Below are 49,703 nucleotides of genomic sequence, written 5' to 3'. Positions count from 1 at the left end.
TTATTCATCTTTTTATTCACGAGCGAGTATTGCATATAATTGTATCATAGTCTTGATAATCATTTAGGATTGCTATATAATGTCTTAATGGTAAGCGATCTCGTTCAAAAAAGGGCGTTTCCTATATTCTGGACGCTGCTAGATAAACAAGGGGCTTCAAATCTCGCCGAACAGCAACAAGTATTGCGTCCGGTAATTCGGCTCTTGAAAAGATATAAATTAGCGCTCGTAGGCGATCGCTAATTTCACAGCATAGAGCTGGCGCAATGGTTACACCGTCAGCGTTTAAGTTTTGTCCTCCGTCAAAAATGCGTAAGGATTCAGGTGGTGAGTATTGACAAGTGTGAGACTGGAAAGTAGAATATAGCAATTATGAAAAAAAACCTGCCTCCCAAACTCAACAGTGAAACCTTAAAACAGTTGGCGACAGAGAAACTGGTAGAGATAATCGTGGAGCAGGCGAGGGCTATAGAGCAGTTAAAATCCCGAGTAATAGAACTAGAACAGGAAATAGAGAAACTTAAAATCAGCAGAGATTTAGACAGCACAACATCATCAAAGCCACCATCGTCCGACCTCCTCAAAAAAAGCGAGAAAAAACTAGAAGCTCAAACAGAGGAAAGGGAGACACCAAAACGGAAACCAGGAGGACAACCAGGGCATCCGGGAAAAACGAGGAAGGGGTTTGGTCGGGTAGATAGATTAGAGATATTACGACCGCAAGTGTGTAGGTGTTGTGGTCAAAGCGAATTCAGTGGCGAACCTATCAAAATAGAGAGAGAGCAAGTTGCTCAGTTAGTAGAGAGTCCAATAGAAATAGTAGAATATCAAAGATATACGTGTATTTGCAGCGAGTGTGGGGAAACACAAACAGCAGACTGGTCGCCAGAAATAGTACCGGGACAAGATATCGGAATCAGACTGCAAGCTTTTTTGGGATGGATAAATAATTACGGGCATTTATCCTACGAAAAACAACAAGAACTGTTGTGGGAACTGGGAAAAATAGAAATAGGAGTGGGAACTTTAGTAGCCACGAATGAAAGAATAGATGGTGCCGTGGCTCAAAGTATTGACCGGCTCTCATAGTGGGTCAAACAAACCCAGCCCAATATCCATGCGGATGAAACGCCATGGGCAGTCAAAGGGGTAAAAGAATGGTTATGGATTTTTGCCAATACCGACTTCGCTTTATTTCATGCTGCTGATACTCGTTCTCGCTCCGAATTAGAAGTAATTCTGGGTGCAAGCTATACAGGTGTCCTCAGTTCGGATGACTATAGCGTTTATAATGGTTATTCAGTCAGAGCACAACAGAAATGTCTGGCGCATTTACGCCGTCATTTCAAAAAGCTGAGCAAGTTACCAGGTTTACATAATCAGGAGATTGGCGTCAAATTTATCGATTTGATTGATGAAGGCTTTCATAACTACGCTTTATACCAAAAAACTCTCTTGATTGACGAGTTCTGGAGTTGGGCATCAGAGTTTAAATTAAAAATTGAATCTGCACTCTTAACTTGGTTTGAGCGAGCCGGAGCCCAAGCAAGTAAACTGTTACGTTCCTTGCTCCATAAAGGCGCTCAATGGTGGTATTTTCTAAATCATCCAGAGATTCCACCAGATAATAATTTAGCCGAACGAACGTTACGTTTAGCCGTTACAAAAAGAAAAGTTAGTGGCGGCTCCCGTTCAATGTCACGGTTCCAAGATACTGCCAATTTATTGACAGTTATACAAACTTGCCGTCGTCAAAGACGTTCAGTCATTGAGTTTTTTGAGCAAGCTATCAAAGCGAGGGTTAATCCTGCTGTGCAGACCCCATCTTTAATACCCCTGGTTTCGACCTGAATCCTTACAAAAAAACCAACTTGGGGTCCCACTATCTCTATCCATTGTTTTCTCAGGTGCCCTTCTATTGTTTCCAGGCTCTCTAATGCCTCGGGGGGAGTGTTTCTGTATAAAATTTTGGCGATTTCAGCAGTACGAAGCTCGTAAACGTGCTCGGGTAGTCAGGCGTCATTTTGATTCCCTCAAAATTATTTATTGACTATTGTAACTCTTGAGACACTCTATTCTCCAATTGCTATAAAATGGCTGATTGACTCTAAAACATATTTTTGGAGGAAGCTAAGTGTTGGCTTTTCCCAAAAGCAGCGCATTTTATCATACTTTTGTATACTTGCAAAATCGGGATGCTCCCCATTCCGCGAAAAAACAAGTTAAGTTCATAGTGGCTGACCTACTTAGTAGACTTAGCACTAATTCTAACTTGCTCAATTGATGGGTTTGATGTCTTGTATTCGATTAAGTTGCTGCGCTGTCCCAGCAAGCGGCGCTGGTGAAACTGAATCTGACCTTGCAACTGGGGAAATCTCCCGATCGCGCAAGATATAGCATAAAGCGCAGCATCCTTGGCTGGCAAATTGCGTTGCTGCATCTGGCGGTAAATTCGGTAAGTAAGTACCGGGTAGCCGGCCAGCAACCACAGGCTCCACCCGTGGGTGAACCAGGCTGTACCCAATGCTAGCACTGGCAAAACGAATCCCCAGAACCAGATGCGGAGCGTGTCTTTGACCCAGTGGCGTTCCGGGGTGTTGCCGTGCAGCCAGGAACCTTCGGCGTAGGCGTGACCGGCTCTTTGAGAGCGCTTCCACCACTGGTCAAAACCTGTCATTTGGGCGTCGTGCAGGGTCATTTCTGCATCTAAACGCTCGATTTTCCACCCGTTTTGTCGCAGCCGCACGCAGAGTTCCGGTTCTTCGCCGGCAATGAGGGCGGGGTTGAAACCGCCGACTTGCTCCAATGCTTTGACTCGCATCATGGAGTCGCCTCCGCAAGCTTTGGCTTCGCCGACAGGCGTGTCCCATTCGATGTCGCACAGTCGGTTGTATGCTGTGGCGTTGGGAAATTTTTCGCGTCGGCGCCCGCACACTACGGCTACGTCGGGTTTGGCGGCGAGTTCTTCCTGGGCTCTATCGAGCCAGCCGTCAACTATTTCGCAGTCGCCGTCTACAAATTGGACAAATTCAATGTCGGGAGCTAATTGGAGCAAGCGGGCAAAGCCTTCATTTCTGGCGCGCGCTGCGGTAAAAGGTGTAGATAGGTCGAGTTCTACTGTATCCGCTCCGATCGATCGGGCTAATTCCAAACTACCGTCTGTTGAGCCAGAATCGACATAAACCACCAGAGCTACTTGGACTATCGCTGATAGCAAGCACGCTCGGAGGCGATCGCCTTCATTGCGTCCGATCGCCACCAATCCAACTTTGTGCAATTGAGACATAATCAATGCTATCTAATAATTTAAGTATTTTTGTCTTGATTTTTTTTGGTTGCAATCATCTTCGCCGGAATGCCAACGGCAGTTTGACCTGCAGGAATGTCTGATAAAACTACGGCGTTTGCTCCGATATTTACGTCGTCTCCCAGGTGTACTTTTCCGAGGATTTTTGCACCAGCGCCGACGTTAACCCGATCGCCCAATTGAGGAGATTCTAGCGGCTTGTCCAAGTAGCGATTTCCCAGGGTTACGCCTTGGCGGATAATGCAGTCGTCGCCGATCGTGCAATATCCGTGAATAATAATAGCACCTTGATGTTCGATCACCACGCGGCGACCGAGCTTTACAGTGTAAGGCAAATCTATGCCGTAGGTGTTGCGAACTTTTCGGTATAGCGATCTGTAAAGAATGCTCAAAGGAGCGCGAAGTAATTTCGGTTCAACTTGCATTCTCCACACACCAAAGCGCTGAACAGCTACCGCCCTAAATCCCGGCTTCGTCCAATCGCGACCGTGAGCGATCCAATCTTCTTGAATCTGTTGCCACAATCCTAGTGCAGGAGCTTCTACTTGATTTTCACTTATTAAGTCCGTCTGCGTTACCATAAGCTTTACTCAACACTCTGTCTGGTTTTATCTGTTTGTTGATACCAACAATAATCTGCTGTTTTTGAGATTTTCAATGTCGGATGCACCGAGTTTATTTTATGAGGAATACCCAGCTTTTTGCTCTTTCAGGGAATGATTTACTGGCCGTATTTAACACGGTTGAGCGAGCTGAGACTTGTTTGCAAAAATCCTTTAAAAAATTTTCGATTCTTCTATCGAACCTCCTTTGAAAAATACACTATTGAGCAAGAAATCCTGGAGGTAGTTTGGCGGGTCGTTGTCTGGCTTGCCTTGTACGGCGCGGCGCACCCGGAACGCAGCAAAACCCGAAGCCCAGCAGAGATCGGTTAAGGCGGCGTAGAGAAAGCCATAGTTTTTGATAAAGTAGCGCCGCCGAGAATCAAACCAATACTGGGGCATTCGCTTGCGGGCGGCTTTGGTGTCGGTGACGCCCGAGCTTTGACCGACTAAGTGGACAACGCGACTTTCAGGTACATACCAGCAACTCCAGCCAGCTTTGTTTGCTTGCAGGCAAAAGTCCATTTCTTCGCAGTACATGAAATAAGCTTCATCCATCAAGCCAACCTGTTCAAATACTTCGCGGCGGACGATCATGCTGGCTCCAGCCACCCAATCAGTTTGGCAGATTTCTTGAGAAATCGGAGGGACGGCGACCCTGTTTTTCAATAACTTCGACACAGGGCCAAGACGCCAGCCGAAATCGAGTTCGGTCAAAATGTTGTGAAACCGAAAAGCTGACTCTTGGGGCGTGCCGTCGGGGTTCTCTAAACGGCTGCCGGCGATTCCTGCTTCGGGATGAGAGTCCATGAAATCGACAAGAGCTTTCAATGCGCCGGGGCGAACTACAGTGTCTGGGTTGAGCAGCAGGAAGTAAGGGGGGGGATCGGCCGATTGCAGTACGGGACGGATCAAGGCATTGTTGCCGAAGGCGAAGCCGCCGTTGCGGTCTAGGGGCACGAAGGATGCCCATTCGCTCCAGCCTTCTGCGGCGATGGCTGCGGCAATGTCTGCGACTGAGGTATCGCCTGAAGCGTTGTCGGCAATTGCAACGCGGGTATTTGGGAGCGAGCTAATTTCGCCTACTAGAGAGTGCAAGCAGTCGATTGTCAGGCGGGGCGTCCTGTAATTAACAATGACTACGAGTAAGGAGTACGGCTGACTAGACGCACTTGCATTGGACATAAGGGCAATACTCTTTATGAACTTTTTTAGCTCAGCTTGTGGTTTTTGACAAGTCTAGGGCGATCGCTATTTTTATCTCCACCTCCTACTGTAGCACCAGTCAAGGGACGTGCAGTAGATTTTGCAGTGGAGCATCAAAATTTTCGGCACGGACTGGAACACCCTGCCACCAACCGAACCCTCAACAAGATACAAAAACTAAAATTGAAAGTTGCACTCCCCAAAGCCACGAGCTAAATTCAAACTTTGGATGACTGCAACATCTTCAATAAAAGCTGCCACCGCGAACGGTGCATTTCTTGGTGCGTCATGCTGTGAGCCTGCTGGAGAGATGCCTTGCCCATACTTTGAAGCTGAGGCAAGTTTTGCCCCGACCCTTCGATCGAATCTGCTAAGGCTAAAGGGTCGTTAGAATTAACAATTACACCAGTTTTATGGTTGTGGATGCAGTCGCGCAGTCCGTCTGTGTTACTTGCGAGTATCGGTACTGCTTGGGAATAAGCATTGTAAACAATCCGGGGCTGCTCCTATGAAAGACTGGGAACTACAATAGCGTGATATTATTGCAGCAACCGAAAGAATTCTTTTCCGTAAGCAACCGTTCCAAAAATTTGGATGTTAACCGATTTTTGCAGTTGATTCCTAAGTCTTTTGCATTCGCTTAACAGTTTGCCATGGCCGAGTATATCGAGATTGACAGCAATGTTTTTCTGGTTCAAAATTTTCATTGCTTCTAATAGAACTAACACACCTTTACTGGACTCCACTCTGCCAGCAAATAGAAGTTTCAGTTTTTGGGTTGATGGGGATAGCTTTTTGTGTCATATTTCCTCTGCATCGGCTTCAGAAATGATATTTTCTTCATCTATCCAAGAAGCGTGGATGACGTGACCTCGTTCTTGTCGCTTTGTCAGTAAACTCTGCTGGTATTGCGATTGTGTGAAGATTGTCAGGTTAGCATTATTTACGCACCAGCGATTCACTATTTCCGATACCTAAGCGATGATTCTGTCTTTTATTTTTATGGTTGTGCCTGGTTCCAGACGCCACGGTGCGGACTCGACTACGAGTACGTAGAATTTGCCCTGAATCTGGGCTATTGGTGTCACTAACTACCCCATAGGAATGGGCCAGCCTGCTACGCAACTATGTAAGTAGCTAGACAAAATTAATTACATAGTTTTTTCCAAATTCTTTCAGGATTTTTTCCACAGATGTAACAAAAGTTCCCCAACTCTTGTAAGCAGATATCTCAATCCATTCATACTTAATAAACCGCCATTAAATTTTAATTAAATTTAATTCAGGTGAGTAAGAAGGCAACTCAACAAGAGTAATATTACGTTGTTTCCACTCTTCAATTTTGTCAACAATAGCATCACTGGTATGAATAGAAGCTTGATCTGTGACAATCACCGTTGGCTTATCTACTGTGGGAAAAAAAGCATCAATACAGGCAATAACCACATCTGAATTAATACTTTGAGAGGAAATGTAATTTTCAAGATGGTTATTTCGATTCATGATTCCTAGTACATTCATTCGCTGACTACGACGCCTAGGAATTGTTAAATATTCTCCGATTTCCTGCCAGCCATAGGGGACACAAGAAATCAAACAAAATCCTGTTTCATCCAAGTAATAGAAATCAATTTTACCCCGATCATCCAATTGCTTTAATTCTTCTAATTGCGCTTTTTTCTCTTGAAATTCCTGGGTTTGAGGCTTGACGGCAACTCCTTTACGAAGGAGATGCAAACTCATGTTTAGATTTTTTAGTATTCTTTGATTTTTTTTTGTACTGGGAGTTATGCCCAGGTTTATTGAAGTTTTTGGCTAACATTTTTTAATTGCCTTGGTTGTTGTTTAGCCCACTCTTTTATTTAGGCTTTCTGCGAACAGTAAAATAGTGGCTTAGAAACTCTTCCTGGTTTATTATAAAGTCCGATCATTCCCTCTAATTCCCACCGATCGAACCAGTTATATAGGGTGTTATAACTTATTTGAAAAATATTCATTAACTCTCCTTTTTTTAATCTTTGCGAAACTAATATGAGGCAATGTGCACGCGTGACGTACCTGATGATGTCGGCTTTGGCGATGAATTCGATTCGAGCCATTTAGACGAAAGAGGACTTATTTCCCCGATAAACATCATAGGAAATTATAATTAACTCATAATTTTGCCTGGAATATCATTCTACTATGTATTTGTGTAATTAATTTTGTCTAACTACTTACAATATCTGCTTTGCCGATCGCACCCCAAAGTTTAGCAACTGTCGCAGGCAGCGTCAATATTGCCTCGGGGTAGCTGTTTGGGGAGGGAAGGTCGATGAATTCAACGTTAGAAAACGATGGTTCGCGGGTGACGACAATTGCATTTCCTGGGGATGTTTCTTGTTGGCAGGGAGTTGCTAAGGTAAAGTTTTTAAGATACCTAAAGTGTTCCGTTAGGTCTTTTGCTCACAGCGGATCGAGATACCTGTCACCTGTTTCATCGCAGGTGGAGCTGACGTTAACGACCATCAAATAATGCTTGGTAATAGGTTCGAGAAACTCTAAATTCTGTGTTTTTCCTAGTCTGAGTTGTTTGAATTAACTTGCATACGTGACATCCTATTTATTAATTAAACGCTAGTCTATAATGAACTATAAATTGTCTGGCTCCAAAATTTGTGCGAGCGCTCGCGCTGTCTGCCGTTCATTTATGTGGTATTAACTAAATTTATCTAGATTTTTGTCGCATAATTTACAAATCTTAAAGTTTATATTGCCTGTAGGCTTGACTTGCGGCTCGGTGCAGCAGCGAATGCCGGTAAACTAACCCATTCATGTCGTCGGAATAGCCACCGCCAATCACGCAGGCAACGGGATAGCCGCCAGCCAAACACGCAGTCAAAACTTGCATTTCCCGGCGAAATAACCCCGTATCAGTTAAAGCTAATTTTCCCAGTTTGTCGCCGTGATGAGGGTCTACTCCGGCATCGTACAAAACTAAATCAGGCTTGACATTTGAAAGCAAATATGGTAAAAATTTATCCAAGGTTTGTAAATATTCGTCGTCCTCCATACCGACAGGCAAAGGTACATCTAAATCGCCCTTTTGTTTAGTGCCGGGAAAATTGACTTCGCAGTGCATCGAGAAAGTAAAAACGCTGCTGTCATCTTGGAAAATTACTGCGGTTCCATCTCCTTGATGCACGTCTAAATCGACAATTAAAACTTTGCGAACTAAACCCAATTGTTGGAGGACGCGGGAGGCGATCGCCAAATCATTAAAAATACAAAAACCAGACCCAAAAGCAGGGAAGGCGTGATGAGTTCCGCCTGCAGTATTGCAAGCCAAACCGCACTCTAAAGCGAGCTTTGCAGTTAGTACCGTCCCTGCAACAGCAGTGCAAGTGCGGTTAGCAAGGGCCCGACTCCAAGGCAGACCAATTCGCCTCAGAGCTTTGTTCTCAAGCGTGCCGTTGCAGTAAGCTTGAACGTAGCGTTCGTCGTGGACTGATTCAATCCATTCTTGAGGGGGAAGTTCGGGAGCGTGAAATTGCGATTTATCTGCTACCCCGTCCGCCAGCAGCATCTGGTAAAGCATCCGGAACTTTGCCATAGGGAAGCGGTGATCCGGCGGCAGGGGTGCAACGTAATTTTCGTGGTAGATAATTGGTAAGTCCATTAAAATTATTGTATAACGAATGAATCTTCCATTGAAAGCCTGCAATTTCAAATTTAAATTCGCTGGAGAACCTGTATATGCAACAACTAAAAACAGTCTGGCAGTCCGGCAGCGCCGACCCCGAAAATGCTGACAATCTCGATAATATCAGTCAGTGGTGGAGAAACCTCAACGGCAAAGAAATTAGCTGGGTAGAGCGACTGATTCCGCAAATCGGCGGTCTGAGCGAAATTCACTGGCACCCCCAGCGTTTTGACGAAACATTTGTGATAGTCAATCCCCAAATTCGTGAGGATACTCTCTATTGGTACAAACGCGGTTCTCCTGTCCAACGTCACAACACTGTTCAAAAATTAGAACTAGACAACTTGCAACAGCACTTGTACATCTATCCTCAGTTGGAATCGGAACTTGTAATTCGCATAGGAAGTACCCAAGTAAAATATCAAACACTTGAATTAAACAATCCAGAAATCGCTTTAGGAGAAGATAATATGCTTCTGCTGTGGGACGCTGACCAAGAACTAGAAATTAAAATTAACTTCAGCACTGAAAATATTGCTAAGCTTAAGGAATTGCTGGGTTAGAAAATATTGGAAAAAGAGTTGAGACGGCAGGCTTTGGGTGCGGGATGAGCGATCTATACTCTTAGTTACCTATAAAGATCTTAAGACTTATGCGCGGGTGCGTCAAAACCAGATTTTTTTCACGAAAAGACGCGTTGCAGCCCGGGGCAACAGTAAACAACCCAGTGGTTGAGCGCAGCCAAAGCCCAGTTTATTCGCCTTGGGGCGCGTCCAGGTGTAAATTTCTGCTAAAACCCTTTGAAGGTAGCAGCAGAATGTCAAGAAGCTTGCGTTATCCTCCTGGGACTTTTAATGCTAAAGTCAAGCACAAAACTGTCTCGGGTGCATCAACCGGGTTGTACGAAAATACTTCGTCGCAGCCTTGGAACAGACGTAAAAAACCCGGTTTCTTTGGTCTGGATTGCCTAAGTCATGATCTTTTTCTGCAGACTTAATTTTTACAGCAAATAAGGGGATTTTTTACAGTCATAGAATATGGCTAAACAGTGGTTAATTTGAGTTACCAAATTAAGAGAAGCATCCCAAAAAAATAAAGGAATAGAAGGTGCGTTATTGTGAGCTAATATCTAAAATTTATCTTCTTATTGCTGAAGTTAAAAAAGTTTGATGAAGAAGTTTGGCTGTAAGACAAGTGCTAGATTTATTAAACCATTTATCGGCGGCTAACACTAGAAAATTGAGAATGGCAATACAAAAGATGGTGCTCGAAAAAGAAAATATTCACATTTTAATTATTGATAACCAGCCCAACCACCTCCGGTTTATATCAAATATCTTGACTAAAGAAGGGTATAAAGTTCAGCGGGCAATTTCGGGAGAAATGGCGGTAAATGCTAAGTTTACTGTTCTCCCCGATTTGATTTTGCTAGATATTGCCATGCCCAAAATGAACGGCTACGAAGTCTGTGAAAGACTGAAAGCTAACACAAAGACTCGGGAAATTCCGGTGATTTTCTTAAGCATTTTTAATGAAACTTTTCACAAAGTCAGAGCTTTTGAAGTCGGTGGTGTTGACTACATTACTAAACCTTTTCAAGTAGAAGAAGTTTTAGTGCGTATCGAAAGTCAATTGACTATCCAACAGCTATCGAAACAATTAAAACAGCAGAATACCCAACTGCAACGAGAGGTAGAATTTCGCAAGCAGACAGAAAAAGCACTCCGGGAAAGCAAAGAGCAGTTGCAAAAATTAGCGCTAAATATACCAGGAGTTATTTATCAGTTTGTGAAGAGGTCAGAGGGGAGTTGTCAATTTGAATATATCAGTTATGCTTGTCGGGATATTTACGAATTAGAGAGCGAGGAGATTTTGAAAAATCCTGACTTGTGCTTCGCTCAAAATCATCCGGATGACCAACAATTTTTGGTAAAACAAATTGCTACGAGCGCTAAAACTTTAGAACCTTTTGCCTTTGAATGGCGGATTGTTACGCCGTCGGGTAAACTCAAATGGCTGCAATCTAATTCTCGACCAGAAATGCGCTACAATGGCGATATTGTTTGGTATGGCGTACTTTTTGATATCAGCGATCGCAAGCAAGCAGAAATAGAAATGACAGGAGCTAAAGCTGCTTTAGAACGGCAAGTGCAGCGAGAACTGCTGATTGCAAAAATAACTCAAGAAATTCGATCGAGCTTGCAGCCCGAACAAATATTTCAAATAGCTGCAACTCAAATCGGTTTGGCATTCGGCGTCAATCGCTGTTTGATTCATACTTACGTTACTACCCCCCAAGTCGATATTCCTCTGGCGGCCGAGTATCGCGAACCCGAGTGCGAATCTATTCGGAACGTACCCATTCCAATTTGGGGCAATCCTCACGTCGTACAAATGATGATACAAGATCTGGCGATCGCCTCCAACAATGTTTACTCAGACCCTCTTTTGCAAGCGGTTCAACCGATTTGTCACAAGGTTGGGTTGAAATCGATGCTGGCAATTCGCACTTCCTACCAAGGCAGGGCAAACGGCGCTATCTGCTTGCACCAGTGCGATCGCTACCGGGAATGGACGTGCGATGAAATCGACTTGTTAGAAGCTGTGGCGGCTCAAGTAGGGATTGCGATCGCTCAAGCTAAACTGATCGATCGAGAAAAAAACCGGCTTGTGCAGCTCGATCGGCAAAATAAACTGCTGCAAGCAGAAATTCGCACCCGCATCTGCGCTGAGCAAGCTCTGCAAGAATCTGAAGCGGAATTACGGGCTATTTTTGCCGCCATGACTGACACAGTTTTAGTGAGAAATGCAGAAGGGCGCTGCATCAAAATCGCCCCGACAGGAACGGCGAATTTGGTGAAACCTCCAAGCGAAATGATTAACAGAACTGCTCACGAAGTCTTGCCGGAACCTGTGGCAGATTTGGTATTAAATGGCATCAAACAAGTTCTGAAAACGAAGCAAAGTATCAATGTTGAATATAGCTTTACAGTCGGAGATCGCGAAGTTTGCCTCGACGCTAAAGTTTCTCCGCTTTCTCCAGAATCAGTGATTATCGTAGCGCGAGATATTAGCGACCGCAAACAAACAGAATCTGCACTCCGAGAAAGCCAGCACTTCATTCAGGCGATCGCCGATTCCAATCCCAACCTATTGTACGTTTACGATTTAATTGAACGGCGCAATGTCTACAGCAACCGACAAATTGCGGCGATACTAGGGTACAGCGCCCAAGAAATACAAGATATGGGTACAGAAATGACGGCAACGCTGCTCAACCCGGACGATTTGCCAGAGTATTTTCAAAGCCTCCAAAAAGTGGAGCGAGCCAAAGACGGCGATGTGATTGAATGTCAATACCGGATGAGGCACAAAAACGGTGAATGGCGCTGGATGCACAGTTGGGATACAGTATTTCTCAGAACAAGTGATGGTAAACCCAAACAAGTTCTCGGCACCGCTAATGACATCACAGACCGCAAATTAGCCGAAGAGAAACTGCTAGCATCGCAGCAAAGAATCTCATTTTTATTGCAGCAAACGCCGATCGCAGTTATCGAGTTAAACCTCAATTTAGAAATTATCACTTGGAATCCTGCGGCCGTTGCTATTTTTGGCTACAGTGAGCAAGAAGCGAAAGGGAGAGTCGCCTCCGATTTGATCGTACCTGAAAGCTACCACGAGCAAGTATCTGAGATTTTCAATCACGGCTGGAACGCCAAATCCAGCGGCACTTCCGAAAATCTGACCAAAGACGGCAGAATTATCATCTGCGAGTGGTACAATACTCAGCTAATTGACGACAACGGTACAGCGATCGGCATTGCTTTAATGGCTCTAGATATTACCGAACGCAAGCAAGCAGAAACCGAACTGCAAGAAAGTGCTTTACGACAAAGAGCGATCGCCCGCATCATTGAAAGAATGCGGCAGACTTTAGATATCCGAGAAATTTTTCACGCCACAACCCGAGAATTGCGCCAAACCATGAAGTGCGATCGAGTCGCCATTTACCGTTTCAATCCAGACTGGAGCGGCGAATTTGTAGCCGAATCCCTTGACCGCAAGTGGGTTTCTTTCATCCAATCACAGGAGATCGATTCTCACCTTACTGAAGGCGCTTTAGATAGCGAACTTTGCGCCGTCCAAAAGTTAGATACCACTTCACAAGAAGTCCACGATACCTATTTGCAAGAAACCCAAGGTGGAGTCTACAGCCGAGGTAAAACTTACCTTTGTGTCCCAGATATTTACAAGCAAGGCTTCGATAGTTGTTACATCAAATTGCTAGAAAAATTTCAAGCTAAGTCCTACATTATTGTGCCAATTTTCTGCGGCAAAAAGCTCTGGGGGCTACTAGCATCCTATCAAAATTCAGCTCCCCGCCAGTGGAGCGAATCTGAAATCAACGTTGCAGTTGATGTAGGCACTCAGCTAGGAGTAGCATTGCAGCAAGCCGAATTGCTCGCCCGGACTCAAAGGCAGTCAATGGAACTTATTAAAGCCAAAGAAAACGCCGAAGTTGCTAACCGCGCCAAAAGTCAATTTCTCGCTTCCATGAGCCACGAACTCCGCACCCCTCTCAACGCGATCCTGGGTTTTTCCCAAGTTATGGCTCGCAACAGTTCCATAACAGAAGAACAAAAAGAATACATAAAAATTATCAACCGCAGCGGCGAACATTTGCTGGATCTCATCAATGATGTTTTGTCAATGTCTAAAATAGAAGCCGGTCAAATTACCATCAATAAAAGCCGCTTCAACCTATACAACCTTCTCAACAGCCTCAAAGAAATGCTGCAACTAAAAGCCAACTCAAAAGGCTTGCACCTAATCTTTGAACATACTGGCGAGTTGCCGCAGTATATTCAAACAGACGAAGCTAAATTGCGGCAAGTTTTAATTAACCTGCTCGGGAATGCGATTAAATTTACTCAAAAAGGCACAGTTACTTTGCGTGTCAGCAGCCAAGTAGAAAAGAACACCGCAGTCGTCGAAAAAAAATCCCAATTATATTTTGAAATTATCGACACAGGTCCCGGCATTTCTCCGTCGGAAATTTCCACATTATTCAAGCCCTTCGTTCAAACCGAAACTGGTCTGAAATCTATGCAGGGAACAGGTCTAGGATTGCCGATCAGTCAACAGTTTGTCCGGCTTATGGAAGGTGATATTTATGTTAAAAGTCAACTCGATCGAGGCACAACTTTTACCTTTAGTATCCACGCTAACTTAGTAACAGAAAGTGACGAACAAGAAAAAACCGCGGTCAAACAAGTTATTGGTTTAGAAGCGGGACAACAAACTTATCGGATATTAATAGTTGAAGATGTAGCGGAAAATCGCCAACTGCTGCTTCAGATCCTCGTACCGCTGGGATTTGAAGTCCGCGAAGCAACTAACGGTCAAGAAGGAATTGCTTTGCATTCAACTTGGAAGCCGCACCTGATCTTAATGGATATGCTAATGCCAGTGATGGACGGGTACGAAGCGACAAGACAGATCAAGCAAACTCCAGAAGGTCAAAAAACAATAATTATTGCTCTGACTGCCAGTGCCTTTGACGAGCAGCGGCAGATGATTTTGTCTGCTGGTTGTAACGATTTGATTTGTAAACCGTTTCGGGAAGATGTACTCTTTAAAAAGATAGCCGATTATCTGAACGTGCGTTATATTTATCAGGAAGAAAACTCATCTACTTCTTTTTCAGTACCGACGCTGCTTAAAAGTTTGACTACCGAGGATTTGAGTGTAATGCCCACAGACTGGGTGGTAGAATTGTACCGAGCAGCACTTTGCGTTGACGACAAGCGCATCCTCGAACTCATCGATAAAATTCCCGAAACTGAGGCAAATCTTGCTAAGGCTCTAACAGATTTAGTCGATAATTTTCGGATAGATATCATTATCGATTTAACTCAATTATATTATGATGAACGACCATCCATTACCAGCGACTCCCAGAGACATTCTGATTGTTGATGATATGCCGGACAACTTGCGACTTTTAGCCACTATGCTGACATCTTACGGCTATCAAGTCAGGAAAGCTATTAACGGACAACTGGCTCTGCAAGGGGCGCAAATATCTCCTCCAGATCTAATTTTACTAGATATTAATATGCCGAAAATGAACGGTTATGAAGTTTGTGAGAATTTAAAGTTAAGCGAAAAAACTAAAGATATTCCGGTAATTTTTATTAGCGCGCTAGATGACGTGCTGGAAAAAGTTAAAGCTTTTCAAGTAGGAGGAGTAGATTATATTACTAAGCCGTTTCAAGTAGAAGAAGTCTTGGCCCGCGTCGAAAACCAACTTTCCCTTCGTTCGCTGCAATCGAAACTGGAACAGCAAGCTAGAGAACTGCACGATCGCAATTCTAGATTGCAGGAAGAAATCGCAGAACGGCAGCGGGCTGAAGAATCAATCCGGTTTTTGCTGGAAACTACGCGGGCGATCGGCGAAGCTGTAGACTTTCACTCAGCTTTAGAAGTAATTCTGCACCAAGTTGGCGAAACAATCGGATGGGATGTAGGAGAAGCTTGGATTCCCGACGCAGAAGGAACAGTCCTGCAATCTGCCCGGGGCTGGTATGCGAGCAACCCCAGCATGGAATCGTTCCGCCGCCAAAGCGAACAACTGACATTTGCCAGGAATATAGGGCTGCCGGGACGAGTTTGGGCATCCAAGCAACCGGAATGGGTAGAAGATATTTCCCGGGGCTACCCGCATTTTCTCAGAAGTAAAATAGCAGTAGAACTCGGATTCAAAGCGGGTTTTGGAATACCGATTTTGATAGGCGATGAAGTATTAGCAGTGCTAGTTTTCTTTAAAATTTCATCTTGTCGCAAAGACGCGCGATTTATAGACGTTTTTAATGCTGTAGGCACTCAATTAGGTTCTTTAATTCAGCGCAAACAAGCAGAAGAATTGCTGCGGATTGCTGAAGAAAGATATCACAGCATTGTAGAAAATGCGATGGAAGGCATTTTTCAAAGCACGCCTTTAGGAGGCTATATCAGCGCTAATCCAGCCTTGGCAAAATTGTACGCTTACGACTCGCCAGAAGAACTGATGTCCAGCATTAAAAATATTTCTCAGCAACTGTACGTAGACCCGGAACGCCGCCTCGAATTCGTGGCTGCTATGGAGGCGGAAAATGCCGTTTTGGGGTTTGAATCTATGGTATGTCGCAAAGACGGGTGCCGGATTTGGGTGTCGGAAAATGTCCGGGCAGTTCGCGATTCAAAAGGTGCGTTAATGTACTATGAGGGTACTGTTTGTGACATTACAGAGCGCAAATTAGCGCAAGAAGAGCTGAAAATTCAACAGGAACAAAGCGAGAAGTTGCTGTTGAATATTTTACCCAAACCAATAGCAGAACGCTTGAAGGCGGAGCCAACTACAATTGCTGACAGTTTTGCCGAAGTAACTGTTTTATTTGCAGATATTGTTGGCTTTACTGAGATCTCGGCGAGAATGTCTCCCACGGAGTTGGTAAAGCGCTTGAACGTGATTTTTTCCCACTTCGACCAGTTAGCTGAAAAGTACGGTGTGGAGAAAATAAAGACTATTGGCGACGCTTACATGGTAGTCGGGGGATTGCCGACGCCCAGAGATGACCACGCCGAGGCGATCGCCCAAATGGCCCTAGGAATGCAGGCAAAAATAGCAAAGTTGTCCGCCGAGACAGGGGAAAAACTGGCAATTCGCGTCGGCATCAATTCCGGGCCGGTAGTTGCGGGAGTAATTGGTGTGAGCAAGTTCACCTATGATTTGTGGGGAGATACGGTGAATGTGGCCGCGAGGATGGAAGCTACGGGTTTTGCAGGCAGCATTCAAGTTACTGATGTTACTTATAAGCTTTTGAAAAATAAGTATCTGTTTGAGAGGCGAGGAGTGATTCCAGTAAAAGGTAAGGGGGATATGATGACTTATTGGTTGCTGCAAAACAAGTAAAAATTGAAAATTGGGATTTTGAAGGAAGAAGGAAGTTCGGCAACGAGCAATGTACGGGATGTAACGGATGTAACGGATGTCAGTCCGATGTCCGTCGGAAGAAGGAAGAAGGAAAAAGGGGAAGAAAGAAGGAAGTATGTTTATGTATTTAACCTGATATCTCGCACCCTTATCAAGAGTTGAATGTTCTTGTGGGGCGTTGCTCCGACGCCGCCGAGAGAGGGATTGTGCTGGTATGATCAAATAAGTTAACGAAAATTTACATTAAGAGTCGTGACAGCACAACAGCTAGTATCTGCAACAAGTTTTGAAAAGCTAATTTGGACTTGGAAAGGTCACAAAATCCAATATACCGTCCAAGGAACCGGCCGCCCTCTGATCTTGATTCACGGATTTGGCGCTTCGATCGGACATTGGCGGCAAAATATCCCCGCACTCGCGGCCGGCGGTTATCGCGTATTTGCGCTGGACTTGCTGGGATTCGGTGCTTCGGCCAAACCAGCCCTAGATTACACTCTGGAATTGTGGGAAGAATTGCTGACAGATTTCTGGGCCGATATGGTACAGGAACCGGCTGTATTTGTCGGGAATTCGATCGGCGCTTTGCTGAGTTTGATGGTAGTCGCCAACCATCCAGAAACATCAGCAGGCGCAGTCTTAATCAACTGTGCCGGCGGGCTCAACCACCGGCCCGACGAACTAAATTTCCCGCTGCGAGTAGTGATGGGGACTTTTACTAAATTAGTTCGATCGCCCCTGATCGGCCCGTTTGTCTTCAACAACATCCGCCAAAAACGCCGCATCCGCAACACCCTGCGCCAAGTCTACAGAAACCCCGAAGCCATCACCGACGAACTCGTAGAACTCCTCCACGCCCCCTCCTGCGAGCCCGGAGCTCAACAAGTGTTTGCGTCAATTCTCACAGCCCCTGCAGGCCCTCAACCCTCAGAACTGCTGCCCAAAGTCGATCGTCCGTTATTGGTACTTTGGGGCGCAGACGACCCCTGGACGCCAATCGCCGGCAGCCAGATTTATCAACAATTGGCCGCCAACGGTAAACCAGTGAAATTTGTGTCAATTCCCAACACGGGCCACTGTCCCCACGACGAGCGGCCGAGTGAAGTCAACGCTCTGATTTTGGACTGGCTGCTGGAATTGAAGTAAAATTTTTCTGCTCGATCCAATCGCGGGCGATCGGTCAAAACCGTTGCATTGCAAAAGTTCTGCCTTGCTCCGCCGCACCGGCATCCGGGCTTGGGCCGACCAGAGAAAAGAACTTTTGAAAAAAGTATTGACACAATCTACCGAGTCAGCTATATTGATGGACGTGTGAGGAGCGAACCAGTAAGAGCACCGAGACGAAACACGGCCAGTCGTCGGTGCTCTTTCTGTTGAAACCCATTTTTAAGACTTTCAAATTATTTGTAAATTCACATCCAGAATATCTTTAAGCCCGCCCCGCTTTCTTCATTTCTTCCTTCGCGTTCTTAGCGTCTTCGCGGTTCGTTAAATAAATATTCCGATGTTGCAAACAAAGTATTTAACTGGACTTAATCTCAAAAAATCAGAAAGTCTAGATTTTTTTTATAATCAAAAGTTGATTGCAGAGAACTCAAAACTACACAGTTATATAATAACTTAAATATTGTCGCTGGGTCGGGGCGGGTCGATCGAGATTTTTTTCAAATGCCGGCAAACCCGCCCCTGCGGAATTGGTGTAAAAATATCAACGATCGCCCAAAACAAATTGTTCGATCGCAGCCGCCACCCCATCTTCCTCCACATCCGGCGCCACCCAATCAGCAGCAGCCTTCACCGCATCAGGAGCATTGCCCATCGCCACGCCCACACCCGCGTAGGCAATCATTTCTACATCATTAAAATTGTCGCCGATCGCCATCACATTCGCCGCCTGCAAACCCAAAAGTTCCTCCGCTAAATACTGCACCGCATCTCCCTTATTCGCCAAAGGATGCGTAGCTTCAAAAAAAGTAGCAACGGATCGAGTCAAATAAAGCTCCGCAGGCGTGTAGCGCTGCCGCATACTGCTGAGCAAGCCGTCGAGTACCCCCGGATTCTCGCACAATGCCAAAACTTTCGTCGGTTCCCCCGGAATATCTCGCCGCAAATCCTCAATCACATTTGGTTCAATGCCCGATCGTTGGGCATAAATTCGGGTAGCTGCGGTAATTTCCGGCACGTAAAGTTGGTCGTCAATGTAGAAATGGATCGAAAGCAGCGGTCGCAAATGCGGTTCTTCAAAATAATCTAAAAGTTGCAGAGCAGTTTGTTTCGACAGCGGCAAGTGCCGCAGCCGTTTTTGAGTAGCGTGATCTTGAATCCACGCGCCCTGGTAGCAAATCAGCGGCAAAGTGGAGCCGATGTCGCGGTGAAAACGCAAAGCTGAGCGGTACATCCTGCCCGTAGCGACGGCCACTTTCACTCCCCGCGACGAGGCCGCCAAAATTGCCTGCTTGACTGGTTCTCGGATGGTATTTGACAAACCTGCGATCGTGCCGTCTATATCCACTACCAGCAATTGAATGTCTGCGGTGCCAAAAGCGCGATCGGTCGCCTTAGCTGGATTTGAGGCAGTTATCTTCTGCATGATTGTTTTTAGATTTTAGCTGTTGAGTTGCACGCACCAGTTTATTTTGGCACTGGCGCGATGATAGCAAAGTGCGACTTCTGATTTTTTGAATACTAAAATATAGATAAATAAGCGCCAAAAAAAGTATCTAGGAGGAGCATTTAGAGACTGGTTTAGCTCAGCTATACAATACCAGCCCTTGTACTACCGTAAAAACCCCCCTCGACCTGCGATCTGTATTTACACTTACTGAATAATACCAGTAGCAAAAAAAATGCAACTGTAGGCAATATCCAAAGCTTTATATCATCAATCATTCCCAATTTCAAATCTAAACTCGTATAACCGCACTTTTCAAACCACCCCAAACAGCATGATTGCCATTCCGGGATACCGCATTGACGGAGAACTTTATACAAACTCTCACACAGTTATTTATCGAGGGATACAGCTTGAGGAACAAAAAGCCGTTATCCTCAAAACTTTCACGTCGCCATACCCTACGCCAGCGCAAATAGCCCAACTATTGCACGAATCAGAAATTCTTAAAAATTTGAATTTGCCAGGAATAGTCAAGCTTTACAAGTTAGAACAATACAATAACTTTCCTGTTTTAATTTTAGAAGATTTTGGCGGCATTTCCCTAAAAAAAATTCTCAGTAACAACCAGTTAGAGTTACACCAATTTCTGCAAATTGGCATAAAACTAGCAGAAACTCTCGGTCAACTCCACGAACACCAGATCATTCACAAAGATATTAAACCGAGCAATATTATTGTCAATATCGAGACGGGGGATGTCAAGATTGCTGATTTTGCGATCGCCTCCCTGCTACCACGCGAAAGCCCTACCCTCAGCCATCCCCATTTGCTCGAAGGCACCCTCGCCTATATGTCTCCCGAACAAACTGGACGCATGAATCGGGCGATCGACTACCGCACCGATTTTTATTCTTTAGGCGTCACCTTTTATGAGATGCTCTGCGGCGAATTGCCTTTTAATGCGATCGATCCGATGGAATTAGTCCACTGCCATATTGCCAAAACGCCACTTTCTCCTTGTGAAAGCAGAAAACAAAAAGTAGAAAGCAGAACCATCGAAGGCAGAATCAATCAAGCAGAAACCGAGGAGATTCCTCAAGTCGTTTCCGATCTAGTCATGAAACTCTTAGCAAAAACCGCCGAAGACAGGTATCAAAGTGCTTTCGGACTTTTGTACGACTTAGAAAGTTGTCTGGCTCAACTGCAAACAACAGGCGAAATTTGCCACATAACCCTCGGCGAGCAAGATCGGTCAAGTCACCTGCAAATTTCCCCAAAATTTTACGGGCGAGAAGCAGAAGTTAATATGCTTCTGAATACCTTCGATCGGATGAGGCGGGGCAATACAGAAATCGTGCTAATTTCCGGTTCTGCAGGTCTGGGTAAATCCTGGTTAGTATATGAAATTTACAAGCCGATTCGGCCGGAAAACGGGTATTTTATTGACAGCAAATTTGAGCAGTTTAAGCGTGATATTCCCTACGCTTTTTTCGTCGAAGCTTTTCGAGATTTGTTGCGCCAAATATGCACCGAAAATGCCGCCCAAGTCTATGTTTGGAAACAAAAAATTTTAAATGCTCTCGGCGGCAACTGCCAAGTAATTATTGAAGTTATTCCCGAAGTAGAACTGATTGTCGGGCCGCAGCCCCCCGTGCCAGATTTAGGAGCAAATGAATCTCAAAATCGCTTTAATTTAGTATTTCAAAACTTCATCCGCGTCTTTACTCAAAAAGAACACCCCCTGGTAATTTTCCTCGACGACTTCCAGTGGATCGATTCAGCATCTCTCAAGTTAATACAACTGCTAGCAACTGACCTGAAAACTCAATATTTATTAATAATTGGAGCTTATAGAGAACAGGAAGTAGATGCTAATCATCCCGTAATGCTGACCGCCGAAGCAATTAGAAAAGCAGGCGGCACTGTGAGCGCGATCGCCATTCTGCCCTTAGATATTAGCAGCGTCAACCAATTCATTGCTGATACTCTCAACTGCTCACCAGAAAAAACCATAACTTTAGCAGAGTTGCTTTTTCATAAGACCGCAGGAAATCCGTTTTTTTTAACTCAATTACTAAAATCTCTGTACTCAAAAAAATTGTTACAGTTTAAATTTATACCAGCCGCTAATTTGGACGAGAAAGGTGAAAATAACCTTTCTGACTTAGGTCAACAAATCCCAGAGCGAATTGTGAAAAAATGCCAAATCACAGGCGAGTGGCAGTGGGATATCGAACAAATACAAGAAATGGGAATAACTGACAATGTTGTAGAATTAATGATAGACAACATTCAGAAACTTTCAGAAAATACGCAGGAACTACTCAAATTAGCCGCTTGTATCGGCAACAGATTTGCTTTAGAAATTCTCTCGACAATCGCCGAAAAACCTCTGGCGTCCGCAGCAACAGACCTCGGGGAGGCACTTCAGTCCGGGCTGCTTTTGCCCGTGAATAACGCCTACAAAATTCCGATTGCACTAGCAGCAAGCACAGAAGTAACAGACACAATATCTAGAGACTTTACAGATGAATTATCCCTACCAGTTTCTGATACTGCTAAGGCGACTTACAAATTTTTGCACGAGCGAGTGCAGCAAGCAGCTTATGCTTTAATATCAGATTCTCAGAAACAAGAAACGCATCTAAAAATCGGCAAGTTTTTGCTGAAAAACGCGCCTCCAGAGCAACTAGAATATCATATTTTTGATATTGTTAACCAACTCAATTTTGCGAAAACAATCCTTAGCAGCGAATTAGAAAAGTTTCAATTATGTCAATTAAATTTAATTGCAGGCCGCAAAGCAAAAGCAAGTGCAGCTTACGAACTCGCCCTCAAATATTTAACTGTGGGTATTGAACTGCTGCCCCCGGAAAGTTGGCAAACTGACTACGACTTGACTCTTGCACTCTACGAGTCAGCGGCAGAAGCCGCGTACCTAAATACCGAGTTTGAACCAATGGAAAAATTGGCGCAAGTTGTCCTGCAACACGCAAAAAATGAACTAGACACCATCAAAGTTTTTGAAATCAGAATCATAGCTTGTGCGATGCAAACCAAACTCCAAGAATCGGTAAAAATTGGTCGGGAAGCACTAAAAATGTTAGGAATAAACTTTCCACAATCGCCGATTCCCCTCCACATTCAGCAAGCACTCGCTAAAACCGCCGCTTATTTAACAGGAATAAAAATAGAAGATTTAATTAATTTGCCTGCCATGACAAATCCGCACAAATTAGCAACTATGCGCGTGCTTTCCAGTATGTTTTCAGCTACGTTTATAGTTGAACCTGTGCTGCTGCCGCTGATTGTGTGCGAGCAAGTTAATTTATCTATCAACTACGGAAATTCTGCTTTTTCTGCATTCGGCTATGCTAATTATGGAGCAATTTTAAAAGCAATAGTTAGAGATATTGAATCCGGCGAACGCTTCGGCCAATTAGCTTTAAATTTGATAGATAGATTAAATGTTTTGGAATTCAAAAGCAAAACACTTAATTTAGTAGCATTCATTTTGATGAACGGCAAGCATCACGTTAAAGACTCTTTACCATTGTTAGAGGAAGCCTATCAAAGCGCGCTAGAGAATGGAGATTTAGAATGTGTCGGATATTCGGCAGTAAATATTTGTCAGTCTTTGTATTTCATCGGTCAAGAATTGCCACAACTGGAACGAAAAATGGTAAGTTACAACCATTTGCTGTTTCAACTAAAGCAAGAAACTGTATTGACTTGGAATCAAATATATCGGCAAACTGTTTTGCAATTGATGGCAAAATTGGAAAGTCCCCACCTTGTATTAGGTGAAGTTGACAGCGAAGAAACATTGTTGTCGCTGCTGTTAAAAGCTAACGATAGAGTGGGACTCCAGCACTTTTATTTGCAGCAATTAATACGAGCGTATTTATTTGCAGATATCGACCTAGCGCTAGAAAATGCAGCCAAAGCCGAAGTTTATTTAGACGGATTTGCAGGCTTTATTAATGTTTCTGAATACCAGTTTTACGATTCTCTAGCCCGACTGGCAGCATATCCATCTGCAACAAAGAATGAACAAGAAGAACATCTTTTTTACGCAACCAGTAACCGGAAAAAGCTGCAAAAAAAAGCGCTTTCTGCCCCGATGAACCTTCAGCACAAATGCGACTTAATTACTGCCGAAAAAGCACGCGTTTTGGGCAATATTGTGAGAGCAATGGAATATTACGATCGCGCAATTGAAGGAGCACAACAAAACGGATACATCCAGGTACAAGCACTAGCAGGAGAATTAGCAGGAGCATTTTATGTATCCATAGGACGAGAAAAAATTGCTAAAACTTACTTGACAGAAGCGCGTTATTGCTATCAGCGCTGGGGAGCAACAGCCAAAGTAGCGCATTTAGAATCAAAATACTCGCAGTTGCTAACTTCAGCGTCGATTTCAACTAATATCGAAACTCACAAATCTACCAGCAGCGCTTCCACTGCGAGCGACAGTGCCGACGTGCTAGACTTGACCACAGCAGTTAAAGCATCGCAAACCTTAGCCGGGGAAATAGTTCTAGACAAACTGCTCGCAAAAATGATGAAAATTGTTATTGAAAATGCCGGGGGTCAAAGAGGATTTTTAATACTAGAAAAAGACGGTAAATGGGTGATTGAAGCATCAGGATCTGTAGATGTCGAGCGCTTTAGTGTCATGCAATCAATTCCTATAGATTTTGTAGAAGAGGATGGAGAACTAAATTTACTGGCCGTTGCCGTAGTCAACTACGTCGCCCGTACCCAAGAAAGTATAGTTTTAAACGATGCCACCCGCGAAGGACAATTTACTCGCACACCCTATATAATGACCGTTCAACCTAAATCAATTCTTTGCACTCCTTTAATCAATCAAGGCCAACTCACCGGGATTCTATATTTAGAAAACAATCTGACTACAGGCGCTTTTACGCCAGACAGATTAGAAATATTAAAACTGCTGTCTTCTCAAATTTCTATCTCCATCGTAAACGCCCAACTTTACGCCAACTTGCAGCAATTCAATCAGAATCTCGAAGACTTAGTACAGCAGCGTACCTCCGAGCTGTCCCAAACTTTAGAAGACTTAAAATCAGCCCAAAATAAACTTGTAGAGTCGGAAAAAATGGCAGCCTTGGGAGGGTTGGTTGCAGGTGTTGCGCACGAAATAAATACTCCGATCGGCATCGGCATCACCGCCGCTTCCTTGCTAGCTGAAAAAGTCACAAAATTTTTTGAGCTTTATAGCAACGGTCAAATTAAACGCTCCGAGTTAGAAAAGTTTCTGGATACCGCCATGCAAAGCAGTAATATGATCTTATCCAACCTCACGCGGGCAGCCGACTTGATTCACAGTTTTAAAGAAGTGGCAGTCGATCAGTCGAGCGAGTTAAAACGCAAGTTTAATGTTAAAAACTATCTTGAGGAAATTTTGACATCATTAACCGCAAAACTAAAAAGAACTAAGCACAAAATAGAAATTAAGTGCGATGAAAATATTGTAGTGGACAGTTACCCCGGGGCGTTGTGTCAAATTGTGACAAATCTGGTGTTGAATTCGCTAATTCACGCTTACGATGGAGAAGACGAAGGAATTCTGGCTTTTGATTTCAAACTAGAGGGCGATCGGCTAATATTTGAATATGCTGATAACGGCAAAGGAATTACCCCAGAAAATCTCAGTAAAATTTTTGAACCATTTTTTACAACCAAAAGAGGTCACGGCGGCACAGGATTGGGACTGCACATTATTTACAACCTCGTCACTCAAAAACTAAAAGGCACAATTCACTGCGAAAGTCAAGTAGACAAAGGCACAAGATTTATGATTGAATTCCCCGCTAACTAAAATTAGCAATTAGTTATTATACGGGCAGTTTTAATATAATTCTATTTAGGAGAACGATAAATGTCAGAAGCTAGTAAAAACCTGTTCGCTGCGGGCGATGACGAATTAATAGCGGCGGGCGACGACGACTTAATATTTGCCGAAGAAGACGAAGCGGAAGAAAAGCCGATACAAGCCAGTTGGAAAATATTAATTGTTGACGATGAAATAGAAATTCACAATATTACCAAACTTGCTTTAAATGAATTTACATTTGAAAACCAACTCATCACATTTATCAGCGCTTACTCAGGCAAAGAAGCCAAAGAAATGATCCAAGCTCATCCAGATATAGCATTGATTTTACTCGATGTAGTTATGGAAACAGAACAGGCAGGGTTGGAAGTAGTCAAATACATCCGCGATATTTTAGACAATAAAGTAGTGCGGATTATTTTGCGCACCGGACAACCGGGACAAGTGCCAGAAGATGTAGTAATTGTCAGCTACGATATTAACGATTACAAAACTAAAACAGAACTGACAAACAAAAAGTTATTTACCACGGTAGTAACCGCACTGAGAGCATTTCGTGCCCTAACTCAAATCGAAGCCAGCAAAAGCGAACTAGAAAAAATTGCAGCAGCTTCCGCCCGTTTTGTCCCTCGCGAATTTTTAAGATTTCTCAAAATTGAAAGCATTGTTGATGCCAGATTAGGAGACTCTGTACAGGCAGAAATGACGATTATGTTTGCCGACATTCGCTCATTTACAAGTCTGTCAGAAAGTATGTCCCCCCGAGAAAATTTTGAATTTCTTAACTCTTACTTAAGCCGAGTTGGCCCGGTTATCCGCCAGTACAATGGTTTTATAGATAAATACATTGGTGACGGGATTATGGCTTTGTTTCCTAACAAGCCTGAAGATGCTGTGCAAGCAGCAATTGAGATGCAGCAGCAAGTAAAAATTTATAACAGACACAGGCAAAACAGCGGATATCAACCTATTTCGATAGGGATTGGCTTGCATACTGGAACTTTAATGTTGGGTACTATTGGCGAAGCGGAACGGATGGAAAGTACGGTAATTTCCGATGCTGTGAATTTAGCCGCCCGGGTGGAAGGATTGACAAAGCTTTACGGAGTTGGTATTGTAGCTAGCGTTCAAACTTTGTGTCGGATCGACGATCCTCAAAATTACAAGTGCCGATTTCTCGATCGCGTTCAAGTAAAAGGAAAACAAACACCTGTTGCTGTATTTGAAATTTATGACGGCGACTCGGATACCATGATCGAACTAAAAGCACAAACCCAAACTTATTTTGAACAGGGAATTTTTTTTCACTACCAGCAGCAATTCGCGCAAGCAAGGCAAATGTTTTTGCGCGTCTTGCAAGTCAACAAGTATGATAAGGCAGCAGCTTTTTATGCAGAACGCTGCGATATGTTGATGAAGAATGCAGTCATTATGACTCTGGAAGGTATTGAAATTTAGCGCATGGGTAATGGGTAATTGATAATTGGTAATTAGTAGTTTTTCTTTCTTCCCTCTTCCCTCTTCCTTCTCCCTTCTCCCCATGCGCTTAAAATCCCTTGATGTTTTTCGCGGAATTGCGATCGCCTCCATGATTCTAGTCAACAACCCCGGCAGTTGGAAACAGGTGTATCCACCGCTAGAACACGCAGAATGGCACGGCTGCACCCCAACAGATTTAGTATTTCCATTTTTCTTGTTCATCGTTGGCTGCGCGATGTCTTTCTCGCTGTCTAAATATACTCAAAATTATAAAAAATCCAGTGCCGAAAAATCCCAATTGTTACAAATAGAGGAATCAAAAAAGGCCGCTCGAAAACCTGCTTCTTTCTTCCTTCTTCCTGCTTCAAATATTTACTGGCGAATTGCGCGCCGCGCCGCGATTCTATTTATATTAGGATTGCTGCTAAATACATCTTCGATCGCCCTTGACGTACTTCTCAACAGCGCCCCGGTGGAAAACTTCGGTAAAATCCGCATCATGGGAGTATTGCAGCGCATCGGCTTAGCTTATTTCCTCAGTGCGATCGCCGTTCTCAACCTCTCCCCCCGCAATCAAAAACTGCTCGCGGTTGCCGTACTTTTGGGCTATTGGGCTGCATTAACCCTATTTGCTGTAGGGGGGTACAGTGCCGGCGAACTCACGCCAGAAGGAAATTTAGGAGGATATGTCGATCGGCTAATTCTCGGCAGCCAACACTTGTACAAAGGCGGCCCCTTCGATCCAGAAGGACTATTGAGCACCTTACCCGCAGTTGTAACAGTCCTGATCGGCTACTTTACAGGAGAGTGGCTGCGCGTGCAGCCAATCAAAACCCGCACCAGTGTAAACTTAGCAATCTGCGGCCTCAGTTGCCTAGTAATCGGCTATTTGTGGGGATTTTCATTTCCGATCAACAAACAACTTTGGACAAGTTCTTATGTAGTGCTTACCGCAGGTTGGGCCTTGCTATTGCTAGCAGCTTGCTACGAAACAATAGAAGTGCGAGGTTGGAAATGGGGGCGGCCGTTTGAAATCATGGGATTGAATGCAATTTTCCTGTTTGTTGCTTCCGGTATTGTCGCCAGAATTCTCCTAAAAACCCATATTGGCAGCGGCGAAAGTCCTCCAAGTACCTACACTTGGATTTACGAGAACTGGTTTTTGCCGTGGGCTGGGCCGCTGAATGGTTCCCTAGCGTTTGCCGTGACTGCGGTATTATTTTGGTGGTTAATTTTGTATGGAATGTACCGCCGTGGTTGGGCGATAAAAATTTGAGTAAAACAGTTGAGTAATCATACGAACGTCGGGTTGGATATCCCCTCAGCTATTAACATAGCTGGCGATCGAGCTTAAGCGGCCGAAGTTGCTTTGGGCGATCGTAATAAATGGGGTAAATAACCGGGATTTGGTATCACAAGTAGGTGGTTGGCAAGTAATGAGTAACAAAACTTGACCATCAAAAGCTGTTTGTTTATAATACTATTTATAAGAGATTTTTAGGACTTACGCAAAAACAACGTATTTCTGTCATTAGGAGCCAAGCGTTGTAATTGCAACAGTTGGTTTTTAGCCTGATAGTGCGTAAGTCATGATTTACTTACATTTTTTACCCAAAAATGTTGATATCAATTCCCTGTTCTGGGAGGAAGGGTTGCAATCTGAGGATGGCAGTTAATTAATAATACGGATAGTATCGCAGGAAGATAAATAGCCTCTACTACTTGATAAATTAGTTCAACAGCTTGGCGTAAAAAGGCTAACATTTTCACTTGATATAAGGGTTTCAGCTTTTTTCCCCAAGCCCAACCTAGATGTTGACTAAGCTAGGGACGGCTTAAGAAATAGAGCGTATATACATAGATGGGGAATCTCTGCTGTCTTCAGGGTGTGGAATTTGTTAGACTCTTTGAAGTCGGTCGCCAATTGTACCATTAGTCTCTGTGTTTTTAATTATGCCTACTTTTGTTGAAAAAATTGCCAGTTTTTTACCGATTCGTGTCTTAAATTGTTTTGCTGCAGACCCTACTCCTGTTGCTTCTCCGGCTAGTGGCTCTTTTGAGGCGGCAGTTTTGTTTGTGGATATCTCTGGTTTTACTGCTCTTACTGAACGTCTTGCTCAAAAAGGTTCTATTGGAGTTGAAGAATTAACGACTCATTTAAATGCTTATTTTGGTCAATTAATTGAATTAATCATAGCACATAAAGGGGATATTGTCAAGTTTGCTGGGGATGCTATGTTGGCGATTTGGCCGGCGGAAAGTTTGTCTTTAGATCTAGCGACTTATTGTGCGGCGCAATGTGCTTTGGCTATTTTAAATGATTTGGGTGAATATCAAGCGGTAAATGCCCAGTTGCGATTGCATATTGGTATAGGCGCGGGTGAGTTAAAAGAGTTTTACATCGGTGGAATGAATGGCCGGTGGGAGTATCTTGTGGCGGGGGAACCTATTGCTCAAGTGGCGCTTGCAGAAACGGCTGCGGGTATAGGTGAAGCTTGTTTGTCGCTGACGGCTTGGGAGTTAATTAAAGACCAGTTTGTGGGAGAATTATTAGCTTCAAATGTGGTGCGGTTGGAGGGATTTAATCTTTTAAATTCAGTGGCGGATAGAAGGTTTCTCAATCTGGTTGAATTGGCTCCGATCGCGATTTATGATGAGATGCAAGAACCACTGGAAAGATATGTAAGTTTGGGAGTTTTGCAGCGTTTAAAAGTCGGTCAAACAGATTGGTTAGGAGATTTGCGACGCGTGAGTGTGATGTTTTTAAATTTGCCGGGGATGGATTATGATGCTGAGGAAGCTTTAGATTTTATTTCAACTACACTTAATGCTATTCAAAATATTTTGCAAGTTTATGAGGGGACTTTAAATAAGTTTTTGGTTGATGATAAAGGTAGTACATTGGTGATTGGTTTTGGTTTGCCGCCGTTTTCCCATGAGGATGATTCGGTGCGTTGTGTGATGGCGGGAAGGGCGTTATTGGATAACTTAAGAAGTTTAGGATTGCAACCCAAGATAGGGATCGCGACTGGTACTTGTTATAGTGGTGTAATTGGCAGCGAGCAACGTCGAGAATACACGATTATCGGGGCGGTTGTGAATTTAGCTGCGCGATTGATGCAGGCTGCGAAGGACGGAATTTTGTGTGATGAGCGGACGTTTGAGTTTGCAAAAGAAAAAATAGAGTTTGAATCGTTAACTCCGATTAAAGTTAAAGGTATAGAAGAGGTAGTTCAAGTATTTTGTCCGCTTGAGGAGGTGCGTAAAGATTTGCCTTGGTGGATGGCAGGAAAAACGGAAAAGTCGATTGTGGGGCGGGAAAAAGAACGGTTATTGTTAGGGAATAAATTAGAGCAGTTGAAAGCGGGTGTTTCTGGGTTAGTTATGATTTGTGGGGAGGCAGGAATTGGCAAGTCTTGTTTGATAGAAAATTTGCTTTTGCAGGCGCAAGAATTGGGAGTCGGAAGTTTGGTTGGTGCGGGGGATGCGATCGCTCGATCGAAGCCTTATCATGCTTGGAACGGGGTGTTTAGTCACTTGTGGGATTTGTCTTTTTTACCCGATTTAGAGGCGAAAAAACGTCAGGTTTTAGATTTATTGGAAGATGAACCGCAATGGTTGGAAAAAGCGGCACTTTTAAATGGGGTTTTGGGTTTAGATTTGCCGGATACGGAGGTGTCGGCTGGGTTGGTGGGGCAGCAACGGGCGGAAGCGACGCGGGATTTGTTGGTGCAATTGTTGCAGGATTCGGTGAATCGCTCTCCTAAGTTGCTGGTTTTGGAGGATGCTCATTGGTTAGATTCGTCAAGTTGGGCGCTGATTTTGGCGGTGGCGCAGAAGGTGAAGCGCTTGTTATTGGTGATTGGGACAAGACCAATGGGTGAGCCTGTGCCGGAGGAATACGAGGAATTGCTGAGGATAGAAGGGGTAGAACAGTTGCATTTGGAAGCAATGCCTGCTACAGATACTTTAGATTTGCTTTGTCGGCGTTTGGGGGTAAAGAGTTTACCTGACTCGATAGCGGAGTTGATTGAGAAAAAGGCGGAAGGAAATCCGTTTTTTAGTGAGGAATTGGCTTATGGTTTGCGCGAGGCGGGGGTGATAGAAATTCATGATGGGGAGTGTCGAATTGCTGCGGGGGTTGGTAATTTGAATGAGCTAAATTTTCCTGCTACGGTGCAGGGGGTGATTGCTTCGCGGATCGATCGGCTTTCTCCTAGCGAACAGCTTACATTGAAAGTGGCGAGTGTAATTGGTCGGTCTTTTGGATTTCAGTTGTTGCGAGATATTCATCCGATCGAGGATGATAAGCCTGAGTTGCCTAATTATTTGATGAAGTTACAGCGGTTCGATCTTACCCCGATGGAGACACCAGAGCCGGATTTGGGGTATATGTTTAAGCATATTATTACTCAGGAAGTTGCTTATGGTTTGATGTTGTATTCGCAGCGCCGGCAAGTTCATGAATTTTTGGCGTTGTGGTATGAAAGAAGTTATGAGGACTTGTCGGGGTTTTATGCGATTTTGGCGCATCATTGGAGTCAAGCGCGGGTTGCAGAAAAGGCGATTTTTTATTTAGAAAAGGCGGGAGAGCAGGCGGTGCGGGCGCACGCTTTGCGGGAGGCGGTGCTGTTGTTTACGGAGGCGTTGGAGTGGTTGGAAACTTTGCCGGATACGGTTGAGAGAAAAGAGCAAAAGTTGCGTTTGCACATTGCTTTGGGTGCGCCGCTAACGGCAATCAAAGGTTATGGTTCGCCTGAATTAATTAACACTTTTACCAGAGCGCGGGAATTGGCGCAAGAACTCGGAGAAACAGCTAATTTTTTACCCATGTTGTGGGGGTTATTTGCAGCCCATATTGGGCAAGGAGATACAAAAACAGCCGGAGAATTAGCACAACAACTTCTTTGTCTAGCCGACAATTCCGAAGATTCGGCTATGCTGGTAACCGCTCATCATTCTATGGGTGCAAACTTGCTTTATAGGGGAGATTTTATTCAGGCTCAATTTCACCTAGAACGGTCTTTATTCTACTACGACGAGCAAAAACATTCCTCCCTTGCTTTTATCTATGGGCAAGATTTTGGGGTAGCGAATTTGGCTCTTCTATCAATATGTTTGTGGTTGCGTGGTTATTGTCGGCAAGCTCTTGACAAAAAGCAACAATCCTTGAGTTTAGCTAGAAAGATAGGACATCCGTTTTCTTTAGCCCTTGCTTATTCCTATGAAACTCAAATTTATCACTACTTACAAAATGTACCTAGTACCAAAAAATATGGGGAAATGACGATTAATTTCTGCCTAGAAAACGAGTTTTCTTTCTGGGGTACTTTGACGAGTATTATCGTGGGTTGGGTAAACCAGCAGTCAGGAGAAATCGAGTTAGGTTTGACACAAATGCAGCAAAATTTAACAGCTTATTTAAGCCTGGGGACAAGATTAGGACAAATTTATTATATGAAGTTGACGGCTATCGGTTATCTGAATGCTGGTTTGGTGGAAGAATGTGTAAGCTTGATTGATAAAGGTTTGGAATTAGCCGACCCAACGGGCGCTTATTGGAAAGCCGAACTCTACCGGATCAAAGGTGAAGCGTTAATTATGCAATCAAAAAATGCAGAGGCGGAAATTTGTTTTCATCAAGCACTTGAAGTTGCTCGATCTCAAGGTGCCGTGTCTTTGGAACGACGGGCGATTATAAGTTTGAGCGAATTTTTACACCGCTGTGGCCAAACCGAAGCTGCACGGCAGTCTATGGCACAGCTCGATCTAAATGCCGAAGAATTTGACCCAGTGGATCGTAAAAAGGGGATGACATTGCTTGCAGCGATCAGTTATTTTTGAGCTAGCCGACCAGATGGCTGCTTAAACTATAGTTCTCCAATCTTTTAACTAGGATTATCTACCATGACTCAACCCACTCCAAAAGCGACTGAAACTTTAGATAATGTAGTTTCTAGTCGGTCGGATAAATCACGTTTTCCGCAGGCAATGTTGTCTGTGAGTCGAGAAGAATTTGATGCTTTGCAATTGACAGTAAAACAAGGGCTAACAGAAATCTCTACTGAACTGCCAAAAGATTTAACAGGATATGTCTTTATTGTGGGGCCGGCGGGTTCGGTTGATTCGCCCAAAAACCCCAATTCTCCACAAATTGTTTACCCCAGTAAAAATGGCTGGAATCCTCTCTATAACGGCGATGGAATGCTTTACCGCATTGGGTTTGAAAATGGCAAGGCTCATTTGAAAACACGCATTGCCAAACCCCTTAGTTATTGGGCAGATAAATATACTTATGAAAATTCAAATGATGCAAATTTAGGCTTTAAAGATTTTGGCATTGCCCGTGCTTCTCTGGCTTTGGGGGTTACTTCGCAACTCAGTGTTACATTAACGCCTTTTAAAAAATACCAAGCCGATCCTTATCGTTTGTTAATTACGGTGGATATGGGCCGCTCTTACGAAGTTGACCCAAATACTATGGAAGTGGTGCAACCGATAGGTTTAATTAAAGATTGGAAAGCTGTGAACCCGCTGTTTCCAAAACAACCTTTTCCGCTGAGTATGAGTTGCGCTCATCCCTGTTTTGACTATAGCACGGGAGAGTTATTTACCATTAATTTAGGTCGCTCAATCTCTTCATTTTTACCAACTTTGCGACAATTTCTTTACCAGCTACGGATTTTAACGAAACCTTTGAAGAAATCTGTAGGATTAAAAAAGACAACCAGTCCTCTGGATGGGTTCATAGAATGGCCGATCAACTTATACAAAAATATCCTCAAAGCTTTTTTAAGTTTAGGCAAAGCGATTTATCAATTCCTCGAAAAAATATACAAAACTGTCCTGCAAATATGGAACGCCCTTGCTAAGGATGATTTTGTCGAATTAGTGTGTTGGCGGGGAGAAGAAAAATTTGACAAATGGAAAGTCGTTTTACCCAATGGCAAGCAGATTAAAGTTAAACAAACCTTGCACCAAATGGGTTTGACTAAAAATTACATTGTTTTCGCAGATACAGCGTTTAAAATTGCTTTAGAAGAACTTTTATTTGCTGAACAAGGCGAATTAATTGAAGAAATAGAAATTTTGATTCGAGAGTTAACAGACATTCCCCAATTAGCAGATACAAAAATGTGGATTGTTCCTCGTAAAGAATTAATACCCGGAAAAGAAACAGTCACAGCACAGGAAGTTATTATCCCCCGCGAAATTGCTCATTATGTCGTTGAATATGAAGATGCAGATGGCATTGTTATACATACGGTTCATAGTTGTGCTTGTGATGCGGCGGAGACAATTCGCAGTTTTGATAAGTCAGTCTATGGCGATGTCGAAATTAATAACCGAATGCGAAATTTAACCGGCGTTTTAGTGAGTGGAATGGACGTGGATATCATTGGATGTCATGTTATTGATCCCGCAAAACTCCCTAGTTTGGATGCTGTCAGATCCTGTTTAATTGAACGGGATTTTAGTTGGGGAGATCCGGTGTATGCCTATCGGGAAATGACGCTGAAACAGCCAGAAAAACTTGATGATATTTACTGGATTTTTTTTGGAGCTTGGGAAGAACTGTTACCGCAGTTTGTTGGGGATATTTATAAGGATTATAAATACCGGCAAGTCTCCCTCAATGAAGTGGAAGCCATCAACCAAGAAGGCAGAGCGACTACGTTATGTCGGGTTCATGTTGAGCGCAAAAAGAATGCTCAGCAAGGCTTAGAAATTGAACTTACAACCCCAGATTATTATGAGTTTCCGGCAGGTCATTTCGCCAACTCTCCCCAGTTTGTGCCGCGTCAGGGAGGGGATAGCAGTTCAACAGATGGTTATCTGATTTGTGTGGTTCTTTCGGATCGTAATGATGGGTCTAATAACAGTGAACTTTGGGTGTTTGATGCCGCAAATTTAAAGAGTGGTCCCCAATACAGGCTGTGTAGTGAACAAATCAATATTGGGTTTACAATTCATACAACTTGGTTGCCAGAAGTAATTTCGCCGCCAAAGTCAGATTACAATGTGCGAGAGGATTATGAGCCGGTGGTGTCGGAAGTTGTGAATAATTATTTGCAGTCAAGGCATCCAAAAACACGGAAAAAAGGTGAGGAAATTCGAGCGTTGTTTGATGAAATTTACCAGCGATTTGAGGGCAATTAAAAATATTTAAATTCAGCAAGTTTTGCGAATTCTTTTTCTGGTAATTTTCTAGGTTGGGTTGGGTTTTCACACGGTAAACCCAACCTAAGCTGTACACCACTACAAGTTTTTATGTGGCAATGAATACTCAAATGAACCCTTCTTTTTCAGAAATGACGAAAAACTACTCTCTGCGTGTACCACAAGCAGTAATGGTGGCGAGTCGGTGTGAATTAACCGAGCTTGAGCTAAATATTATTGACGGAAAATTACCGGAGGATTTGCAAGGTCATGTGTTTATTGTGGCACCTGCAGGCTCGGTTGATTCTGGTGGTTTACCGTATCCTGATGGAACTCCAATTTTCAACGGCGATGGCATGATTTATCGTATTAATTTTAATAATCAACAAGCCAAAATAACGACACGAATTGCAAAAACTCCCTGTTATTATGCCGATGAAGCAACAAAACCAGGAAGCGAATATGAGAAATATGGGTTTCAAAATCACGGACTCACTCGTTTTTCTATGGCGTTGGGAGTTCGCAATCAATTAAACACGGCATTTTTGAAATTTAAAACCTCTGAAGATACAAATGACCGGCTGTTAGTTACTTATGATGCCGGTCGTCCTTATGAAATTGATACGGAAACTTTGGAAGTTGTAACGCCGGTGGGTGCTAATGCAGAGTGGCGGCCTGAAGTTTCTTTATCTATGCCATTTGGGCCAGTTTTGAGTACGGCGCATCCTTTTTTTGATGCGGAAACCAAGGAAATGTTTACGGTAAATTATGGCAGATCTATAGGAAATTTTATGCAAACAATTCCGTTTATTTATGAGGCTGAAAAGCTACCACACGTAATCAAAAAAGTTATAGAAACGATTGCTGGCTTTCTCAATCTCTTCAAGGTAATTAAGTTTTTACTTAACTGGGTTGCTCAAATTATTTTGGAGGCGTTTAAGTGCATCAGTAGTCTTTTTGAGAAGGTTTTCAAAATTAAAATGCAAAATTTCGTTTATTTAATGCGCTGGAATGGTAGCGGCCATATTGAACGATGGAAATTGGTTTTGCAGGATCATTCGCCGGTGGTTATCCACCAAAGTCTGCATCAAATAGCTGTGACTCGTAACTATGTAATTTTGATTGATACAGCGTTTAGTGTTGGACTGGCACAAACATTTAACAACCCCATTCCTAATAAAAAAGAAATAGAAATACTGCTCAGAGATATTTTATCGCGTCCTATTTCTCCTGAATCTTATTTATATATTGTCCGCCGCGATCAACTTCAAAACGGACAGCAGCCAATTGATTCTAAAACTGAGGTTGAAGTTGTGGCGCAAAAAGTGGTGATACCGATGGAGATTTTGCATTTCACGGCCGATTATGAGGGTTCAAACGGAAAAATAACGCTGCATATCGGACATATTTGTGCTGCGGATGCAGGGGAGTGGATGCGGGAGTTTGATACGTTAGCGGATAAGTCAGAAACACCTATAAAGTCATGCTTGTATGGAATGCAAACCGAAGTGATGGATGTTAGCCGATTTGGACGGTATATTATTGATGTAGAAAATGGAGAAATAATTGAATCAAAAATCATTTCTGATATTAATTTAACCTGGGCTGCAGAACTATATACTTATTGCGATGTTCTCGCTTCTGGAAAGCCGCCAGAAAAATTAGAAAATATTTACTGGTGTTGTTTCGGATTCTGGCCTGAATTGCTAACAAAATTCATTTTAAACTTGTATAAAGACTATAAATACCGACTGGTGTCAAATGAGGATTTGCTAAAACTTTTAGATCGACAGGAAGGAAAGCCCGCTTGTTTATTGCGCCTCGATACTCAAGAAATGAAAATAGCTGATGCCTTTGTGTTTATGCCAGAAATTGAAGCCGATAATACAGCCCAAGGATACATGATCAACTCCCCGCAATTTGTCCCGCGTGCAGGGGGAAATGGAGATTCGACAGATGGCTATATTGTCTGTACAATTTACTTTAAAAAATCGTCAGAAATTTGGATTTTTGATGCAAAAAACTTGGTCGGTGGGCCGATTTGTAAGTTAGGTCATCCTGAATTGCGATTTGGGTTTACGCTACACACAGCTTGGTTGCCGAAAATTGCTAAACGCACAGCAACTTACAATATTCCTGTTGAGGAAGATTATCAAGATTTAGTAGCGAAAAAACGCCCAGAAATTCAAGAGTTATTTGAGAAGGAAATTTACCCGCATTTTAAATCGAAAAACCCCTCAGTGTGAAGTGCGATAAGGACAGATTGACCTCCTCCCCGGCGTGAGGACGTGGGGATTCCTAAGAATCGCTTACTTAGGTTTCTGCTTTGTAATCGATCGCCCTTGGATCGGAAATCCGATCGCACCCCCGCCACAATTTCCACAAAAGACCGCCCCAATCCCTTCCAACTAAAGGATTGTGCCGATTTCTCGATCGCGCGCCACCCCTCCCTAACTATAAATGAACCCAAATCGCTAAAATTAAAAAAAGATACGTAATAGGCAGGCAGGCGTCAATGATCCCAACAGTTATAGAACAATCCGGTCGCGGCGAACGCGCCTTTGACATCTACTCGCGACTCCTGCGCGATCGCATCGTCTTCTTGGGCCAACAGGTTGACTCAGACTTGGCCAACCTGATCGTTGCCCAATTGCTATTTTTAGACGCCGAAGACCCGGAGAAAGATATTTACCTCTATATCAACTCCCCTGGGGGTTCGGTAACAGCAGGTATGGGCATTTTTGACACGATGAACCACATCCGCCCCGACATTTGCACTATTTGTCTCGGTTTGGCAGCCAGCATGGGCGCTTTTCTGTTGAGTGCCGGCGCTAAAGGCAAGCGGATGAGTTTGCCTCACTCCCGGATTATGATCCACCAACCTCTCGGCGGAGCTCAAGGACAAGCAACGGATATTGAAATTCAGGCTAAAGAGATTTTGTACCACAAACGCCGCCTGAACGAACATCTTGCCAACCATACCGGTCAGCCGCTTTCCCGCATTGAAGAAGATACCGAACGGGATTTCTTCATGTCCGCTGAAGAAGCAAAGGACTACGGATTAGTAGATCAAGTGATCGATCGCCGTCCTTCCGCCAGCCGCCCGATCGCCGCTGTGGTCTAAATAAAAAGTTAAAAATCAAAAATGAGGAAATATTCTTCATTTTTGATTTTTAATTTTTAACGGTCATATAGCAGTTTTCAGTGGAGTGAATTACAGATGCTGGGGCGCTTGATACGGCGTCATAGTTAAGTCCTGACTGTATTTCATACAATTGAAAACTGCTATATGTAGCTTTTTCTCAAAAAACATCACACCTAGAAACCCTACATAATTACTAGGGCAAAGATTCGAGATATTGCAGGAAGTCGAGCAATTCTACTTGATTTAAGAAATGCCGCGCTTCTTTGCCGTAACCTTGTTTGAGATAATCTTTTCCTTGGCTGGGAGTCCAGTTCAACCGCTTGATTTCCTCAGTAGTTCTGCTGTAGATTTCCAGATATTCTAGAAAGTCTACCAACTGTTCGCTAGAAAGCTCTCTCTGCGACGACTTGCCGTAATTGTGTTCGAGACAGTCAGTTTCTTGTTTCTTAGTCCATTTCAAGCGCCTGAGGATTGCCTCTATTTGGGCGATCGTATCAGAATTATCCTCGATCGCATCGCTGGGGATTCCCACCGCGATCGGTTGCAATTCCCTGACTTCGGCGGCACCCTGTAACACTTGACTTTGGCTAGCAGTCGGCACATCCAGTTCCGCGATCGGTTCGCCGTAGCTGGAAGAAAGCCAAGCGTCCGAGTCTAACTGCTTCGGTACAAATCCAGTAGCCTCCGCCCGATCGACCGTTGGCGGCAGCGGTTCCGGTACAGGTGCGATCTGCTCTTCATCTAATTTCGCTTCACTATTGACAAAATTGCTTTGATGTGGTACTTGCAATTTGTCGGAAACAGGCATTTCTAGAACCGGAAGAGGAACACTTGTCGGCTGCACGGGAACGGGAGCAGCAGCAGGAGGGGAAACTGGAACAGCAGCAACCGGAGCAACCGGAGCGGGAGAAACACGGTCGATCGCACGATCGGGCGCAGCAAATCCGAGGACTGCGAGCGATCGCAACCGGGCGAGGTCTTCAGCACCCTCAACAGACTCAGCAGCCGACATACCCGTAGCGAGAGTTTTGCCGTCAACCTGAACCAGACAGCGAACAACAAACTTACCGTGATGAACAGTCAGCAACTCACAGATTAACTGTCCAGCGGGATAAAGGGCGCGAAATTCAGCAAACATAATTTTTTGACCCTGAAACCAGAAGGGGCTGATGACTTAAGTTTAATACACCCCAGCGAAAACAATTTTCTGAAAGCACATATTCAACATACAATAAATGAAAGGTGAGTCATCCGCGCAACCTTTCACGCCACTAAACCCCATCCCACATCCAGCGGTTTTAGCTAACAAGCATCGGGCGTCATTTCTATCTATAGGAGATGACACAGCAACTAAGCAAAAGTAGTAAAAGTCTCCGGTTTTGTGTACCTTGCACTTTCTACAGCACAGATTGCTCCCGACCCGCTCGTTGCACCTCTGTCCGCAAGGGCCGATCGCGTGCAAAAAACAGGGGCATCGCAGCGGCGAGCTACTAGCAATTTTGCCTCGATCCGGTAAGTTCTTTGCTAAAGCAAGAGGCAAGAGGCACTTCAAAAGGAAGAAGGAACAAGGCAGAAGGAAACAAGGCAGAAGGCAGAAATGCACATTTTCTCCCTCTCCATCCCTCCATCGGCTCATCCTCGACTCAAGCCGTTGCTTTCAGTATCGAGCCATCTTTTAAGAACCGACAGGGGCTTTCTAATTCGCGAAGTGCTCGACGCTGCTGACCTAAAAGCAAACAAACCAACGCTAAAAAATTGTATTGGGGAATAGCGTGCGGGACATTTGTCTGCACCGTCAGCAGTCAGTTCAAGACAGACAGCAGACAATTAGCACCAAGCCGGTGTCGGGAGAGAATCTCAAAAAAACCTCGCGATGAAACAAGGTGGCCGTGCTCGCGTCTCCACCTATCAACCCGCGCATTTGTTGGGAAGCAGGCACTGCGAGTATCCGAGGGAGTGCGGCTGATTTCGCCAAAATTAGACTAATTGCTGGAAACAAGAGGATCGATCGCTACATGGAATTTTCTATCGCTGCACTGCTGGCAAATTTTACAGAAGACAAATTAGTGGCCCCTAAAGCATTGGAGAAAAAACTCGACTGCAACGACGCCACCAGTCAACTCAAACTTCAAATCGCATTAGAAGCTCTAGAGAAAATTGGCATATTAGTCAAAGACAAAGGCCGCTACCGCCGAGTAGCTGAAGACGACGTAGTAGAAGCAAAACTGCGCTGTTCGAGCAAAGGATTTTGCTTTGCTATTCAAGACGCCGAAGGCTCAGAAGACGTTTACGTGCGGGAAAGTCACCTCTCGACAGCTTGGAACGGCGATCGAGTCTTAGTCAAAATCATCAAAGAAGGCAGCCGCCGCCGATCGCCCGAAGGCGAAGTCATGCTGATCCTCGAACGCGCCAACCCCTCGGTACTGGCGCGAGTCAAGCAAACCTCCACTCCCACCGGCCGCCTCAGCTACAGAGCAATTCCCCTAGACGATCGGCTGCTGTTTGAACTAGACTTGCTCGCAAATGGCACAAATCTCCAAGAGGCGATCGACCACCTAGTACACGTCGAAGTCAAACGCTACCCCCTCGGCACCCACCGCCCAGTCGGCAAAGTAGTACAGGTACTCGGTTCCGACGCCGAAGCCGCTGACGACCTCGACATCGTATGCTGCAAACACGACTTGCCGCGATCGTTCCCCGCCGCCGTCATCAAAGCAGCCGAAAATTTGCCCAGCAAAGTCAAAAAAACCGACATCAAAAAACGGCTAGATTTGCGTAACATTCTGACTGTTAGCTTCAGCAAAAACGAACCGGGAACAACCAACAGCGAAAACGATAGCCCTCGATCCCAGGAGGAAAATCTCTCCGAAGGAGGAGCCGAAAACGAGTTCGATCCGACCTCATTCCTCTCCGATCCGCCAGTAGAACGCGCTTTGTCGATCGAAACCCTGAAGCCCGGCCGCTGGCAAATAGGAATCCACATCAGCGACGCCGCCGAGTACGTGCAGCCAGAAACCCCGATCGACCGCGAAGCCCGCAAGCGAGGCACCGCCGCCCATCTGGGAGAAAAAATCATCGCCGTACTGCCAGAAACCCTCAACGAGCGCTGTTCTCTGCTGCCAGACACAGAACGGCTGGCATTTAGCATACTGCTAACCCTAGACGAATCAGGAGAACTCCTAGAATACGAAATTCAAACCAGCGTCATTCAAATTGACTACCACCTCACCTACGAGCAAGCTCAAGCAATTCTCGAACCAGGCGATGCCGAAGAGCACCCTTTATCCTCCGCCCTCCGTCCTTTCCTCGATCAAATCGGCGCAGCCTCACAGGCAGCCAGACAGACAAGGCTCAAGCGGGGAGCTTTTGAACTAAATTTGCCCGACGCTAACTCTCACTTCGACGACGAAGGCGAATTAGGAGCTTTTGCAGTCGCTCCGGCCGCCGAGTCGGCTGTCTCCGAGTTGGTCGTACTCGCCAACCAAGCTGTCGCCACCCACCTGCAAGCCTTGGGAGTCCCAGCAATCTACCGCGTCCAGCCGATGCCAGACCCGGCAGACATTCAAGAGTTCATCAAACTCTCGAACAACCTCGGAGGCGAACTGTATCTCGAAAGCGAAGAAGAAGTTCTGCCCTTTGACTTTCAGCGATTTACCCAGCAGTTTGCCGGCCTCAAGTCCGAAAGAGTTCTCACCTACCTGCTCGAAGACACCATGAAACCCGCTGTTTACAGCACCACTCCCAAGCCGCACTTCGGTTTGGCGCTGCCAGAGGGTTACACCCGCTGCACTTCGCCGCTTTCCCGCTACGCCGATTTGCTGGTGCTGCGGGTGTTGCAGGCCGTGTTCGAGCAAGGCCGCAGCAGCCGCACAACTCGGGCTAAGGAAAAAGTTGACTTGCACCATTCCTCCTGTCACGGTCAAATTACTTGGAATGTTCTCCCACCAGATTTGCACCACGAATTTGAGACAGAGTTTGCATCGGCGGTGGTACACCTGACGGAACGCGAAAGGGTTGCTGAGGATGCCGAAAGCGATTTGCAGGGATTGAAGAAAACCGGATTGATGAAAGAACGCACCGGGCAAACTTTTCAGGGTTTGATTACAGGTGTACAGTCTTACGGTTTCTTTGTGGAAATTGAGGTGCGGCCGCCGGAGAGCGACATCTTGCGTGTTGAAGGATTGGTACACGTTTCTTCGCTAAAGGATGACTGGTACGAATATCGATCGCGCCAGCAAACTCTGGTGGGTCGCAAAAACCGCAATCAGTACCGTTTGGGCGATCGGGTAGAAGTTCAAGTCAAGAGTGTTGACTACTACCGCCAGCAAATTGATTTAGTTGCAGTTGGCGGCGGCAGTCAAGCTTTTGATGATGATGAATAATCAGTTGAATGTTGACAGTTGACTGTTGATTTTTCTCAATACTTAGTTGTTATTGTCTAGCAACTAAGTATTTAGAGGTTGGCAGCAAACTATACTCAGCAATAATCAAAAAATAATTAATGACTAATATCAAATCCGATAGCATCGGAATTGTAAAATCCAGTAAACAGTTAATAATCACGGACGGTGCAACCGGAATCGATCTAATTTATCTGCGTTAATCTGTGTTTATCTGCCTGTATCTGCGGTTTAAAAAATAGAATGTATTAACCGCATATGACAAGGGATTGACGCTGATTCACGCAGAGATAGAGAAGAGATTTATGAATAATTCCGATGCTAACAGATTTGATACAACAACTAATTACTAACAACAGTCAACCGTCAACTAACAAATAACTAATGACGAATAACTACCCCCTCATTGTAGGAGTTACCGGTGCATCGGGACTGATTTATGCCGTGCGAACTCTAAAGTTTCTGCTGGAAGCCGATCGCGCTATTGAACTGGTCGCTTCCAAGTCTACTTACATGGTTTGGCAAAGCGAACAGAACACCCGAATGCCCGCAGAGCCGACGCTTCAAGAGGAATTCTGGCGGGAACAAGCAGGAGTAGCCACAATGGGTAAACTTCGGTGCCATCCCTGGCAAGATGTCGGTGCTAATATTGCTAGTGGCTCCTTTCGCACCCAAGGGATGATCGTTATTCCCTGTAGCATGAGTACGCTGGGCAAATTGGCGGCTGGCTTGAGTTCGGATTTGCTCGAAAGAGCGGCCGACGTTCAGCTCAAGGAGGGGCGAAAATTGGTACTCGTGCCTCGCGAAACGCCTTTTAGCTTGATTCACCTGCGGAATTTGACTACCTTGGCAGAAGCTGGAGCTAGAATTGTACCAGCGATTCCTGCTTGGTATCACAATCCGCAAACTATTGAAGATTTGGTAGACTTTGTGGTGGCTCGCGCTTTAGACCAGTTGGGGATTGATTGCGTTCCTCTCAAACGCTGGAAGGAAGAAGAGTAATAATTAGTAATTAGTCATTAGTCATTAGTTATTAGTCATTTACAAATTACCAATTAAAATTTGATATGCGACCTGTATTTTTGCTAGTAATTGTGGTGGGGTTAACTATTTTTGCCCTGCAAAATGTGGAGCCGGCATTATCGCTGGTGTTTTTGGGAGTTCGATCGCCTGCTTTGCCCTTATCTATTTGGATTTTGCTCGGCATGGCGGCGGGAGTTGTCACCTCTTTATTAATTTCTGGTTTGCTCGCTTTTTCAAATTACCTATCTCAAACGCGAGACCGTATCGGTGACAGTCGCAGCCGTCCCGATAGTTTCGGGAAAGACATGAGGACACCTTACACCTCGCCTCCCCCTCCTAGAAAACAGGAAATTGACCCGGATCTGAATTGGGAAAATAGCCAAACTCAGTCTGCTGCTTCCTACCGAACTGAGTACGGGACACCTGCGGGTTACAGTGCCCGGACTTTCCAGCAAGAAACTCCGAACCCTGCTGGGGCGAAGGATTACGCTCAACCGGGGACTTATGCAGCAGCGGCAGACGATGAGGATGATTGGGTCTCAGATGGCTCAAAATCCGGCTCTCAAGGCGGTGATGATGATTGGGGGGACGATCGCGATGTTCCCGATCGACCGCAGGTAAATGACGTTGCAGGGGCAAATCCGAGGGATTACGAAGCTAAACAGGAACCGAAAAGCAAGTCTTGGGCTGGCTCGGTATACTCTTACGGGTATCGAGATCCGAGCCAGTCAGGGGTGGGGCAAACTGAGTCTGTCTACGATGCAGAGTATCGGGTGCTGGTTCCCCCGCAAGATGCGATACCTAAGCCAGGTGGCGGGGAAGTACCGAACAATCCTAGTGTAGAAGCTGAGGATGATTGGGGATTAGATGAGGATGATGAGTTTGAGGAGGACGAACCCCCCAGTGGCGGGCGGATTGACTTGAAAAAATAGAAAAATATCGGAGGATTTGGCAGTGGATTGGTTGAGGGGAGTGAATATCTATCTCGTCGGAATGATGGGTGCGGGAAAAACAACGGTGGGGCGGATTTTGGCAAGAAAATTAAAATACCGTTTTTTTGATACTGATGAACTAATTGTTCGAGTTGCTAATCAGTCAATTGCTGAGATTTTTGAGCGAGAAGGGGAAGAGGCATTTCGGGAACTAGAAACTAAAGTGCTCGGGGAATTGTCTGCTTATAAAAATTCGGTCGTGGCTACGGGCGGCGGTATTGTTGCCCGATCGATGAATTGGGGTTACTTGCACTACGGTATAGTGGTTTGGCTGGATGTGCCTGTAGATCAACTGTACGATCGACTGCGTTCGGACACCGCTCGACCCCTACTGCGGGAGGGCCAGATCAAATCTAAGCTGCAAAGCCTTTTGAACGAGCGAGAGCGTTTCTACACTCAAGCAGATGTCCGAGTTTGCATTCGTGTAGGCGAAAGACCTGAAGAGGTCGCCACTAGGGCCATAGAGGAAATCCACAAAGTTCTCAAATCAGAAACCGGGCATGATATCAAATCAGAAACCGGACATGATATCAATTAATACACTCGGAAAACCGATTTGTGGAAAAATAACAGGCTTCTGAGGACTTTTGATACCGTTTCAAAAAAAATAACCTGTCTTGGACGCAAAAACCCCGTTTCTTCACGTAATTGGGTAATATACGCTCGAAGGTGACAACGAGAAACCGGGTTTTTTTGGGAAGCGTGCGGCCAGGACGGATCGTGCAACTTTAGCCTCGCGATCCCAACCCTTATGTGATAAGTCATTCCCAATTCTTCAATTCTGTATTCTAAAATCTAAAATGGATTACCCGTAAAAATACTGATTTCTGCGTGAATGTGTCGGTTTAACCGCCCAATGTTTGGGAATCAACCGGGTTTGAGTGGATGCGAGGCGTAAGTTTTTTTTAAGTGTGAGGATTCGGGGATGGGGAGATTTTATGGAAAAACTAATGGCAGACTCGTCTGATGCGTTAAAGTCGGCTATTGAGTTCTCCCTAAAAATAAAAGGGCCCCACCGCTGAAGGGCTGTAGGGCGCAAGGACAGTTAAACGCTAACTTGATTGTCGGGAAATTTAGCATCAATGCTATCGTCCTATGTGACGATTTTACGATCGTCCATTCACTCATCAACTCTCCCGTATCAAAAAATGTAACCCTGCATCGATCGCATCTAAGCTGTCCTATTCTAAAAACAATACCTCATGCATTCTGACGAGCAGCTCCCTAAAGCTGCTTTTTTATTGCGGTCGAGTTTTTGGCTGCGGGACTTGCGGGATCTTGGCAATAACATTTTGAGCAAAAGTCGCTACAGTTCAATACTGCCCTAGGGGTTTTCAGTTCCACCCCAGGTTTGTCGGTAATTGGTAATTAGTAATTAGTAATTGGGAATTAGTAACCCGCAACGGGGAATCGGCAATTGAGATGCTGTACCTCACCAGGCTTGAAAACTGCTATGATTACGGCGCGGAACGGGGAATTAATCCGGTGGGGGATTGAAAAAAAATAAGCTGTATTTATTGATGGGCGATCTGATAGTTTTCGGCTAAATATCCGTTGCGAGTTATAGAATTTGGTTGGATGAATTTCCCGTTCCTCATTAAGAGAATACGAGCCTGCCTGTTTTTAACAAAAACTCCATCGCTCCGCCCAACCCCACACCTGTTAAAGAAATGGTAGCTAATACCGCAAAAGCCCGCCAATTCTTCCAACCAGACATTTGAATATCGAGTCTTGCCAAAGCTCCGGCTGAAATCAAGAGTAAACAAGTAGCAAAAAGGTGCATCCAGGCAAAAACTACCACTGCCACAAAAGCTCCTACAATAATAGAAAGAAAAGCACCGATATCACTCGAAAACCACCGCAAAATTAAGGCCTTTATGCCTCTCAGAGGGAACGCCAAGGCGACAGCCAACACTAAAATTGAAGCTATGGCTAGAAACCAAGTCAGGTGCGGTGGAACATCAAACTCCGATAATTTCCAGCCCAAAGTGAAATAAGTAACAAAAAGTAGAGTTAGGGAAACCCAAGAGTTTTTTTTCATCCAATGGCACAATTAGGAGAACCAGGCAAAAAAAAGATGATGAGCCCGATGAGTTTGTACAGTGTCTAGAGGTTAGTAGAAATAGCTTGCACCGGACAAGTGGGGATGCACTGCTCGCAAACGATACACCGCGATCGAGCAAAACTTAGTTTAAAGCTTTCGGGGTCAAGGGTCAAGGCTTCTGTCGGGCAAACCCCCGTACACAAACCGCAGTGAACGCAGATATCTTCGTCTATGAGTATTTCCCGACTGGCTAGGGAAACGCCGATATTTTGCGATCGCATCCAGTCGATCGCCGCTTCTAGTTGGTCGATATCCCCTGATAACTCTAGCACCAGTTTGCCGACTTGATTCGGAGCCACCTGAGCGCGGATAATGTTGGCAGCAACATTAAAATCCTTGGCTAGTCGATAGGTGACAGGCATTTGGATCGATCGTTGCGGAAACGTCAGCGTCACCCGTTTTTTCACCCTGCAACTCCTCGGTAATTTACAAACAATGTATCTTATCTTATGTTCTAGCGCACTTTTTCTAATTACTGACCTTAGTTAAATATTTAATGAGATTAGTCTCATTCTCTCAAAATGTGGTATAATATGAATCGGTTATTAAAAATAAAAACATAAAAATAAAATCGCCATTTATTTTATGACTCTCAATTCGCCCAACTCAACTGCTGCCCCCGCACCCCAAAATCCCGAAACAAAAGTCGCTACGCGCATCAGAAACTTAACGATCGCGTTAGCAGCGATCGCCCTTTCAGTATCTATCTTCTTCGGGCTGCAAACTCAAACGCCGTCAAGTAGTCTCACTGAAATGGCAAAAGCCTCCGCACCCTTAGAAACAGCTTTAGCAAACGGCAAACCCACGCTAATGGAATTTTATGCTAATTGGTGCGGTAGCTGTCAGGCAATGGCTAACGATCTGAGCGAAATCAAACAGAAATACGCCGAACCGCTGAATTTTGTAATGCTAAATGTAGACAATGACAAATGGCTGCCAGAAATCACTAAATATCGAGTAGACGGCATTCCGCACTTTGTCTATTTGAACGATAAAGGCAGTGCGGTTGCTGAAACAATCGGCGAAATGCCGCGCACTATTATGGAAGCTAACTTAGAAGCTTTAATTGCAGGAAAACCTCTGCCACACGTCCAAGCAGCAGGTCAAGTTTCTAATTTTACTCCCCCCACAGGGCCTGTGAAAACAAGTAGCTCCGACCCCCGCGCCCACGGCAGTCAAGTACAGTGAAAAAAGTCAGTAGTCATTAGTCATTAGTCATTAGGAGCGGTTTGACGGTAAAAATGGTGGTGTATACTCAGCAAGCTCAGAAACGTGAAACCCTGCTGAGTATATAAGCAACCGGAGGATCGGGCTTTATGACTGGTGCAGGACACTGATAGTTGATAGTAACGCGCGCTCGGTTAATGTGTATGTCAACTTCGCAGAAATGACCCAGAATTAACATTAAACCGAAAACCACGGCAGCCCCAGCAATCAATTTGAGAATGTTTAATAAAAGATTAATAAAAAAAAGTAAAATATTACATTTATTTCGCACCCAAAAATACAAACATTTAAATCTGATTCTTAATAAAAATATCGAAATATCATCACAAATTTCTTTGAGCCTGCGATTTCCCATAGCATTCTCCATTGAGCATGATTCTTACTCCCTCAGTAAGCTTTACAGAGCTTTAAGCGCTCTAGCTGCTGTTACAAGCCTAAGCCGTAAGCCGATATTTTACCGGAATTAGGGCTATTTTAAAAGTACGGTTAGAGATTGTGCTGAGTATAAACCCATTTGCGCGATCGACTACCTCTAAAGGAATATTCAAAAAAATATTTTTCATAATTTATTAAGATTTATTATAGTAGTTGTAAGGTGCCGAGCCTAAATATTCTCTGATTCTCCCAAAAAATCAAGACTGACGCACCCTACTAGAATTGATCGAACAGTCAGATTCACGCAAGTCAACCGCCAACAAGTAGTGAGGAAAATTGACAGATGACCGCCGACAAAACCGGATTCAGCATTAGTGCGACCGCCATTCGCCGCCACATCGGCACCCTCATGCTGACACTTGCGATTATAGTCGTGGGCATTTTCTACATCACCCAACTGCCCGTTGACTTGCTGCCCTCCATCACCTATCCCCGCATCAGCGTGCGCTTAGACGCCCCCGGAGTCTCGCCAGAAGTTGCAGTTGACGAAATTACCCGCCCCCTCGAACAAGGACTTTCAGCAACAGAAGGAGTCACGCAAGTTTTTTCCCGCACGCGGGAAGGACAAGTCAGCGTCGATTTATTCTTCAGACCTGGCGGCGATATTGACCAGGCTCTTAATGACGCTACAGCCTCCGTCAACCGCATTCGCAACCGACTTCCCGATACGGTTGAATCGCCAAATCTGTTTAAATTTGACCCTTCTCAACAGCCGGTTTACGAATTTGCCCTGACTTCAGACTCGCGACAAGGGGTAGATTTGCGGGTATTTGCCGATGAAGAATTAGCCAGGGAAATTAACGTTATTCCCGGAGTAGCTTCCGTTGACGTTTCCGGCGGCGTTCAAGAAGAAATTCAAGTTAATATTGACCTGAACCGGCTGCAAAGTTTAGGAGTTAATCTTAACGACGTTTTTAATGCTTTGCGCGATCGCAATTTAGACACTTCTGGCGGCCGGCTGCGGCAAGAATCTAACGAACCGCTGACGCGCACAATCGGTCGCTTTAAAACAGCTTCTGAAATCGCCAATCTTTCCTTTCAAGTATCCGGTTCCAACCCGCCAAAACGAGTTTACCTGCGCGATTTTGCCCAAGTCAATGACGGAACGGAAGAACAGCGAGTAAAAGTTTTTCTCAATCAAAAACCTGCCGTTAAAATTAGCATCTTGAAACAGCCGGACGCCAACACGATTACTGTTGTAGACGGAGTGAAAAATCGCATCAAGGAAATGCAGGAGTCGGGCTTAATTTCGGCGGACATGACCGTAGTTACTACCTTAGACGAATCCAGATTTATCCGCAATTCCTTAGCCGATGTGGCGAATGCGGGGGTTTCAGGGGCAGTGCTGGCTGCGATCGCAGTTTTGTTCTTTTTAGGCTCCCTGAGACAAACCCTGATTATCTCTCTGACTATTCCCCTGTGTACTCTAGCAGCCATTATTTTAATGCGGCTGTTCGGTATGTCGCTGAATTTATTTAGTTTAGGC

At 44.6% G+C, this 49,703-nt stretch carries 30 protein-coding genes and 2 pseudogenes (1 of these 32 only partly in view); 20 read left to right on the top strand and 12 right to left on the bottom strand.

Annotated features, from left to right (window positions below; genetic code table 11):
• The first annotated feature begins 87 nt into the window (after positions 1 to 87).
• Together QUB30_RS19080 and tnpC are read left to right on the top strand one after the other, a co-directional pair.
• Positions 88 to 243 (top strand): hypothetical protein, encoded by a 156-nt coding sequence (locus QUB30_RS19080; RefSeq protein WP_333336421.1) that lies wholly within the window; start codon positions 88 to 90, stop codon positions 241 to 243.
• A gap of 129 nt (positions 244 to 372) precedes the next feature.
• A pseudogene (tnpC, locus tag QUB30_RS19075) lies at positions 373 to 1,851 on the top strand (IS66 family transposase).
• A gap of 391 nt (positions 1,852 to 2,242) precedes the next feature.
• Here tnpC and QUB30_RS19070 read toward each other — a convergent pair.
• The 8 genes and pseudogenes from QUB30_RS19070 to QUB30_RS19045 all read right to left on the bottom strand — a co-directional run bounded on the left by QUB30_RS19070 (position 2,243) and on the right by QUB30_RS19045 (position 8,773).
• On the bottom strand, positions 2,243 to 3,277 hold the full coding sequence (locus QUB30_RS19070) for a glycosyltransferase family 2 protein (protein WP_333336432.1): 1,035 nt from the start codon (positions 3,275 to 3,277) through the stop codon (positions 2,243 to 2,245).
• Between the two features lie 29 nt (positions 3,278 to 3,306).
• On the bottom strand, positions 3,307 to 3,888 hold the full coding sequence (locus tag QUB30_RS19065) for a serine acetyltransferase (RefSeq protein WP_333336420.1): 582 nt from the start codon (positions 3,886 to 3,888) through the stop codon (positions 3,307 to 3,309).
• Positions 3,889 to 4,083: 195 nt separating this feature from the next.
• The gene (locus QUB30_RS19060; protein WP_333336418.1) at positions 4,084 to 5,094 is read right to left on the bottom strand and encodes a glycosyltransferase family 2 protein; all 1,011 of its coding nucleotides are present in this window, start codon (positions 5,092 to 5,094) and stop codon (positions 4,084 to 4,086) included.
• 239 nt (positions 5,095 to 5,333) lie between these two features.
• Positions 5,334 to 5,900, bottom strand: a pseudogene (locus tag QUB30_RS33900) (glycosyltransferase); the annotation flags it as partial.
• Between the two features lie 15 nt (positions 5,901 to 5,915).
• Positions 5,916 to 6,077, bottom strand: coding sequence for a hypothetical protein (locus tag QUB30_RS19055; RefSeq protein ID WP_333336416.1), 162 nt, complete (start codon positions 6,075 to 6,077; stop codon positions 5,916 to 5,918).
• A gap of 298 nt (positions 6,078 to 6,375) precedes the next feature.
• Entirely contained in the window at positions 6,376 to 6,906 is a 531-nt protein-coding gene (locus QUB30_RS19050; protein WP_333336430.1) for a transposase, read from the bottom strand.
• A gap of 71 nt (positions 6,907 to 6,977) precedes the next feature.
• Positions 6,978 to 7,214 (bottom strand): helix-turn-helix domain-containing protein, encoded by a 237-nt coding sequence (locus QUB30_RS33895; RefSeq protein ID WP_445300515.1) that lies wholly within the window; start codon positions 7,212 to 7,214, stop codon positions 6,978 to 6,980.
• A gap of 641 nt (positions 7,215 to 7,855) precedes the next feature.
• Positions 7,856 to 8,773: a histone deacetylase gene (locus tag QUB30_RS19045; protein WP_333336414.1), complete on the bottom strand. Its 918-nt coding sequence runs from the start codon at positions 8,771 to 8,773 to the stop codon at positions 7,856 to 7,858.
• 77 nt (positions 8,774 to 8,850) lie between these two features.
• On the opposite strand from QUB30_RS19045, the gene QUB30_RS19040 reads away from it, so the two are divergent.
• From QUB30_RS19040 to QUB30_RS19020, 5 genes are all read left to right on the top strand, one after another.
• Entirely contained in the window at positions 8,851 to 9,360 is a 510-nt protein-coding gene (locus QUB30_RS19040; RefSeq protein WP_333336412.1) for a hypothetical protein, read from the top strand.
• A gap of 682 nt (positions 9,361 to 10,042) precedes the next feature.
• Positions 10,043 to 14,779, top strand: coding sequence for a response regulator (locus QUB30_RS19035; RefSeq protein WP_333336410.1), 4,737 nt, complete (start codon positions 10,043 to 10,045; stop codon positions 14,777 to 14,779).
• On the top strand, positions 14,727 to 16,754 hold the full coding sequence (locus tag QUB30_RS19030) for an adenylate/guanylate cyclase domain-containing protein (protein WP_333336409.1): 2,028 nt from the start codon (positions 14,727 to 14,729) through the stop codon (positions 16,752 to 16,754). Before QUB30_RS19035 ends, QUB30_RS19030 begins: the two co-directional genes overlap by 53 nt.
• Positions 16,755 to 16,757: 3 nt before the next feature.
• Complete coding sequence (locus tag QUB30_RS19025; protein ID WP_333336407.1) at positions 16,758 to 16,937, top strand: hypothetical protein; 180 nt, start codon at positions 16,758 to 16,760, stop codon at positions 16,935 to 16,937.
• A gap of 90 nt (positions 16,938 to 17,027) precedes the next feature.
• Positions 17,028 to 17,918, top strand: a complete 891-nt coding sequence (locus QUB30_RS19020; RefSeq protein WP_333336405.1) for an alpha/beta fold hydrolase — start codon at positions 17,028 to 17,030, stop codon at positions 17,916 to 17,918.
• Positions 17,919 to 18,480: 562 nt separating this feature from the next.
• Here the strand turns inward: QUB30_RS19020 and QUB30_RS19015 are convergent.
• The gene (locus tag QUB30_RS19015) at positions 18,481 to 19,362 is read right to left on the bottom strand and encodes a Cof-type HAD-IIB family hydrolase (protein ID WP_333336403.1); all 882 of its coding nucleotides are present in this window, start codon (positions 19,360 to 19,362) and stop codon (positions 18,481 to 18,483) included.
• Between the two features lie 355 nt (positions 19,363 to 19,717).
• Here QUB30_RS19015 and QUB30_RS19010 point away from each other — a divergent pair, with 355 nt between their 5' ends.
• The 7 genes from QUB30_RS19010 (at position 19,718) to clpP (ending at position 38,015) form a co-directional block, all read left to right on the top strand.
• Positions 19,718 to 25,237, top strand: a complete 5,520-nt coding sequence (locus tag QUB30_RS19010) for an ATP-binding sensor histidine kinase (RefSeq protein WP_333336401.1) — start codon at positions 19,718 to 19,720, stop codon at positions 25,235 to 25,237.
• 60 nt (positions 25,238 to 25,297) lie between these two features.
• Positions 25,298 to 26,710 (top strand): adenylate/guanylate cyclase domain-containing protein, encoded by a 1,413-nt coding sequence (locus QUB30_RS19005; protein WP_333336399.1) that lies wholly within the window; start codon positions 25,298 to 25,300, stop codon positions 26,708 to 26,710.
• 82 nt (positions 26,711 to 26,792) lie between these two features.
• Positions 26,793 to 28,007 (top strand): heparan-alpha-glucosaminide N-acetyltransferase domain-containing protein, encoded by a 1,215-nt coding sequence (locus QUB30_RS19000; RefSeq protein ID WP_333336397.1) that lies wholly within the window; start codon positions 26,793 to 26,795, stop codon positions 28,005 to 28,007.
• A 677-nt stretch (positions 28,008 to 28,684) separates the two neighbouring features.
• Positions 28,685 to 32,575, top strand: coding sequence for an adenylate/guanylate cyclase domain-containing protein (locus QUB30_RS18995; protein WP_333336395.1), 3,891 nt, complete (start codon positions 28,685 to 28,687; stop codon positions 32,573 to 32,575).
• A gap of 63 nt (positions 32,576 to 32,638) precedes the next feature.
• Positions 32,639 to 34,891, top strand: a complete 2,253-nt coding sequence (locus QUB30_RS18990) for a carotenoid oxygenase family protein (RefSeq protein WP_333336393.1) — start codon at positions 32,639 to 32,641, stop codon at positions 34,889 to 34,891.
• Between the two features lie 131 nt (positions 34,892 to 35,022).
• The gene (locus QUB30_RS18985) at positions 35,023 to 37,137 is read left to right on the top strand and encodes a carotenoid oxygenase family protein (RefSeq protein ID WP_333336391.1); all 2,115 of its coding nucleotides are present in this window, start codon (positions 35,023 to 35,025) and stop codon (positions 37,135 to 37,137) included.
• A gap of 269 nt (positions 37,138 to 37,406) precedes the next feature.
• Positions 37,407 to 38,015, top strand: a complete 609-nt coding sequence (gene clpP / locus QUB30_RS18980; protein WP_006635758.1) for an ATP-dependent Clp endopeptidase proteolytic subunit ClpP — start codon at positions 37,407 to 37,409, stop codon at positions 38,013 to 38,015.
• 214 nt (positions 38,016 to 38,229) lie between these two features.
• On the opposite strand, the gene QUB30_RS18975 is transcribed toward clpP, so the two are convergent.
• Complete coding sequence (locus tag QUB30_RS18975; RefSeq protein WP_333336389.1) at positions 38,230 to 39,174, bottom strand: hypothetical protein; 945 nt, start codon at positions 39,172 to 39,174, stop codon at positions 38,230 to 38,232.
• Positions 39,175 to 40,051: 877 nt separating this feature from the next.
• On the opposite strand from QUB30_RS18975, the gene QUB30_RS18970 reads away from it, so the two are divergent.
• The 4 genes from QUB30_RS18970 to QUB30_RS18955 all read left to right on the top strand — a co-directional run bounded on the left by QUB30_RS18970 (position 40,052) and on the right by QUB30_RS18955 (position 44,989).
• Positions 40,052 to 42,418: a ribonuclease R family protein gene (locus QUB30_RS18970; protein WP_333336428.1), complete on the top strand. Its 2,367-nt coding sequence runs from the start codon at positions 40,052 to 40,054 to the stop codon at positions 42,416 to 42,418.
• Positions 42,419 to 42,820: 402 nt separating this feature from the next.
• Positions 42,821 to 43,438: a flavin prenyltransferase UbiX gene (locus QUB30_RS18965; protein WP_333336387.1), complete on the top strand. Its 618-nt coding sequence runs from the start codon at positions 42,821 to 42,823 to the stop codon at positions 43,436 to 43,438.
• 65 nt (positions 43,439 to 43,503) lie between these two features.
• A complete protein-coding gene (locus tag QUB30_RS18960; RefSeq protein ID WP_333336385.1) occupies positions 43,504 to 44,391 on the top strand; it encodes a LapA family protein in 888 nt (295 codons plus the stop codon).
• A 22-nt stretch (positions 44,392 to 44,413) separates the two neighbouring features.
• Positions 44,414 to 44,989 (top strand): shikimate kinase, encoded by a 576-nt coding sequence (locus QUB30_RS18955; RefSeq protein WP_333336383.1) that lies wholly within the window; start codon positions 44,414 to 44,416, stop codon positions 44,987 to 44,989.
• Between the two features lie 1,059 nt (positions 44,990 to 46,048).
• Here the strand turns inward: QUB30_RS18955 and QUB30_RS18950 are convergent.
• Together QUB30_RS18950 and QUB30_RS18945 are read right to left on the bottom strand one after the other, a co-directional pair.
• Positions 46,049 to 46,492: a hypothetical protein gene (locus QUB30_RS18950; RefSeq protein WP_333336380.1), complete on the bottom strand. Its 444-nt coding sequence runs from the start codon at positions 46,490 to 46,492 to the stop codon at positions 46,049 to 46,051.
• A 65-nt stretch (positions 46,493 to 46,557) separates the two neighbouring features.
• Positions 46,558 to 46,962 (bottom strand): NIL domain-containing protein, encoded by a 405-nt coding sequence (locus QUB30_RS18945; RefSeq protein WP_006635751.1) that lies wholly within the window; start codon positions 46,960 to 46,962, stop codon positions 46,558 to 46,560.
• Positions 46,963 to 47,140: 178 nt separating this feature from the next.
• Between QUB30_RS18945 and QUB30_RS18940 the strand changes: the two genes are divergently transcribed.
• Complete coding sequence (locus QUB30_RS18940; RefSeq protein ID WP_333336378.1) at positions 47,141 to 47,743, top strand: thioredoxin family protein; 603 nt, start codon at positions 47,141 to 47,143, stop codon at positions 47,741 to 47,743.
• 757 nt (positions 47,744 to 48,500) lie between these two features.
• Positions 48,501 to 49,703, top strand: partial view of an efflux RND transporter permease subunit gene (locus tag QUB30_RS18935; RefSeq protein ID WP_333336375.1) — the start only. It continues 2,025 nt past the right edge of the window; the window shows 1,203 of its 3,228 coding nt (coding positions 1–1,203); the start codon lies at positions 48,501 to 48,503; its stop codon lies beyond the right edge, outside the window.

It is taken from the genome of Microcoleus sp. BROC3, assembly GCF_036702515.1.
Taxonomy (GTDB): domain Bacteria; phylum Cyanobacteriota; class Cyanobacteriia; order Cyanobacteriales; family Microcoleaceae; genus Microcoleus.
The sequence above is the reverse complement of the archived record's forward strand: the minus strand, read 5'-3'. Positions and strand labels throughout refer to the sequence as shown.

What these genes read in the sequence shown, in the direction of transcription:
- QUB30_RS19080 (WP_333336421.1), top strand. Translation starts at nt 88, where the DNA reads ATGGTAAGCGATCTCGTTCAAAAAAGGGCGTTTCCTATATTCTGGACG.
- QUB30_RS19065 (WP_333336420.1), bottom strand. Translation starts at nt 3,888, where the DNA reads ATGGTAACGCAGACGGACTTAATAAGTGAAAATCAAGTAGAAGCTCCT.
- QUB30_RS19060 (WP_333336418.1), bottom strand. Translation starts at nt 5,094, where the DNA reads ATGTCCAATGCAAGTGCGTCTAGTCAGCCGTACTCCTTACTCGTAGTC.
- QUB30_RS33895 (WP_445300515.1), bottom strand. Translation starts at nt 7,214, where the DNA reads ATGGCTCGAATCGAATTCATCGCCAAAGCCGACATCATCAGGTACGTC.
- QUB30_RS19045 (WP_333336414.1), bottom strand. Translation starts at nt 8,773, where the DNA reads ATGGACTTACCAATTATCTACCACGAAAATTACGTTGCACCCCTGCCG.
- QUB30_RS19040 (WP_333336412.1), top strand. Translation starts at nt 8,851, where the DNA reads ATGCAACAACTAAAAACAGTCTGGCAGTCCGGCAGCGCCGACCCCGAA.
- QUB30_RS19035 (WP_333336410.1), top strand. Translation starts at nt 10,043, where the DNA reads ATGGCAATACAAAAGATGGTGCTCGAAAAAGAAAATATTCACATTTTA.
- QUB30_RS19030 (WP_333336409.1), top strand. Translation starts at nt 14,727, where the DNA reads ATGATGAACGACCATCCATTACCAGCGACTCCCAGAGACATTCTGATT.
- QUB30_RS19015 (WP_333336403.1), bottom strand. Translation starts at nt 19,362, where the DNA reads ATGCAGAAGATAACTGCCTCAAATCCAGCTAAGGCGACCGATCGCGCT.
- QUB30_RS19010 (WP_333336401.1), top strand. Translation starts at nt 19,718, where the DNA reads ATGATTGCCATTCCGGGATACCGCATTGACGGAGAACTTTATACAAAC.
- QUB30_RS19005 (WP_333336399.1), top strand. Translation starts at nt 25,298, where the DNA reads ATGTCAGAAGCTAGTAAAAACCTGTTCGCTGCGGGCGATGACGAATTA.
- QUB30_RS19000 (WP_333336397.1), top strand. Translation starts at nt 26,793, where the DNA reads ATGCGCTTAAAATCCCTTGATGTTTTTCGCGGAATTGCGATCGCCTCC.
- QUB30_RS18995 (WP_333336395.1), top strand. Translation starts at nt 28,685, where the DNA reads ATGCCTACTTTTGTTGAAAAAATTGCCAGTTTTTTACCGATTCGTGTC.
- QUB30_RS18990 (WP_333336393.1), top strand. Translation starts at nt 32,639, where the DNA reads ATGACTCAACCCACTCCAAAAGCGACTGAAACTTTAGATAATGTAGTT.
- QUB30_RS18985 (WP_333336391.1), top strand. Translation starts at nt 35,023, where the DNA reads ATGAACCCTTCTTTTTCAGAAATGACGAAAAACTACTCTCTGCGTGTA.
- clpP (WP_006635758.1), top strand. Translation starts at nt 37,407, where the DNA reads ATGATCCCAACAGTTATAGAACAATCCGGTCGCGGCGAACGCGCCTTT.
- QUB30_RS18975 (WP_333336389.1), bottom strand. Translation starts at nt 39,174, where the DNA reads ATGTTTGCTGAATTTCGCGCCCTTTATCCCGCTGGACAGTTAATCTGT.
- QUB30_RS18970 (WP_333336428.1), top strand. Translation starts at nt 40,052, where the DNA reads ATGGAATTTTCTATCGCTGCACTGCTGGCAAATTTTACAGAAGACAAA.
- QUB30_RS18965 (WP_333336387.1), top strand. Translation starts at nt 42,821, where the DNA reads ATGACGAATAACTACCCCCTCATTGTAGGAGTTACCGGTGCATCGGGA.
- QUB30_RS18960 (WP_333336385.1), top strand. Translation starts at nt 43,504, where the DNA reads ATGCGACCTGTATTTTTGCTAGTAATTGTGGTGGGGTTAACTATTTTT.
- QUB30_RS18950 (WP_333336380.1), bottom strand. Translation starts at nt 46,492, where the DNA reads ATGAAAAAAAACTCTTGGGTTTCCCTAACTCTACTTTTTGTTACTTAT.
- QUB30_RS18940 (WP_333336378.1), top strand. Translation starts at nt 47,141, where the DNA reads ATGACTCTCAATTCGCCCAACTCAACTGCTGCCCCCGCACCCCAAAAT.